56 protein-coding genes and 1 tRNA gene (2 of these 57 only partly in view) are annotated in these 54,544 nt (G+C 62.3%); 21 read left to right on the top strand and 36 right to left on the bottom strand.

Annotated elements, in window-relative coordinates:
- Both KUW17_RS02740 and KUW17_RS02735 read left to right on the top strand, forming a co-directional pair.
- A protein-coding gene (locus tag KUW17_RS02740; RefSeq protein WP_222475745.1) for a pseudouridine synthase crosses the window boundary here: on the top strand, nucleotides 1-522 show its 3' portion. It extends 132 nt beyond the left edge of the window; only the last 522 of its 654 coding nucleotides appear in the window; its start codon lies beyond the left edge, outside the window; the stop codon is at nucleotides 520-522.
- A gap of 12 nt (nucleotides 523-534) precedes the next feature.
- Nucleotides 535-957: a VOC family protein gene (locus KUW17_RS02735; RefSeq protein ID WP_222475743.1), complete on the top strand. Its 423-nt coding sequence runs from the start codon at nucleotides 535-537 to the stop codon at nucleotides 955-957.
- Between the two features lie 32 nt (nucleotides 958-989).
- Here the strand turns inward: KUW17_RS02735 and KUW17_RS02730 are convergent, their stop codons facing one another.
- Nucleotides 990-1,655: an alpha/beta hydrolase gene (locus KUW17_RS02730; RefSeq protein WP_222475740.1), complete on the bottom strand. Its 666-nt coding sequence runs from the start codon at nucleotides 1,653-1,655 to the stop codon at nucleotides 990-992.
- On the bottom strand, nucleotides 1,652-2,398 hold the full coding sequence (locus tag KUW17_RS02725; protein ID WP_261396949.1) for a DNA-3-methyladenine glycosylase family protein: 747 nt from the start codon (nucleotides 2,396-2,398) through the stop codon (nucleotides 1,652-1,654). Before KUW17_RS02725 ends, KUW17_RS02730 begins: the two co-directional genes overlap by 4 nt.
- Here KUW17_RS02725 and KUW17_RS02720 point away from each other — a divergent pair, their 5' ends adjacent.
- A complete protein-coding gene (locus KUW17_RS02720; protein ID WP_222475738.1) occupies nucleotides 2,399-3,616 on the top strand; it encodes an MFS transporter in 1,218 nt (405 codons plus the stop codon).
- Nucleotides 3,617-3,684: 68 nt separating this feature from the next.
- Here the strand turns inward: KUW17_RS02720 and KUW17_RS02715 are convergent, their stop codons facing one another.
- From KUW17_RS02715 to KUW17_RS23280, 5 genes are all read right to left on the bottom strand, one after another.
- The gene (locus KUW17_RS02715) at nucleotides 3,685-4,461 is read right to left on the bottom strand and encodes a squalene/phytoene synthase family protein (RefSeq protein WP_222476286.1); all 777 of its coding nucleotides are present in this window, start codon (nucleotides 4,459-4,461) and stop codon (nucleotides 3,685-3,687) included.
- Nucleotides 4,451-6,085 carry a citramalate synthase gene (gene cimA, locus KUW17_RS02710; protein WP_222475737.1) on the bottom strand — a complete coding sequence of 545 codons (1,635 nt, stop codon included), beginning with the start codon at nucleotides 6,083-6,085 and terminating at the stop codon, nucleotides 4,451-4,453. Before cimA ends, KUW17_RS02715 begins: the two co-directional genes overlap by 11 nt.
- Nucleotides 6,085-7,467: a cysteine--tRNA ligase gene (gene cysS / locus KUW17_RS02705; RefSeq protein ID WP_222475735.1), complete on the bottom strand. Its 1,383-nt coding sequence runs from the start codon at nucleotides 7,465-7,467 to the stop codon at nucleotides 6,085-6,087. The genes cimA and cysS overlap by 1 nt, the downstream gene beginning before the upstream one ends.
- 301 nt (nucleotides 7,468-7,768) lie before the next feature.
- A complete protein-coding gene (locus KUW17_RS02700; protein WP_222475733.1) occupies nucleotides 7,769-8,344 on the bottom strand; it encodes an outer membrane protein in 576 nt (191 codons plus the stop codon).
- A gap of 246 nt (nucleotides 8,345-8,590) precedes the next feature.
- Nucleotides 8,591-8,908 (bottom strand): hypothetical protein, encoded by a 318-nt coding sequence (locus KUW17_RS23280; RefSeq protein WP_226428432.1) that lies wholly within the window; start codon nucleotides 8,906-8,908, stop codon nucleotides 8,591-8,593.
- A 627-nt stretch (nucleotides 8,909-9,535) separates the two neighbouring features.
- Here KUW17_RS23280 and KUW17_RS02690 point away from each other — a divergent pair.
- Together KUW17_RS02690 and KUW17_RS02685 are read left to right on the top strand one after the other, a co-directional pair.
- Entirely contained in the window at nucleotides 9,536-11,086 is a 1,551-nt protein-coding gene (locus KUW17_RS02690; protein WP_222475729.1) for a trimethylamine methyltransferase family protein, read from the top strand.
- 237 nt (nucleotides 11,087-11,323) lie between these two features.
- Nucleotides 11,324-11,773 carry a hypothetical protein gene (locus KUW17_RS02685; RefSeq protein ID WP_222475727.1) on the top strand — a complete coding sequence of 150 codons (450 nt, stop codon included), beginning with the start codon at nucleotides 11,324-11,326 and terminating at the stop codon, nucleotides 11,771-11,773.
- Here KUW17_RS02685 and KUW17_RS02680 read toward each other — a convergent pair.
- Complete coding sequence (locus KUW17_RS02680; protein WP_222475725.1) at nucleotides 11,713-12,933, bottom strand: acyl-CoA dehydrogenase; 1,221 nt, start codon at nucleotides 12,931-12,933, stop codon at nucleotides 11,713-11,715. The genes KUW17_RS02685 and KUW17_RS02680 overlap by 61 nt on opposite strands.
- Before the next feature lie 99 nt (nucleotides 12,934-13,032).
- Between KUW17_RS02680 and KUW17_RS02675 the strand changes: the two genes are divergently transcribed.
- Nucleotides 13,033-13,944, top strand: a complete 912-nt coding sequence (locus KUW17_RS02675) for a LysR family transcriptional regulator (RefSeq protein WP_222475723.1) — start codon at nucleotides 13,033-13,035, stop codon at nucleotides 13,942-13,944.
- A gap of 62 nt (nucleotides 13,945-14,006) precedes the next feature.
- Here KUW17_RS02675 and phoB read toward each other — a convergent pair whose 3' ends face one another.
- The 10 genes from phoB to KUW17_RS02625 all read right to left on the bottom strand — a co-directional run bounded on the left by phoB (nucleotide 14,007) and on the right by KUW17_RS02625 (nucleotide 23,641).
- Nucleotides 14,007-14,696 (bottom strand): phosphate regulon transcriptional regulator PhoB, encoded by a 690-nt coding sequence (gene phoB / locus KUW17_RS02670; RefSeq protein WP_222475721.1) that lies wholly within the window; start codon nucleotides 14,694-14,696, stop codon nucleotides 14,007-14,009.
- Nucleotides 14,697-14,699: 3 nt separating this feature from the next.
- Nucleotides 14,700-15,410, bottom strand: coding sequence for a phosphate signaling complex protein PhoU (phoU, locus tag KUW17_RS02665; protein WP_222475719.1), 711 nt, complete (start codon nucleotides 15,408-15,410; stop codon nucleotides 14,700-14,702).
- Nucleotides 15,411-15,426: 16 nt separating this feature from the next.
- Nucleotides 15,427-16,224, bottom strand: coding sequence for a phosphate ABC transporter ATP-binding protein PstB (pstB, locus tag KUW17_RS02660; protein WP_222475717.1), 798 nt, complete (start codon nucleotides 16,222-16,224; stop codon nucleotides 15,427-15,429).
- A gap of 13 nt (nucleotides 16,225-16,237) precedes the next feature.
- Nucleotides 16,238-17,602 carry a phosphate ABC transporter permease PstA gene (gene pstA / locus KUW17_RS02655; protein WP_222475715.1) on the bottom strand — a complete coding sequence of 455 codons (1,365 nt, stop codon included), beginning with the start codon at nucleotides 17,600-17,602 and terminating at the stop codon, nucleotides 16,238-16,240.
- Nucleotides 17,602-19,074 (bottom strand): phosphate ABC transporter permease subunit PstC, encoded by a 1,473-nt coding sequence (gene pstC / locus KUW17_RS02650; protein WP_222475714.1) that lies wholly within the window; start codon nucleotides 19,072-19,074, stop codon nucleotides 17,602-17,604. Before pstC ends, pstA begins: the two co-directional genes overlap by 1 nt.
- Nucleotides 19,075-19,186: 112 nt before the next feature.
- Nucleotides 19,187-20,227, bottom strand: a complete 1,041-nt coding sequence (locus KUW17_RS02645; protein ID WP_222475712.1) for a substrate-binding domain-containing protein — start codon at nucleotides 20,225-20,227, stop codon at nucleotides 19,187-19,189.
- A 205-nt stretch (nucleotides 20,228-20,432) separates the two neighbouring features.
- Complete coding sequence (locus KUW17_RS02640) at nucleotides 20,433-21,473, bottom strand: sensor histidine kinase (RefSeq protein WP_222475710.1); 1,041 nt, start codon at nucleotides 21,471-21,473, stop codon at nucleotides 20,433-20,435.
- Nucleotides 21,474-21,568: 95 nt separating this feature from the next.
- Nucleotides 21,569-22,090, bottom strand: a complete 522-nt coding sequence (locus tag KUW17_RS02635) for a gamma carbonic anhydrase family protein (protein ID WP_222475708.1) — start codon at nucleotides 22,088-22,090, stop codon at nucleotides 21,569-21,571.
- Complete coding sequence (gene gmk, locus KUW17_RS02630; protein WP_222475706.1) at nucleotides 22,087-22,728, bottom strand: guanylate kinase; 642 nt, start codon at nucleotides 22,726-22,728, stop codon at nucleotides 22,087-22,089. The genes KUW17_RS02635 and gmk overlap by 4 nt, the downstream gene beginning before the upstream one ends.
- A 16-nt stretch (nucleotides 22,729-22,744) precedes the next feature.
- Nucleotides 22,745-23,641 carry a YicC/YloC family endoribonuclease gene (locus tag KUW17_RS02625; protein ID WP_222476284.1) on the bottom strand — a complete coding sequence of 299 codons (897 nt, stop codon included), beginning with the start codon at nucleotides 23,639-23,641 and terminating at the stop codon, nucleotides 22,745-22,747.
- Nucleotides 23,642-23,881: 240 nt separating this feature from the next.
- Here KUW17_RS02625 and KUW17_RS02620 point away from each other — a divergent pair, with 240 nt between their 5' ends.
- Nucleotides 23,882-24,706, top strand: a complete 825-nt coding sequence (locus tag KUW17_RS02620) for a PAS domain-containing protein (RefSeq protein ID WP_261396945.1) — start codon at nucleotides 23,882-23,884, stop codon at nucleotides 24,704-24,706.
- 166 nt (nucleotides 24,707-24,872) lie between these two features.
- Here KUW17_RS02620 and KUW17_RS02615 read toward each other — a convergent pair whose 3' ends face one another.
- Nucleotides 24,873-26,243, bottom strand: coding sequence for a class II 3-deoxy-7-phosphoheptulonate synthase (locus KUW17_RS02615; RefSeq protein ID WP_222475704.1), 1,371 nt, complete (start codon nucleotides 26,241-26,243; stop codon nucleotides 24,873-24,875).
- Between the two features lie 183 nt (nucleotides 26,244-26,426).
- Here KUW17_RS02615 and KUW17_RS02610 point away from each other — a divergent pair, with 183 nt between their 5' ends.
- On the top strand, nucleotides 26,427-27,431 hold the full coding sequence (locus tag KUW17_RS02610) for a GlxA family transcriptional regulator (RefSeq protein ID WP_222475703.1): 1,005 nt from the start codon (nucleotides 26,427-26,429) through the stop codon (nucleotides 27,429-27,431).
- Between the two features lie 21 nt (nucleotides 27,432-27,452).
- Here the strand turns inward: KUW17_RS02610 and KUW17_RS02605 are convergent, their stop codons facing one another.
- Nucleotides 27,453-28,556, bottom strand: a complete 1,104-nt coding sequence (locus KUW17_RS02605) for a PQQ-dependent sugar dehydrogenase (RefSeq protein WP_222475702.1) — start codon at nucleotides 28,554-28,556, stop codon at nucleotides 27,453-27,455.
- A 186-nt stretch (nucleotides 28,557-28,742) separates the two neighbouring features.
- Between KUW17_RS02605 and KUW17_RS02600 the strand changes: the two genes are divergently transcribed.
- The 6 genes from KUW17_RS02600 to KUW17_RS02575 all read left to right on the top strand — a co-directional run bounded on the left by KUW17_RS02600 (nucleotide 28,743) and on the right by KUW17_RS02575 (nucleotide 34,429).
- Entirely contained in the window at nucleotides 28,743-29,936 is a 1,194-nt protein-coding gene (locus tag KUW17_RS02600; RefSeq protein WP_174146976.1) for an ABC transporter substrate-binding protein, read from the top strand.
- Between the two features lie 98 nt (nucleotides 29,937-30,034).
- On the top strand, nucleotides 30,035-30,823 hold the full coding sequence (locus KUW17_RS02595; RefSeq protein ID WP_027237606.1) for an ABC transporter ATP-binding protein: 789 nt from the start codon (nucleotides 30,035-30,037) through the stop codon (nucleotides 30,821-30,823).
- The gene (locus tag KUW17_RS02590; RefSeq protein ID WP_222475701.1) at nucleotides 30,820-31,650 is read left to right on the top strand and encodes an ABC transporter ATP-binding protein; all 831 of its coding nucleotides are present in this window, start codon (nucleotides 30,820-30,822) and stop codon (nucleotides 31,648-31,650) included. The genes KUW17_RS02595 and KUW17_RS02590 overlap by 4 nt, the downstream gene beginning before the upstream one ends.
- A gap of 3 nt (nucleotides 31,651-31,653) precedes the next feature.
- Nucleotides 31,654-32,664: a branched-chain amino acid ABC transporter permease gene (locus KUW17_RS02585; RefSeq protein ID WP_222475699.1), complete on the top strand. Its 1,011-nt coding sequence runs from the start codon at nucleotides 31,654-31,656 to the stop codon at nucleotides 32,662-32,664.
- Nucleotides 32,661-33,983 (top strand): branched-chain amino acid ABC transporter permease, encoded by a 1,323-nt coding sequence (locus KUW17_RS02580; protein ID WP_222475697.1) that lies wholly within the window; start codon nucleotides 32,661-32,663, stop codon nucleotides 33,981-33,983. The genes KUW17_RS02585 and KUW17_RS02580 overlap by 4 nt, the downstream gene beginning before the upstream one ends.
- A gap of 197 nt (nucleotides 33,984-34,180) precedes the next feature.
- Nucleotides 34,181-34,429, top strand: a complete 249-nt coding sequence (locus tag KUW17_RS02575; RefSeq protein ID WP_222475695.1) for a hypothetical protein — start codon at nucleotides 34,181-34,183, stop codon at nucleotides 34,427-34,429.
- Between the two features lie 32 nt (nucleotides 34,430-34,461).
- Here KUW17_RS02575 and KUW17_RS02570 read toward each other — a convergent pair whose 3' ends face one another.
- Nucleotides 34,462-36,006 (bottom strand): helicase HerA-like domain-containing protein, encoded by a 1,545-nt coding sequence (locus KUW17_RS02570; RefSeq protein WP_222475692.1) that lies wholly within the window; start codon nucleotides 36,004-36,006, stop codon nucleotides 34,462-34,464.
- Nucleotides 36,007-36,500: 494 nt separating this feature from the next.
- On the opposite strand from KUW17_RS02570, the gene KUW17_RS02565 reads away from it, so the two are divergent.
- Nucleotides 36,501-37,151 (top strand): invasion associated locus B family protein, encoded by a 651-nt coding sequence (locus tag KUW17_RS02565; protein WP_222475690.1) that lies wholly within the window; start codon nucleotides 36,501-36,503, stop codon nucleotides 37,149-37,151.
- Between the two features lie 64 nt (nucleotides 37,152-37,215).
- Here KUW17_RS02565 and KUW17_RS02560 read toward each other — a convergent pair whose 3' ends face one another.
- From KUW17_RS02560 to KUW17_RS02545, 4 genes are read right to left on the bottom strand one after another with little or no spacing between them, the layout of a single operon-like run.
- Entirely contained in the window at nucleotides 37,216-38,424 is a 1,209-nt protein-coding gene (locus KUW17_RS02560) for a beta-ketoacyl-[acyl-carrier-protein] synthase family protein (RefSeq protein WP_222475689.1), read from the bottom strand.
- Nucleotides 38,425-38,430: 6 nt separating this feature from the next.
- Entirely contained in the window at nucleotides 38,431-38,688 is a 258-nt protein-coding gene (locus KUW17_RS02555) for an acyl carrier protein (RefSeq protein ID WP_222475687.1), read from the bottom strand.
- Between the two features lie 48 nt (nucleotides 38,689-38,736).
- Nucleotides 38,737-39,810 (bottom strand): UDP-3-O-(3-hydroxymyristoyl)glucosamine N-acyltransferase, encoded by a 1,074-nt coding sequence (gene lpxD, locus KUW17_RS02550; protein WP_222475685.1) that lies wholly within the window; start codon nucleotides 39,808-39,810, stop codon nucleotides 38,737-38,739.
- Between the two features lie 39 nt (nucleotides 39,811-39,849).
- Nucleotides 39,850-41,478 (bottom strand): murein L,D-transpeptidase, encoded by a 1,629-nt coding sequence (locus KUW17_RS02545; protein WP_222475683.1) that lies wholly within the window; start codon nucleotides 41,476-41,478, stop codon nucleotides 39,850-39,852.
- A 347-nt stretch (nucleotides 41,479-41,825) separates the two neighbouring features.
- Here KUW17_RS02545 and KUW17_RS02540 point away from each other — a divergent pair, with 347 nt between their 5' ends.
- From KUW17_RS02540 to KUW17_RS02530, 3 genes are all read left to right on the top strand, one after another.
- Nucleotides 41,826-42,395, top strand: coding sequence for a YcbK family protein (locus tag KUW17_RS02540; protein WP_222475681.1), 570 nt, complete (start codon nucleotides 41,826-41,828; stop codon nucleotides 42,393-42,395).
- A gap of 168 nt (nucleotides 42,396-42,563) precedes the next feature.
- A tRNA-Arg gene (locus KUW17_RS02535) sits at nucleotides 42,564-42,640 on the top strand.
- 100 nt (nucleotides 42,641-42,740) lie between these two features.
- Nucleotides 42,741-43,073, top strand: a complete 333-nt coding sequence (locus KUW17_RS02530) for a PilZ domain-containing protein (protein ID WP_222475680.1) — start codon at nucleotides 42,741-42,743, stop codon at nucleotides 43,071-43,073.
- 37 nt (nucleotides 43,074-43,110) lie between these two features.
- Here KUW17_RS02530 and KUW17_RS02525 read toward each other — a convergent pair whose 3' ends face one another.
- Nucleotides 43,111-43,980: a LysR family transcriptional regulator gene (locus tag KUW17_RS02525; RefSeq protein ID WP_222475678.1), complete on the bottom strand. Its 870-nt coding sequence runs from the start codon at nucleotides 43,978-43,980 to the stop codon at nucleotides 43,111-43,113.
- Between the two features lie 99 nt (nucleotides 43,981-44,079).
- Between KUW17_RS02525 and KUW17_RS02520 the strand changes: the two genes are divergently transcribed.
- The 3 genes from KUW17_RS02520 to KUW17_RS02510 are packed head-to-tail and all read left to right on the top strand — an operon-like array spanning nucleotide 44,080 to nucleotide 46,484.
- Nucleotides 44,080-45,213 (top strand): gamma-butyrobetaine dioxygenase, encoded by a 1,134-nt coding sequence (locus KUW17_RS02520; RefSeq protein WP_222475676.1) that lies wholly within the window; start codon nucleotides 44,080-44,082, stop codon nucleotides 45,211-45,213.
- Between the two features lie 3 nt (nucleotides 45,214-45,216).
- Nucleotides 45,217-45,822, top strand: a complete 606-nt coding sequence (locus tag KUW17_RS02515) for an HD domain-containing protein (RefSeq protein ID WP_222475674.1) — start codon at nucleotides 45,217-45,219, stop codon at nucleotides 45,820-45,822.
- A complete protein-coding gene (locus tag KUW17_RS02510) occupies nucleotides 45,819-46,484 on the top strand; it encodes an ureidoglycolate lyase (protein ID WP_222475673.1) in 666 nt (221 codons plus the stop codon). Before KUW17_RS02515 ends, KUW17_RS02510 begins: the two co-directional genes overlap by 4 nt.
- A 66-nt stretch (nucleotides 46,485-46,550) precedes the next feature.
- Here KUW17_RS02510 and KUW17_RS02505 read toward each other — a convergent pair whose 3' ends face one another.
- The 10 genes in view from KUW17_RS02505 to KUW17_RS02460 are tightly spaced (at most 41 nt apart) and all read right to left on the bottom strand, a layout consistent with a single transcriptional unit that may run on beyond the window.
- Nucleotides 46,551-47,771: a cysteine desulfurase gene (locus KUW17_RS02505; RefSeq protein WP_222475672.1), complete on the bottom strand. Its 1,221-nt coding sequence runs from the start codon at nucleotides 47,769-47,771 to the stop codon at nucleotides 46,551-46,553.
- Nucleotides 47,764-48,348: a YIP1 family protein gene (locus tag KUW17_RS02500; RefSeq protein WP_222475671.1), complete on the bottom strand. Its 585-nt coding sequence runs from the start codon at nucleotides 48,346-48,348 to the stop codon at nucleotides 47,764-47,766. Before KUW17_RS02500 ends, KUW17_RS02505 begins: the two co-directional genes overlap by 8 nt.
- Nucleotides 48,345-48,830: a YIP1 family protein gene (locus KUW17_RS02495; RefSeq protein WP_222475670.1), complete on the bottom strand. Its 486-nt coding sequence runs from the start codon at nucleotides 48,828-48,830 to the stop codon at nucleotides 48,345-48,347. Before KUW17_RS02495 ends, KUW17_RS02500 begins: the two co-directional genes overlap by 4 nt.
- Nucleotides 48,830-50,110, bottom strand: a complete 1,281-nt coding sequence (gene sufD / locus KUW17_RS02490) for a Fe-S cluster assembly protein SufD (RefSeq protein ID WP_222475669.1) — start codon at nucleotides 50,108-50,110, stop codon at nucleotides 48,830-48,832. Before sufD ends, KUW17_RS02495 begins: the two co-directional genes overlap by 1 nt.
- Nucleotides 50,111-50,866 (bottom strand): Fe-S cluster assembly ATPase SufC, encoded by a 756-nt coding sequence (gene sufC, locus KUW17_RS02485; RefSeq protein ID WP_222475667.1) that lies wholly within the window; start codon nucleotides 50,864-50,866, stop codon nucleotides 50,111-50,113.
- A gap of 41 nt (nucleotides 50,867-50,907) precedes the next feature.
- Nucleotides 50,908-51,510 (bottom strand): hypothetical protein, encoded by a 603-nt coding sequence (locus tag KUW17_RS02480; RefSeq protein ID WP_222475666.1) that lies wholly within the window; start codon nucleotides 51,508-51,510, stop codon nucleotides 50,908-50,910.
- A 17-nt stretch (nucleotides 51,511-51,527) separates the two neighbouring features.
- A complete protein-coding gene (locus KUW17_RS02475; RefSeq protein WP_222475663.1) occupies nucleotides 51,528-51,842 on the bottom strand; it encodes a YbjQ family protein in 315 nt (104 codons plus the stop codon).
- 38 nt (nucleotides 51,843-51,880) lie between these two features.
- The gene (gene sufB, locus KUW17_RS02470; RefSeq protein ID WP_222475661.1) at nucleotides 51,881-53,404 is read right to left on the bottom strand and encodes a Fe-S cluster assembly protein SufB; all 1,524 of its coding nucleotides are present in this window, start codon (nucleotides 53,402-53,404) and stop codon (nucleotides 51,881-51,883) included.
- Between the two features lie 14 nt (nucleotides 53,405-53,418).
- Nucleotides 53,419-54,462: a cysteine desulfurase family protein gene (locus tag KUW17_RS02465; protein ID WP_222475659.1), complete on the bottom strand. Its 1,044-nt coding sequence runs from the start codon at nucleotides 54,460-54,462 to the stop codon at nucleotides 53,419-53,421.
- Nucleotides 54,459-54,544: the final stretch of a hypothetical protein gene (locus KUW17_RS02460; protein ID WP_222475657.1), read on the bottom strand. The gene runs 379 nt beyond the window's last position; the window shows 86 of its 465 coding nt (coding positions 380-465); the start codon falls outside the window, past its right edge; its stop codon occupies nucleotides 54,459-54,461. The genes KUW17_RS02465 and KUW17_RS02460 overlap by 4 nt, the downstream gene beginning before the upstream one ends.

Here is a 54,544-nt window from a genome sequence, read left to right as displayed (position 1 = left end):
CTGGACCGCGACAGCGAGGGGCTGATGCTGCTGACGGACAATGGCCGCCTGCAGTCCTGGATCACCGACCCAAAGCACAAGATGGACAAGACCTACTGGGTGCAGGTCGAGGGCATTCCCAGCGCCGAAGCACTCAGGCTGCTGGCGGAGGGCGTTGATCTGAAGGACGGAAAAACCCGGCCCGCCAAGGTGCAGGTGATCCCGGAACCGCCTGGGCTCTGGGCGCGCACGCCGCCTGTCCGGGTGCGCAAGACGGTCCCCGACAGCTGGATTTCGCTCACCATCCGTGAAGGCCGCAACCGCCAGGTGCGGCGCATGACTGCGGCTGTCGGGCATCCGACCCTGCGGCTGATCCGCTACAGCATTGGCGCCTGGACGCTGGACGGGCTGGCGCAGGGCGCCTGGGAGGACCTGGAGCCGCCGCGCGTGCCCGGCCCGCCCAAACCCTCGCAAAAGCCGCCGCGCAGGCCCAAGGCCGCATTACCGCGCCCGGCAAAAGGTGACAGGCCCAGGCGCCGCTGATAGCCTGCCATCATGCTGCCTCAAGCCCCTGCCCCCGATGCCATTCTGGAAGCGTCGCTTTATGTCGACGATCTGGACGCGGCTGAAGAGTTTTACGGCAGCCTGCTGGGGCTCGAATGCATCCAGCGGGTCGGCAACCGGCATGTGTTTTTCCGCTGCGGCAGTGCCGTCGTGCTGCTGTTCAATGCTGCCGAAACCGTGAAGCCACCAGGAAATCCGCGATTGCCGGTGCCGCCGCATGGCGCACATGGGCCGGGGCATCTGTGTTTCTCCCAGCCGAGGGAAGCGCTGCTCCTGATGCGCGCCCGGCTGCTGGAGGCCGGCGTGGAAATCGAATCCGAATTTGACTGGCCCAGCGGCGCGCGGTCGGTCTATTTCCGCGATCCCGCCGGAAACTCGCTCGAAATTGCCGAGCCGCATCTGTGGGCCTATTGACCCACAGAACAATCCAACTTCAATTCAGCGGCTTACAGGCCAAGCTTGTCGCGCATGAAGGCCAGCGCCACGCTCAGACCGTCCGGCGCGATACCGTGGGCGGTGCCTTTCTGGATATGGGCAAACACATCTTGGAAACCGGCTTCCTGCAGTGCTTCGGCGGCCTCGGGCAGCGATTGCACCGGCACCACGTCGTCCTGATCGCCATGCACAAGCAGAACAGGCATCTTGGAAACCGCCTCATCCTTCAGAAGCTCCGGCGCCAGCAGACGGCCGGAAAATGCAACAATCCCGGATACAGCGTCCTCGCGCCGCGGCGCCACATGCAGGCTCATCATGGTGCCCTGGCTGAATCCAAACAGCACAACCTGCTCCGGCAGAACATCCTCGTCCACCATCAGCGCATCGAGGAAGGCGTTCAGATCCTCCACTGCAGCCTGCATCCCGCGCATGCTTTCCTCTTCCGACGAACCGTCGATCCAGGGAATCGGAAACCACTGGAAGCCGAACGGCGCACCGGCGCAGGCCTCGGGCGCATCGGGTGCGACAAACAGCGTGTCCGGCAGATGTTCGCCCAGAGGGTCGGCCAGCCCCAGCAGGTCCGCGCCATTGGCGCCATAGCCATGCAGGAACACCACAACGGAGCGGGTTTCGCCGGAGAGCGGCTCCTTGCGGCCGGCATTCAGTACACGAGTCATCGGATTCCTTCCCTGTCCTTCGCCACCCGGTAATAGGCCCACAGAATGCGCGCCGCAACCGACCGCCACGGCGACCAGGCTTCCGCGATTTGCCGCATCTCCCGCTCCTTGGGGCGGGCAGGCAGACTGAACAGGACCCGCGCGGCCTCCTGCAGGGCCAGGTCGCCATGGGCAAACACGTCTGCACGGCCCAGCGAAAACATCGCGTAAATCTCCGCGGTCCAGACGCCAATCCCCGGCACCTGCACCAGCGTAGCGATCACCTCCGCATCAGGAGCATTACGCAACGCCTTGAAATCAATGCGCGCCTCAGCCAGCGCCCGGGCATAGCGTATCTTCTGGCGGCTGAGGCCGGCTGCGCGCAAATCATCGTCCGTTGCCCACAGTATCTTGCGCGGCCCTGTCAGCCTGGCGTCCTTCATCCGTTTCCAGATCGCATTCGCAGAGGCCACGCTCACCTGCTGGCTGACAATTGCACTCAGCAGTTCGGCAAACCCTTCGGGCTTGCGCCGCAAGGGCAGCGGGCCGGTCAGTTCCAGCGCTTCGGCAAACCGGCGGTCCTGTGCCGCCAGCCATTCAGCGCCCTCGGAGACGCAGCCGTCGCATTGAATGATCCGGCCCGCACCCGGCAGAAACCTCGGTAGATCTGACGCCACGTCACCCCCTTTGGCCGCGGCAAAACGGCGGCCCTCCAGCGCGGCAAGCGCCTTGCCCCGCCCCCGGTTCACCGCTACGCATCCCATATGAGCATGACCATGACCACCCCCAGCGACGCGGTCGCCAAGAAAAACGTTGCCATCCTGGTGCTGGCCCAGGCGATCCTCGGCGCGCAGATGCCGATGATCTTCATCGTTGGCGGGCTCGCGGGCCAGTCGCTGGCGTCCAACCCCTGTTTCGCGACGCTGCCGATCTCGCTGATCGTGGGCGGTTCGATGCTGGCGGCCACACCGATCTCCGCCATCATGCAGCGCTGGGGACGCCGCGCCGGTTTCTTTACCGGTGCCGCCTTTGGCGCCGTTGGCGGCCTGGTCGGCGCCTACGGGCTCTATCTCGGCTCCTTCCCGATCTTTCTGCTCGGCAGCCTGCTGACAGGCGTCTACATGAGCGCGCATGGTTTCTACCGCTTTGCTGCAGCCGACACCGCGTCCGAGGCGTTCCGCCCCAAGGCGATTTCCTACGTGATGGCCGGCGGACTGGCGGCAGCGGTAATTGGCCCGCAAATTGTGAAGGCCACCAGCCAAGCCTTTGTTATTCCGTTCCTTGGAACCTACATGGCGGTGATTGCCGTCAACGTTCTGGGCGCAGCACTGTTCCTGTTTCTGGACATCCCCAGGCCGCCGGTTCCCAGCCAGGACAGCCCCAAGGGCCGCAGCCGCCTGGAGTTGCTGAAGACACCGGTTATCGCCGTTGCGGTGATCTGCGCCATGGTCTCGTATGCGCTGATGAACCTGGTGATGACCTCGACCCCGCTTGCCGTGGTTGGCTGCGGCTTTACGGAGGGCAACGCCGCTGATGTAGTCACCTCTCACGTTTTGGCAATGTATGTGCCGTCCTTCTTCACCGGCCACCTGATTGCCCGCTTCGGTGTGGAAAAGATTGTCGCCGCAGGCCTGGTGATCCTCGCCGGCGCCGGCGCGGTGGCGCTGCAGGGGGTCGATCTGGAAAACTTCTTTATCGCCTTGGTTCTGCTCGGCGTGGGCTGGAACTTTGGTTTCATCGGCGCAACCACCATGCTGGCCGGTGCCCACGCAAGTTACGAGCGCGGCCGGATGCAGGGTTTGAACGACCTTCTGGTGTTTGGCGGTGTGACCATGGCGTCGCTGGCCTCCGGCGGACTGATGAACTGCTCCGGCGGCAACCCGGCGGACGGCTGGAATGCGGTCAACATGGCCATGGCCCCCTTCCTGGTGCTGGCTGGCGGCGCGCTGATGTGGCTGGTGATGCGGCCCAAGGAGGCCTGACAGGGTCAGTTTGGCAGACCGGACAAAGGAAAAAGGCGCCCCAACGGGCGCCTATTTACCTGAAGCCCTTACCAGCGCCCAGAGATCGCCCGCCGCATCAAACCCGCTCGGCGCCGGAACTCGCTTTGGCCAAGTGCGCCCTGCGAAACCCGTTCCGGTTCTCGTATCGCCTGTTTCAAGACCGTTTCCGCCTGCCAGCCTGCGAGCAGAGCAGCCCCCGCAGACTTCGAAACTTCGCCTCGCTGACCGCGTGCTTTATTCAGCTTTGCCAGCCCCTTGCGCGCCAAAGCTTGCACGCCCTCCAAGGTGCCGTCCAGCAGCGGAATCCGTTTCTGCGCTTCCAGTTCAGGGATTGCGCGCAGCCAACTGGCAACACCTGCGCCATAGCCGAAGCCCCTGACCACGGCCTCATCCGCCGACCCCAAAGACGCTGCCGCCATCCACATCAGCGAACCGCTGGTGCGGTCGATGTAGCGGTCAAACTCCGCCTCATCCTCGAAGGGATCCTTGTAGATGTCCCAGCGCCGCGCCTCGGCCATACCGTCGATACAGGCCGCCAGTTCGGGCTTCAGCAGCTTGGAAAGCGGTGTCGCAACATAGTGGCGGCGGACCGGCTTCCCTTCTGCAATTTCGGCCCCCACGTCGCGCCACCATTGCACCCGCATTTCGGCGATCATGCTTTCCTGGCTGGCCCACGGCGCCCGCGCCAGCTCGATATTGAAGGCGTAAAGCGCAAACAGCAGCGGCCGTGCCTGAACCGGTGCCGCCATTGTTGCCAGAAACCGGTCCGGGTCGCTTTTCTGAACCAGCTCCGCGCAGGCGGTCAGGTCAGCGTCAAACTGCATCCGCCTGCCCGGCCCTGCTGTCATGGATCAGCTTCCAGCGGATTGCGTCCAGCAGCGCCTCGAACGAGGCATCGATTATGTTCGGGCTGACCCCGACGGTCGACCAGCGGCGTCCCTGGCTGTCTTCGCTGTCGATGATCACCCGGGTGACGGCCTCAGTGCCGCCCTGGGTGATCCGCACCTTGAAGTCCACCAGCCGCATGTCCTCCAACTGCGCGGAATAGCGCCCCAGATCCTTGCTCAGCGCCCGCGCCAGCGCGTTGACCGGGCCGCGGTCGCTGCCGGTTTCGTCCAGTGATTCACTGACCGACAGGCGTTTCTCGCCATCAACCTTCACCACAACCACCGCCTCGGATAGGCTGACCATGCGGTTGTACTTGTTCTTGCGCCGCTCGACGGTGACCTTGTAGCGCTTGACCTCGAAAAAGTCCGGCAGCTGCCCCAGTTCCTTGCGCGCCAGCAACTCGAACGACGCCTGCGCGGTGTCATAGGAATAACCCTCGGCTTCTCGATCCTTGATCCGCTCCAGGATCCGCGCCAGCGCCGGGTTGCCGTTTTCAACGCTCAGCCCCGCATCGGTCAGCCGCTTGCGCAGGTTCGACTGCCCGGCCTGGTTCGACATCGGGATCACCCGGGCATTGCCAACCTTGCCTGGCTCGATGTGTTCATATGTGGTGGGATCCTTGAGGATCGCGCTGGCGTGCAGACCCGCCTTGTGGGCAAAGGCCGAAGCGCCCACATAAGCCGCCTGCCGCACCGGAACCCGGTTCAGGATATCGTCCAGCATCCGGCTGGTCCGGGTCAGACCCGCCAGTGCCTCCAGGCTCACCCCGGTATCGAACTTGCTGGCATAGGGTTCCTTCAGCAGCAGCGTCGGGACCAGTGCTGTCAGGTTGGCGTTGCCGCAGCGCTCCCCCAAACCATTCAGCGTGCCCTGGATCTGCCGCGCCCCGGCGTCGACCGCCGCCAGTGAGCACGCTACGGCATTTTCCGTGTCGTTATGGGTATGTATGCCCAGTTTCTCACCCGGAATTCCGGCCGCTACAACTTCACTGACGATCCGATGAACCTCTGCCGGAAGCGCTCCGCCATTGGTGTCGCACAGCACAACCCAGCGCGCACCAGCCTCCAGCGCCGCGCGGCAGGCCGCCAACGCATAGTCCGGGTTATCCTTGTAGCCGTCAAAGAAATGCTCGGCGTCAAACAGCGCCTCGCGCCCCTGCGCCGCGATATGGGCGACCGAGGCCCGGATGTTTTCCAGGTTTTCTTCCAGCGTGATCCCCAGCGCATGGGTCACATGGTAATCGTGGCTCTTGCCGACCAGACAGACCGCCGGGGTGCCTGCGTTCATCACCGCCGCCAGAACATCATCGTTCTCCGCCGACCGCCCGGCCCGCTTGGTCATGCCGAAGGCGGTCATGGTTGACCGGGTTTCCGGCACCTCCCCGAAAAACGCGCTGTCAGTCGGGTTGGCTCCCGGCCAGCCGCCCTCGATATAGTCGACGCCCAGTTTGTCCAGCGCCTGCGCGATTTGCTTTTTCTCTTCGGTGGAGAACTGCACGCCCTGGGTCTGCTGCCCGTCGCGCAGGGTGGTGTCGTAAAGGTAGAGGCGTTCCTTGGCCATCAAAGCGCCTCCAGCCTGGCCGGGTCAAACCCGGCACCCGGCACCAGTTCGACACCAGCCTTGCTCATGCGCACCTCTAGGCCCGCCTCCACAAAGGCTGCTTTCAGCTGATCAACTTCCGAGAAGTCCTTGTTTTCCATAGCCTTCTGCCGCGCTTCGAACAGTTTCTCCTCGTAAGCGGACAGATCGACAGAGGGCGCAGAGGCCCAGGCGCCCATCTCATCCGTCAGCAGTCCCAGCATCCGGGCCGAGGCCAGAAGACCGGCGGCATCGCCAGCCGCGGCCAACTTGTGCAGTTCGGCAATCGCACCGGCAGAATTCAGGTCATCCGCCAGCGCCTCCAGAACCGCGGCAGCAGCGCTGGACGCGGGTTCGATGCCCGCGGTCAGCGCCCGCCACTTGCGCAGCGTAGCTTCGGCTTCCTTGGCCTTCTTGTCAGTCCAGTCCATCGGCTTGCGGTAATGGGTCTGCAAGAACACCAGCCGGATCACCTCACCCGGATAGCCCTGGTCGAGCAGGTCGCGGACGGTAAAGAAGTTGCCCAGGGACTTGGACATCTTCTTGCCCTCCACCTGCAGCATCTCATTGTGCAGCCAGAAACGCGCAAAGGTATCATCGCCATTGGCGCAGCAGCTTTGCGCAATTTCGTTTTCATGGTGCGGGAACATCAGGTCGTTGCCGCCGCCGTGAATGTCGAAGGTCTCGCCCAGCAGATCATAAGACATCGCCGAGCATTCGATATGCCAGCCCGGCCGGCCGCGGCCCCAGGGACTGTCCCAGCCCGGCAGATCATCCGAAGACGGCTTCCACAGCACGAAATCCATCGGGTTCTTCTTGTAGGGCGCCACCTCGACCCGGGCCCCGGCAATCATGTCGTCAACCGAACGGCCCGACAGTTTGCCATAAAGCTCTTTCCAGCTGTCGACGGCAAACAGCACATGGCCTTCGGCAGCATAGGCGTGGTCCTTGGCGATCAGATCTTTGATCATTGCCACCATCTGCGGGATGTACTGGGTCGCGCGCGGCATATGGTTCGGCTCCAGCGCGCCGAGCTCGCCCATGTCCTCCAGGAACCACTGCGTCGTCTCAGCGGTGATGTCGCCGATCGGCCGCCCGCTTTCCGCGGCGCGGGCGTTGATCTTGTCGTCCACGTCAGTGAAGTTCCGGGCGTAAGTGACTTTATCCGCGCCATAAACCTCGCGCAGCAAACGGAAGAGAACGTCGAACACCACTACCGGGCGGGCGTTGCCCAGATGCGCCCGGTCGTACACCGTCGGGCCGCAGACATACATCCGCACATTTTCGGCGTCGATCGGCTCAAAGACCTCTTTCCTGCGGGTCTTCGTGTTCTGCAGCTTGATCACTATGTCCTTGGTTCCCATGCCCGGTTCCTTTTCCATGCCCAGCCGGTGACAGCCGGCACTACCCATTGCGCGCAGCGCGGGCTTAGCAACTTGTCAGGGAAATGAAAACGACAGAAACCAGCCCGCTGATATGTCAGCAGGTAATGCAGCAGATAATGGTGGTGCAAATCTGGTTCATGCAGGCTGCTTAGCACGGGGTATCGCCGGCGCCAAGCATTTTGGCCCATAAACGGCAAAGGCCGCCCGGTCTGCCTTGGGTACAGACCGAGCGGCCAGCGGCGCAGCGGAACAGGGCTGCTGCGCCGGTGTTGTTGTCAGATCAGAACTTGAACGATGCGCGCAGCGACACCGAGGTCGCATCGCCGCCGACGCCGGAGTCGCCGAACTCATCAAAGTCATGCTCCAGCACTTCGCCGCCGATCTGCCACTGATCGGTCACCTGATAGGCCAGGCCGACACCGTAGAAGTCGCCGGTTTCGCTGCCCACCGAAGTGTCAGCTTCTGCCACACCGCCGGTCACATAGGCCAGCACTTTGCCGAAGTCGTAACCTGCCTTCACCTTGGCGCGGGCCACCGAGTCGATGGTTTCGCCGCTCAGGTCCAGGTCGGTTGCGTCATAATCCAGTTCGCCGCCCAGCACGAAACGGCCGAAATCATGGTTGTAGCCGGCATGCACACCGTAAGAGGTGTCATCACCGGAGGCACCGTTGCTGGCGTCCGCATCCAGCTGGCCGACCTGGCCACCCAGATAGAAACCGGTCCAGTCGCCGCCTTCGTTGATCACAACCGGTGCAGGTGCCGGGGCGGGTTCAACCACCGGCTCCACCAGGTTGCCGGCAAATGCCGCACTGCTCATTACGGTTGCGATGGCTGTCATAGCTACGAAACGAGTCATTCAGACTTCTCCTTTTGCAGTACCGGCGCTTCATGCGCGCCGTTGACGCCTACAAAAGGTCTTTGCCGGCCAACTTCCAGTACTGCTAGGGATGGAGTTGCCGCTCTTGGCGGGGACTGGCCGAAAGCCCTCACAGGCGCGCGCTTTTCTGCCAGTTTTGACCGGCAGGTTTCCGCCAGCCCATTGAAATACGGTGCTTTATTTCCTAGCGACCGCCCCGTGCTGCTGCACATCGCAAATACACCATTAAAAACGGAATGCGGCGCTGACTGACAGTGTTTCACCGGTGCGGCCGTTGCCGCCGTCCCGCGGCCCGGCCTCGTGATGCAACAGCTCACCGGTCACTTGCAGCATCCGGTTCAGGGAAACCCGCATGCCAAGCCCGAACAACGGGCCCAGACGCCTGCCGCTGGATGCTTCGGCCTGCAGTCCGCCGACGGTCACGAAACCGGTGGTCTGGCCGAACTCATACCCGGCTTGCAAACGCAGCTGATGGGTCTCGTCCGCCTGAACGGCCCGGGTCAGCGCGCCGGTCTGCCCGGTTGCAAGGCTTCCGCCGAACAACAGGCCGCCCGCGCCATGGCCCAAGGAAAACTGAAAGCTGCGCGCCTCGCCCGCAGACCCGGCTGAGGCAGCATCCGCCCCCGCCTGGAACGGCTTTCTCTCATCATCGTTAGCAGAAGCAGGCTGCCCCCATACGGCAGCAAGGGCACAAATTGTGGCCAAGGTTCGGAAAAACTCGGTCTTTTTAACCATCGGCATATAGTTCTGCCTTCTTGAAAGCGCCTTGCAGCGCACAGCCCCTGCGTCCCTCTATAGCAATTAATGATTAATATTTCGTTCCAAAAAGCGCGCGACCGTTAACCAAATACTTCAAAAGCAGCAAAAAACACATACAGCCGCCAAAGTTGACGGCGGGTTTTGCGGTCTCACTCTTCCAGTGATGCGCCTCAGCCAGTTTCTGTGAAAAATGTGTCGCTTTTTTCACCCTGGTCGCATTCGGACAAGAAACGCCGCAAACGCGTGGCAAAATTACGCGAAAGAAACGGGAGCCAGCATGCAGGAAGAACGCAGCCTAGTCAGCCTCATCTGCCGCACCATCGGTGCAGCGCGGGGCCGCGCAGCCCGGGGCCGGCCGCACTGAGTTGAAAGTTTCAGTATTTCAACGACATCTCCCAAAAGGCTCAAACCATGAACGACCAAGCCTCCCCCACCCGCGCCGCCCGCAGCGGCGGCCGGAATGCACGGCGCGCAGCGCGCGCCGCCGCCCTGCCAGAGCATCTGCGCCCGGTCCGCCCCGGCATGGAATCCACGGCGCTGAAAATGCTCAGCCAGGCGGATATGGAGAAAATCCACGAGGCCGCCCTTACCGCGCTCGAAGAAATCGGCCTCGCCGATGCGCCGCAAAGCGGCATCGACTACCTGACCGCCGCGGGCTGCATCCTGGGCGACGACGGCCGCATCCGATTCCCCCGCGCGCTGGTCGAGGACACCATCGCCAAGGCAAACCGCTCCGTCACGCTCTACAGCCGCGACGGCAAGAATGATCTGCAGCTGTCCGGCGGCCGGGTCCACTACGGCACAGCGGGTGCTGCTGTCAGCGTGGTGGATGTGGAAGGCAAGACCTACCGCGATTCCACCGTGCAGGACCTGCATGATGCCGCCCGCATCTGCGATCAGCTCGACAACATCCATTTCGTTCAGCGTCCGATGGTCTGCCGCGACATTCCCGACAACCTGGAAATGGACCTGAACTCCATCTATGCGACCACCGCCGGCACCACCAAGCATGTCGGCGTGTCCTTCACCGAGCCGGACTTTGTGAAACCTGGCCTGGAACTGCTGCACATGATTGCCGGCGGCGAAGATAAATGGCGTGAGCGCCCGTTTGTCTCCAACTCCAACTGCTTTGTCGTCCCGCCGATGAAATTCGCCACGGAATCCTGTGAAGTGATGGAGGAATGCATCAAGGGCGGCATGCCGGTGCTGCTGCTGTCAGCCGGGATGGCTGGCGCCACCGCACCGTCGACAATTGCCGGGGCGATCACCCAGGCGGTTGCGGAATGTCTTGCCGGCTTGGTTTATGTAAACGCCGTAAAGCCCGGTGCCCCAGCGATTTTCGGCACCTGGCCGTTTGGCCTCGACCTGCGCACCGGTGCGATGTCCGTCGGCTCCGGCGAGCAGGCCCTGCTGACCGCCGGCTGCGCCCAGATGCACAAGTTCTACGATTTGCCGGGCGGTGCCGCAGCGGGTGCCTCGGACTCCAAGCTGCCGGACATGCAGGCCGGCTGGGAACAGATGTGCTCCGCTGTCATGGCCGGCCTGTCGGGGCTCAACATGGTCTATGAAGCGGCCGGGATGCACGCCTCTCTGCTGGGGTTCTGCCTGGAATCGCTGATCCTCGACAACGACCTGCTGGGCCAGGCGCAGCGCTGCGTGCGCGGCATCGAGGTTAATGACGAAACGCTTGCGCTGGACCAGATGCGCGCCACCTGCCTTGGCGGGCCGGGCCATTACCTCGGCACCGATCAGACCCTCGGCCGGATGCAGGTAGATTACGTCTATCCGGATCTTGGCGACCGCACCTCCCCCAAGGAATGGGCGGAACGGGACAAGCCGGACCTGATCGAAAAGGCGGTCGCCAAAAAGGAAAAGATCCTGTCCGAACGCGCCGCCGCCCGGTTTGACGCGGAAACGGACATGGCAATCCGCCAGAATTTCAACATTCACCTGCCCGCCTGACACGGCGCGGACCGAACCTGCAGCGGGCCGGATCTTCCGGCCCGTTTTCTTTTGGCGAACGTCTTCCGTATCCGGCAGGCCCGCGCTGCCGTGTTTCTAAAAGTTTTCTTAACTTCCGCCTTGAAGCTTTCGACTTTGCAAGTTAACGTATTGTAAAGGCGTTAAAAAACGCAAACCCGCGAAAGCATTCAGGCAATCCAGGCTGCAAAAATTCACCTGCACACCTGCAAAATCGGAATGCAAATTCACAAGGCCTGTCGGCTTTGCGCAAATCATAAGGCACGTGCACTGCAAAATTGCAGGACGATAGATGCAACTCGCCATCCAAGTGGCGATTTGCGTTTTTATCGGTTGCGAAGCGTTAAAATCGCGCACAACCGCCGATCCTTGCAAAATGCGAGTTGTGCGTTAACTTTTCACTCGGCACCGAAGCACAACCGGCTTGAGAATTCGCTGCATCGGGCGATTGATGCGTTAACCAGGCTTTCGGCGTCCCAAGGTCATTCGAGCACGGGCGGCAGCGCTTTCTTCTTTGCAGAAATCCCAGCCTGGCCTTCCGGTGCAGAAATGCAATTCGATCCTGCAGAAACGCAGCGCGAAGCGGGTTCCGCGCTGCTGCTTGGCAATCAGAAAAACGCCTGCAAGCCGGTCTGGGCGCGGCCCAGGATCAGCGCATGCACGTCATGAGTGCCCTCGTAGGTGTTCACGGTCTCCAGGTTCACCATATGGCGGATCACGTTGAACTCCAGGCTGATGCCATTGCCGCCGTGCATGTCGCGGGCCATCCGCGCAATCTCCAGCGCCTTGCCGCAGTTGTTGCGCTTGATGATCGAAATCATCTCCGGCGCGGCATTGGCTTCATCCATCAGCCGGCCGACGCGCAGGGACGCCTGCAGGCCCAGGGTGATTTCGGTCTGCATGTTTGCCAGTTTCAGCTGGAACAGCTGGGTGTTGGCCAGCGGCCTACCGAATTGTGTGCGGTCCAGCCCGTACTGCCGCGCCGCGTGCCAGCAGGCTTCGGCCGCGCCCATCGCGCCCCAGCTGATGCCATAGCGTGCGCGGTTGAGACAGCCGAACGGCCCCTTCAGCCCTTCAACATGCGGCAGCAGCGCGTCCTCGCCGACTTCGACGCCATCCAGAACGATCTCGCCGGTGATCGACGCACGCAGCGAGGCCTTGTTCTCGATCTTTGGCGCGCTGAGGCCTTTCAATCCCTTGTCGAGCACAAAGCCGCGGATCTTGCCGCCATGCGCCTCGGACTTTGCCCAGACCACGAAAACATCGGCGATCGGCGCGTTGGAGATCCACATCTTGGACCCCTTAAGCCTATAGCCGCCTTCAATTTTTTCTGCGCGCGTCTTCATGCTGGCGGGGTCGGAACCAGCATCCGGCTCAGTCAGGCCAAAGCAGCCGATCCATTCGCCGGAGGCCAGTTTCGGCAGGTACTTTTGACGCTGCTCCTCGCTGCCGTATGCATAGATCGGATACATTACCAGCGAGCTTTGCACCGACATCATCGAGCGGTAGCCGCTGTCGACGCGCTCCACCTCGCGGGCCACCAGGCCATAGGACACATAGCCGCCGCCAAGCCCGCCGTATTCTTCGGGGATGGTGGTGCCAAGAAGGCCCATTTCGCCCATCTCGCGGAAAATCTCAGGATCAGTTTCCTCGTTTTCATAAGCACTTAGCACACGCGGCTGAAGTTTTTCCTGGGCATAGGCACGCGCGGAGGCGGAGATCATCCGCTCGTCTTCGGTCAACTGGTCCTCCAGCCGCAGCGGATCTTCCCAGTTGAAACGGCCCAGATCCGGGGCATCTTTGGCGCGCAGGGCGGGTTTGTCGGTCATCTTGTCACCTCAATGGTTCGCGATTTGGACAAACCCTAACGGGAGGTGAACGGAAAAAACAGCGAGACTTTCGCAAGAAACCATGACAAACACTCATACATGACAGTGCCACGCAAGTTCCTGCCCTCGATTTCCTCTCTGCGCGCCCTGGAGGCGCTTGATAGGCTTGGCAGCGCTTCAGCTGCCGCGGACGAATTGGCGCTGACGCAAGGCGCTGTCAGCCGCCAGCTGCAAACGCTGGAGCGGCAATTGGGGATGGAGCTGGTGCAGCGGGATCAGAAACGGCTGGCCCTGACCACGGAGGCACAGGATTATGCCGCCGAGATCCGCCAGGCGCTGAACCAGATCGTGCAGTCCACCCTGCGGCTTCAGGCGGCACCGCTGGCCGGAACGCTCAACCTGGCCATTCTTCCCGCCTTCGGCATGCGGTGGCTGATGCCGCGGCTGCCGGAGTTTGCCCGCCTGCATCCGGATGTGACGATCAATATGGCCACCCGGCTTGAACCGTTCAACTTCTCCACTGAACCGTTTGATGCGGCAATACATTTCGGGAATGCATCCTGGCCCGGAACGCAGTCGCTGCTGCTGAAGCACGAACAGCTTCTGCCGGTCTGTGCCCCGCAGTTGGTCGAAGGCCGCACAATTGAAGGACCTAAAGATATCCTGAAGCTGCCGCTGCTGCATATTCAGACCCGGAGCACCGCCTGGCGGGATTGGTTCGAACAGCACGGCATCGCGGCGGATAATGAGCTGAGCGGCACGATCTATGATCAATTCGCAACCATTACCCAGGCCGCGCTGCATGGTCTGGGGGTTGCGCTGATGCCGGATTACCTGGTGGAGCAGGATCTGGCGACCGGCCGGCTGGTGGCGCTGCACCCGGAGCAGGTGGAGACCGAAGGCGCCTACTACCTCGTCTGGCCGGAGCGAAAATCAAACGCGCCGGCGCTGACGAAATTCCGCACCTGGCTGGTTGGAAAGGCGCAGCCGGAGGATCCGCTGCCGCGGTGAAAGTCAGGGGGGTGGCATGCGTGCACCCCCTGTGCACCACTTGTGCACCCTCTGATGCCGGCTCAGCCGAGGGCGTAGCCTGCGCCGCGCACGGTGCGGACCGGATCATCGCCGCCGAACTGGGTCAGCGCCTTGCGCAGGCGGCCGATGTGAACATCGACGGTCCGGGTGTCGACATAGATGTCGCGGCCCCAGACACGGTCGAGGAGTTGTTCGCGGCTCCACACCCGGCCCGGCTTTTCCATGAAGGTGGAGAGCAGGCGGAATTCGGTCGGCCCCAGCTTCAGCGGGTTGTCGGCGCGGCTGACCTTGTGGGTTTCCGCATCCAGAACGATGTCATCGTATTCCAGCCGCACCCCGACGGTGGAGGGCCTCACACGCCGCAGCTGGCTGCGCACGCGGGCCATCAGTTCAACCACCGAATAGGGTTTCACCACATAATCATCGGCGCCGGTTTCAAGCCCCCGCACCTTGTCCACTTCCTCGGACCGGGCCGACAGCATGATCACAGGGATGTTGCGGGTCTCGGAACGGGTCTTGAGGCGGCGGCAAACCTCGATCCCGCTGAGGTTGGGCATCATCCAGTCGAGGATAATGATATCGGGCATATCCTCTTCCACCACAAGCAGCGCTTCCTCGCCATGTTCGGCACGGAGCACGCGGAACCCGTCGGCTTCGAGGTTGTAGGCCAGCACTTCCCGCTGCGCCATTTCGTCTTCTACAACCAGGACAGTGGGCTGATCGGCAGCCATTGGTCAGATCTCCTGCGGTGTGGTCGAGGTCGTGTCCGCTTTCTTGCGGTCTTCCTCCGGCTTTTCGCCGGTCACCAGATAGATCACCTGTTCGGCAATCGCGGTCACGTGGTCGCCCATGCGCTCGGTGTTTTTTGCAATGAAATGCAGGTGCATACAGGCCGAAATGTTGCGCGGGTCCTCCATCATGTGGGTGAGGAACTCGCGGAACAGGGCATTGTACATCTGGTCCACATCCCGGTCGCGGGCGATCACGTCGGCTGCCAGTTCGACATCCCGCTGAATATAGGAATCCAGCGCGTCCTTCAGCATCCGCTCCACCTCGCGCGCCATCCGGCGCAGCGCGGCGGCGCCTTCGCTGATGTTGGGGCCCTGGGCCAGAACACCGGTGCGCTTGGCCATGTTTTTCGCATAGTCGCCAATACGTTCCAGGTTGCCGGCAATCTTCATCACCGACAGCACCAGCCGCAGATCGGAGGCAGCGGGCGAGCGCAGCGCGATCAGGCGGGCGGTTTCCTCGTTGATCAGCTCTTCCAGCCCGTCGATGGCCTTGTCGCCCTGGCGCACGGTCAGCGCCAGTTCCTCGTCCCGGGTTTCCAGCGCGCGGGCGGCCTCGCGGATGGCGTCCTCGACCAGACCGCCCATCTTCATGATCTGCGCTTGAATGGCTTCCAGATCGCGGTCGAATGCAGATGCAATATGCTGTGCAGACATTTGATTTTCCTTAAAATCAGCCGATCCGGCCGGTGATGTAGCTTTCGGTGCGCGGATCTTCGGGGTTGGTGAAGATCGTGCCGGTGTGGCCGAACTCAACCAGGCTGCCGAGATGGAAGAACGCGGTTTTCTGGCTGACCCGGGCGGCCTGTTGCATCGAGTGGGTGACGATCACCACCGAGTACTGGCTGCGCAACTCGTCGATCAGCTCCTCCACCTGGGCGGTGGCGATGGGGTCGAGTGCCGAGCAGGGTTCGTCCATCAGCAGCACCTCGGGTTCGGTGGCCACCGCACGGGCAATGCACAGACGCTGCTGCTGGCCGCCGGACAGGCCGGTGCCGGGGGCGTCCAGGCGGTCCTTCACCTCATCCCAGATGGCACCGCGGCGCAGGGATTTCTCCACGATTTCATCCAGTTCCGCCTTGTTCTTCGCCAGGCCGTGGATGCGCGGGCCATAGGCCACATTGTCGTAGATCGACTTGGGGAACGGGTTCGGTTTCTGAAACACCATGCCGACCTTGGCGCGCAGCTGCACAGGGTCAACGCGCTTGTCATAGATGTCCTCGCCGTCCAGCAGGATGTCGCCCTTCACCTTGCAGGTGCTGATGGTGTCGTTCATCCGGTTCAGGCAGCGCAAGAAAGTCGACTTGCCGCAGCCGGAGGGGCCGATGAAGGCGGTGACGGTATTGTCCTCAATCTCGACATTCACGTCTTTGATCGCGTGGGTGTCGCCGTAGTAGACGTTCACATCCTTGGCGGCGATTTTGATTTTCTGAGTGTCCACGGTCTTATCCATCAAGGTCATGTCGTTCATTACTATGCCCCTTTTACCAGCGGCGTTCAAAGCGGCGGCGCAGAATCACCGCGAGGGTGTTCATGGTCACCAGGAACAGGAGTAGGATGATGATGCCGCCCCAGGCGCGCTCATAGAACGCGGGGTCGGCGCGTTTGGCCCATTCGTAGATCTGGGCAGGCATGGCGGAGTTCGGCGCCAGCAGGCCGTCGGCAATCGTTTCCGGTGCGTTGGAGGCGATGAAGCCGACCATGCCGATCAGCAGCAGCGGAGCAGTTTCCCCCAGCGCCTGTGCCAGCCCGATGATGGTGCCGGTCAGGATGCCCGGCGCGGCCAGCGGCAGCACATGGTGGAACACCGCCTGCATTTTCGATGCCCCGACCCCCAGCGCGGCGTCGCGGATCGACGGCGGCACCGCCTTCAGCGAGGCTCGGGTGGAGATGATAATGGTCGGCAGGGTCATCAGCGTCAGCACCAGGCCGCCCACCAGCGGCGCCGAGGTCGGCAGGTGCATGTAGTTGATGAACACCGCAAGGCCCAGGATGCCGAACACGATCGACGGAACCGCGGCGAGGTTGGAGATGTTCACCTCGATCATGTCGGTGAGCCAGTTCTGCGGCGCAAACTCCTCGAGGTAGATCGAGGCGGCCACGCCGATCGGCAGCGCTAGCGCCAGCACCACCAGCATCATGAACAGCGAGCCCAGCATGGAGACGCCGATACCAGCTGCTTCGGGACGGGCGTCGGATGCATCCGCACCGGTGATAAAATCAAGGTTGAAGGTTTTCTCCAAAACTCCGGCCGCGGCCAAAGCATCAACAAGATCAAGCTGTTCGGCTGAGATGTTCTTGTCGTTGACGATGCTGTCGCGGGTCACGCGGCCCTTCAGGTAGCCGTCCACGCGGCTGGAGGCGAGGAAGCGGAACTCCACCGTCTGGCCGATCTGGTCCGGGTTGGCGATCACGTAGTCGCGCAGCTGGGCGGCGACATCCTTGGACAGGATGCCGGCCAGTTCCTTGGCCTTGAGGCTGGTTTCGATGCCATACTCGGCGACCGCAGCCTCCATCGCGCCCTTGATGATCGGGGCATAGCCGAAGGTGGTGACTTTCTTGATATCCTCGATGTTGCGCTCGCCCTTCTTGTCGAGCTTGCTTTCCAGCAGTTCGACTTCGAGGGTGACGAAAGTCTGCTGAAAGGCACCGGTGCCCTTGCCGACGATCGTGGTCACCAGGATCAGCAGCATCACAAGGCCTGCAGCGATGGCAGCGATGCCGTAGGCGCGGAAGCGCTTCTCGGCAGCATTGCGGCGCTTGGTGCGCGGGGTCTGCTCCAGCAGCGAGCCGCCGTGTTTGCGGGGCTCCGGTGCGGCGCCTGCGGGGGATTGGCTGAGGTCAGTCATTATTCGTACTGCTCCCGGTATTTGCGCACGATGTAGAGCGCCAGGACGTTCAGGCCGAGGGTCAGGACAAACAGCGTCAGGCCCAGGGCAAAGGCAACCAGCGTTTCCGGGCTGGCAAAGTCGGTGTCGCCGGTCAGCTGGCTGACAATGCGGGTGGTGATGGTGGTCATCGACTCCAGCGGATTGGCGGAGAACTTGGCAATCGCCCCTGCCCCCATCACCACGATCATGGTCTCGCCGATGGCGCGCGAGGCGGCCAGCAGAACCGCGCCGACGATGCCCGGAAGTGCGGCCGGCATCACCACCTGGCGCACGGTTTCGGATTTGGTCGCGCCGAGCCCCAGAGAGCCGTCGCGCAACGCCTGCGGCACCGCGTTGATGATGTCATCGGACAGGGAGGAGACGAAGGGGATCAGCATGATGCCCATCACCAGCCCTGCGGTCAGCACCGAGGTAGCGCCTGCCATCCACTCGACCCCCAGGAACCCGCCTTTGGCAAAGAGGCTGGCCAGCGCCGGGCCAACGGTCAGCAGCGCAAACAGGCCGTAGACGATGGTGGGAATGCCCGCGAGGATTTCCAGTAGCGGCTTGGCAAAGGAGCGCACCGCGCCGCTGGCGTATTCCGACAGGTAAACGGCGGCAAACAGGCCGACGGGAACCGCAACCAGCAGAGCAATGAAGGAGATGTAGAGCGTGCCCCACAAGAGCGGCAGGATCGACAGTTCGCTGCCACCCCGGAAATTGGGCGCCCAGGTGGAGCCGAAGAAGAAATCGGTCCAGGAGTGCAGGCCGAAGAAGTTCTTGGTTTCAAACAGCATCGACAGAACGATGCCGATGGTGGTCAGGATCGCCAGCGACGCCGCCATGATCAACAGCGCCAGCACCGCGCGCTCCACCACGTTGCGGGCGCGGAAATCCTTGTGGATGCGGCTGTAGGCCCAGGCAAAGCCGCCAAGCGACAGCAGCGCCACCACGGCAGTCATCGCGGCCCGGCCGGTGTTCGACAGGTTGCGGTAGGCCTGGGAGGCATTCAGCACTTCCGGGCGCACATCGTCGCCCAGGGCCACGCCCACTTCGCCCATCAGGGCGCGGATGTCCTGCTCGCCACCAGCCACATTGCGAGCCTCGCGGGCCGTCAGAAGCCCCTGCTCCACCGCCAGGTCCAGCCCTTCGGCCACCCGGCGCACGTCGCTCATCACCAGGCCAATGGTGGAATTTTCCGGAACCGCCTCTGCCGGGATCATGCCGGAGACGCGGGACTCGATGAACATCGGCTGGACCAGCAGCCAGATCGCCAATGCCGCGATGGCCGGAACAAAGGCGGCCAGGGCAACGTGGTAGCCATAATAAGAAGGCAGTGAGTGAAGGTCTTTGACGTTGCCCGCAGCGGAGGCAATCGCGCGGCGGCGCCCGCCGAAATAGCCGGCGGCGGAAAGCGCAAGCAGGAGGGCAACAAGCCAGAAAGTGGGCATGAAAAGCTCCGGTTTTGGCGGTGGTGTTTCGGCTGCGGCAGCCCTGCCGCGGAAAGTAAGAGCCGGGGCGGATGGCTCCGCCCCGGCGAGGTTCAGATAACGCGCGGGGCGATCAGGAGTTGCCGCCCATCACAGCTTCGCTGGCAACCGCTTCCTGGGTGTCCGCCAGTTCCGGGTCAGCCACCAGGCCGTATTCGGCCAGCGGGCCGTCTTCACCGGCAACTTCATCCGCGACGAAGAATTCAGCGTATTCCTTGAGGCCCGGGATCACACCGATGTGGGCCTTCTTGATGTAGAAGAACAGCGGGCGGGACACCGGGTATTCCCCGGTTGCGATGCTTTCGGTGGAGGGCACAACGCCGGACATGGTGGCAACCTGCAGCTTGTCGGTGTTGTTCTCGTAGAAAGCCAGGCCAAAGACGCCGATGCCGTCCTTGTTGCTTTCGATGCGGGCCAGGGTCTCGGTGTAGTCGCCGTCGATGTCAACCGACTTGCCGTCGGTGCGCAGGGCGATGCAGGCTTTCTCGGCAGCTTTCTCGTCGCCGCCGTTGGCTTCCTTGAAGGCTTCAAAGGCGCCGGTTTCCTCGCAGCCAGCCAGGATCACCTTGTCTTCGAACACTTCACGGGTGCCGTGCTTGGTGCCCGGAATGAAGGCCTGGATGTCCACGGCCGGGAAATCGGCGTTCACGTCGGCCCAGGTGGTGTTCGGGTTGTCGGCCAGCGCGCCGTCAACCAGCACCTTGTCGGACAGCGCCAGGAACCAGTCGGCCGGGGTGAATTCGAAGGAGTTGGCATTGATGTCGGAGGCAAAGACGATGCCGTCATAACCGATGCGGACTTCGATGATGTCGGTCACGCCGTTTTCGGCGCAAGCGGCGATTTCCTTGTCCTTGATCTTGCGCGAGGCGTTGGCGATGTCGATGGTGTTTTCACCGACGCCTTCGCAGAAACGCTTGAGGCCGGCGGAAGAGCCGCCGGATTCCACAACCGGGGTCGGGAAGTCGAAGTTCTCGCCAAAGGCTTCTGCCACGATGGAGGCGTAGGGCAGAACGGTGGACGAACCGGCAACCTGCACCTGGTCACGCGCGGCGGCTGCGGTGGCGGAAACGGCGGAAATCGCCAGGGCGGAAGCGGTCAGTTTCACAAAGGACATTTGTGTCTCCAAGAGTTTCAAAGTTCGATCACCCCGTGATGATCTTGCCGCCTCTCCTAGAAGCTGCTGATGAGGCTTTTGTGACACGAGTGTAACAGCTGCATGACAAACCGGGTTTCTGCAGAAAAAATTCTGACACAAAACGGCAATGCCGCCGCCGGAAAAACCGGCGGCGGCATTGTCTCGCCCAGAAACCCGGGGTTGGTTATTCCGGCAATATCACTGTGAAAACAGATCCTTGCCCCAGCTCGCTTTCAACCCGGAGCCGTCCGCGGTGGCGGTTGACGATGTGTTTTACAATCGCCAGCCCCAGCCCGGTGCCGCCCATCTCGCGCGAGCGGTGGCTGTCGGCGCGGTAGAAGCGCTCTGTCAGCCGCGGCAGGTGGACAGGATCGATTCCCGGGCCGTTGTCGATCACCTGGACGCGGGCAGCGGGTGCGCGCACCGCCAGGTCGCGGCCGGTGAAGCTGAGCACCACACGAACCTGGTCGCCGCCGTATTTCACCGCGTTTTCCACCAGATTGGTGAAGACCTGCTGCAGCTGGTCGGGGTCGCCGGTGACAAACACGGGGTCGTCCGGCGCCTCCAGCGTCATCGTGGCGCCGCGGGCCTCAGCCACCGGCGCCAGTGTCTTGAGCGTGGAGGCCAGATGCCCGGACAGGTCCACCTTCTCCTTGGGGCGCACCCGCTCCTCGCTTTCCACGCGGTTGAGGGACAAGAGATCCCCGACCAGGCGGTTCATCCGGCTGGCTTCGCCCTCCATGATGGTCAGAAACCGGTCGCGCGCTTTTGCGTCGTCCCTGGCCGGTCCGCGCAGGGTTTCGATGAAACCGATGAGAGCGGTCAGCGGCGTGCGCAGCTCATGGCTGACATTGCCGACAAAGTCGCGGCGCATCTGGCTGGCCTGCTCGCGTTCCGTAATGTCATCAAAACAGGCCAGCACGGCGCCGCCGCCGACGGCACCGATACCCGGCACATAGCGCAGGGTGACGGTGAAGGTGGTGTCCTGGGCGCCGTCATTGGACAGATGCCGCGCGGTGCGGGCCTCGCGGTCGCGCAGGCAGCCCTCGATGGCAGTGGCAACGCTGGGCTGGCGCAGGATGGTCGCGAAATGGCGGCCCTTGACCCCCTGCCCCAAAAGCGCAGCGGCGGCGCTGTTCACGGCGATGAAACGCTCTGTCTGGTCCACCAGCACGGCGGGCAGCGGGATGGCTGCCAGGAATCCGTCAATCAGCTCCGTCGTCATCTGGTCCCCGCAGTTGAAGGTCCGGCCTGAGTACCGCCGCCGTGTAAATCTATTGTGGCAAGGCCAGCGCAGCCGTCCGCCGCCCAAGGCCCAGGCTACAGCGGCTTCAGCTCCGCCCGGAAGCCGCGCATGTTGTCCTGGTAGAGCAGCGCGCTTTGGGTGAGTTTTTCAGCCAGCGCCGCATCCACCTCGCGCACCACCTTGCCAGGGCTGCCCATCACCAGGGAGTTGTCGGGGATTTCCTTGTTCTCGGTGATCAAGGCCCCGGCCCCGATCAGGCAGTTCTTGCCGATCTTCGCACCGTTCAGGATGGTGGCGCCCATGCCGACCAGTGTGTTTTCGCCAATGGTGCAGCCGTGCAGCATTGCCTTGTGGCCGATGGTGCAGTTCCTGCCGATGGTCAGCGGATAGCCCGCATCAATATGCATCACCACGTTTTCCTGCACATTGGTGCCTTCGCAGATGCGGATTTCCTCGTGGTCGGCGCGGATGGTGACGCCGAACCAGACCGAGGAGCCTGCCTCCATCACCACCTTTCCGATCAGGTTGGCATCGGGGGCCACCCATGTGTCTTCGTGGATCTGCGGCTGGTGCGCGCCAAGAGCGTAAAGAGTCATGACTGTTCCTCGAACTGGGTTTGCAGGGCGCGCACATGCTCCTGCAGCTTGGGCTGCTGGATGCGGCGCATGCGCTCGGCCTCGACGATGATCTTCAGCTTGGCCTCGGTCTCGTCCAGATCATCGTTGACCAGCACGTAATCATAATAGCCCCAGTGGCTGATCTCATCCCAGCTTTTCATCATCCGCTTGGAGATCACCTCGGCGCTGTCCTGAGCCCGGGTTTCCAGGCGGCGGCGCAGTTCCGTGATCGAAGGAGGCAGGATGAAGATCGACAGCGCGTGCTTGCCCAGATCGGAGTTGCGGATCTGGATCTCGCCCTGCCAGTCCACATCGAACAGCACATCCTCGCCGGCCTCGATGGTGTCCTTCACCGGGCCGGCGGGTGAGCCGTAGAAATTGCCGAAGACGTGGGCGTGCTCCAGCATCTGCCCTTCGGCGACCTGCTGTTTGAAGGCTTCTTCGGACATGAAGTAGTATTCGCGTCCGTGCTCCTCTCCCGGGCGCGGCGCGCGCGTGGTGGCAGAAACCGAGAACTTCAGGCCCGGGTCCCAGGCCATCAGGCGGCGGGCCAGGGTGGATTTGCCTGCGCCCGAAGGCGATGAGAGGATGATCAAAAGGCCGCGGCGGTCCGCCATCTGGGCACTCCTTTTCTTATTCTATGTTCTGCACCTGCTCGCGCATCTGGTCGATCACGGTTTTCAGCTCAAGCCCTACCGCCGTCAAGCCGCTGTTCTGGGCTTTTGAGCAGAGCGTGTTGGCCTCGCGGTTGAATTCCTGCATCAGGAAGTCGAGCTTGCGGCCCACCGCGCCGCCCTTGACCAGCAGATCGCGCGCGGCGGCGACGTGGGCGCCAAGACGGTCAAGTTCTTCAGTCACATCCGCCTTGACCGCAATCAATGCCAGCTCCTGCGCCACACGGTCCGGATCGGCACCGTCGGCGTTGTCCATGACGCGGGCCAGGTTGGCCTTCAGCGTTTCGGCCATCTTCGCCTTGCGCTCGTCCGCGCGCTCTGCCGCCAGGGCGGTCAGGGCCGCGACCTGCTCCAGCTGGCCGTTAAGGATTACGGCAAGCGCAGCCCCCTCGGCCTCGCGCATCTGCACGAATTCCGCCACAAGGGTTTCCAGTTCCTTGCCGAGCGCGGCAACCAGCGGCGCCGGATCATCGTCGCCCGCGGACTGTTCCAGCACGCCCTTGAAGGACAGAAGCTCAGCCGCCGAGGCCGCGCGCACCTCCACCCGGTTCTGCTTGGCCATGGATTGCGCCTCTCCCAGCGCCTTGACCACCGATTGCAGAACAGCGGTGTTGACCTGCACCTGGCCGGCGCTGTCTTCGGTGCGGGTGATCCGCAGGGTCAGCGATACATTGCCCCGCGCCAGCGCCTTGGCCAGAGCAGCGCGTGTGTTGTTTTCAAGCCCTTCCAGCCAGTCCGGCACCCGGAGCCGCAGATCCAGCCCCTTGGCGTTGACCGAGCGGAGTTCCCAGCTCCAGCTGTGCTGATCGGAACTGCCCTGCGCCGAGGCAAAGGCGGTCATGCTGCGGATGGTCATGCGGATGGCCCTCATTTCGCTGGTGATTGGTCTGCTCTACTGTCTGGAAAGTACAGGGTGCAAGCGCATTTGCAAAAACACCCCCGCGCAAGGGCGTTAACCATTGCTTTAAGATTTAGTCCAAATTTGAATTAGATTGTGTCATCTTAACTTCAGGGTAACCAAACCGGCCCTAAGTCTTAAGGCAGCAAGGAGCTGCACAGGATCTTCGGGATGGCCGGCTTTGCAGGGGATAATGAGATGATTTTTGGCAGCCGCAGTGGCCGTGGCCTGCCCGGCGGGCAGGAAAACGTCGTATCGATAAGCCGCTTCCGCAAAGGCGGCGCGCTGTCGCCGCTCCGCCAGGCTGAGGCCTATTGGACTGCGCTGCGCCGCGGCGATGATGTTCCGAGCCGGTCGCAGATCGATCCGCGCGGGCTGGAAAACATCCTGAGCAACACCTTCATTCTGGAGCGCATCGCACCCGGGATCGCCCGGTTCCGCCTGGCCGGTTCGCTGGTCAACGAGATGGCCGGAATGGAAGTGCGCGGAATGCCGGTGACCGCCTTCTTCACTGCCGACGCCCGCAAGCAGCTGAGCAATGCGATGGAGCATATGTTCGAAACCCCGGCGGTTGTGGAACTGGGGCTTCAGATCGAAGCACCGCGCCAGAAGGCGCCGCGCGCAGCACGCATGCTGCTGCTGCCGCTGCGCAGCGACCTGGGAGATATCAGCCGGGTGCTCGGCATCCTGGTGGCGGACGAGGGAACAGCAGCCACTTCGCAGCGGTTCTCAATCACCTCGATCGAGATGCGCGCAGTGGGCAGTTCCGCAGGGTCTGCCGCCTTCAAGGCCAAGCCGCGGGAAGAGGCGGAGCCGGAGCAGACCGGCGTCAACCAGCCGAACCAGGGTTTTGCAGAGACACAGGCGCGGTTCAAGCCGGAGCGGTCGCTGCTGGAGGAAGCCAGGGCATTGCTGGACCGCAGCCGTGCGGAGCGCGCGGATGAGAAGCCGCAGGCAGACGAACCTTCCTCTGCCAAACGAAGCGGCGCACCGCATCTGCGGCTGGTGGTCAGCCGCGACTGACCGCTGCGGGCGGCAGCCCGGCTGCTGCATAAGATTTTGCATTCAAGTACAAGGTCATAGCACTTGAATTGACTGCGCCCCGAGGGAGAACCCCGGGGCGCTTCTTTGTTCAGCGATCCATTCTGCAAGGGGCCGCGCGCCCAGGCGGTGCGCGGCCTGCCCCGGATCAGCCGGCCTGACGGGCGGACTGGCTTGCACGCAGGGCGGACAGTTCCTCGGCCACCAGGAAGGCCAGTTCCAGCGACTGGCTGGCATTCAGGCGCGGGTCGCAGGCGGTGTGGTAGCGGTCGCTCAGGTCTTCTTCGGTCACCGCGCGCACGCCGCCGGTGCATTCGGTCACGTCCTGGCCGGTCATCTCGAAGTGCACGCCGCCCGGGATGGTGCCCTCGGCCTTGTGCACGCCGAAGAAGTCGCGCACTTCGCGCAGAACGCTTTCGAAGGGGCGGGTCTTGTAGCCGGTGGAGGACTTGATGGTGTTGCCGTGCATCGGGTCGCAGACCCAGGTGACATTGGCGCCCTCTTCCTTGACCGCCTTGATCAGGCGCGGCAGATGCTCGCCCGCCTTGCCGGCGCCGAAGCGGGCGATCAGGGTCAGTTTGCCCTCTTCGTTTTCCGGGTTCAGGCGCGCCATCAGCACCTTCAGGTCCTCGGCGGTGGTGGTCGGGCCGCATTTGAGGCCGATCGGGTTCAGCACGCCGCTGCAGAATTCCACATGGGCGCCGTCCGGCTGCCGGGTGCGGTCGCCGATCCAGATCATATGGCCGGAACCGGCCAGCCATTTGCCGGAAGTGGAGTCGAGGCGTGTCAGCGCCTCTTCATACTCCAGCAGCAGGCTTTCGTGGCTGGTGTAGAATTCCACGGTAGAGAATTCATGGGTGGTGTCGGCGTTGATCCCGGCGGCCGCCATGAAGTCGATGGTGTCCTGAATGCGGGTCGCGATCTCGCTGTATTTCTGGACTTCCTGCTCGTCGGTGAAGCCCAGGGTCCAGGAGTGCACCCGGCTCATGTCGGCAAAGCCGCCGGTGGAGAAGGCGCGCAGCAGGTTCAGGGTTGCGGCGGCCTGGGTATAGGCCTGCAGCATTTTCTGCGGGTTCGGGATGCGGGCATCGGGTGTGAATGCCAGTTCATTGATGATGTCGCCGCGGTAGCTGGGCAGTTCCACCCCATCAACGGTCTCGGTCGGCGCGCTGCGCGGCTTGGCGAACTGGCCGGCCATGCGGCCCACCTTCACGACCGGCACCTTGGCGCCATAGGTCAGCACCATCGCCATCTGCAGCATCACCTTGAAGGTGTCGCGGATCGCATCGGCGCTGAACTGGTCAAAGCTTTCGGCGCAGTCGCCGCCCTGCAGCAGGAACGCCTCGCCGCGCCCGGCCGCCCCCAGGTGCTGTTTCAGCCTGCGCGCTTCGCCGGCAAAGACCAGCGGAGGGTACTTGGAAAGCTGAGCCTCGACAGCGTTCAGCGCTGCCGCATCCGTGTAGTCCGGCATCTGAACCCGCGGCTTGTTGCGCCAGTCCGTTTTTTGCCATTCGCTCATGACTTTATCTCCGCATCAGAGGTCTTTAGAATATGTTGTGTGCTCTATACAAAATCCGCTGGGGGGAGGCCAGTTTAGAATTGCGGCCACTTGACCCCGGGTCCAAGCTGTGAGCACGGTTTTCCGACTTGCTGCGGAGCGTGCTTTCGCGGCCTGACGACTGTTTCTTGAAGGACGTGCCACATGCAGACGCCACGCAAGCCTGCTGTTTCTGGAATAGCCACCGGCCAGCCGAAGAGGTACGTTTTTGTACTCTTGGACAAATTCACCCTGCTTTGCTTTTCGGCCGCTATGGAATCGCTGCGGATCGCAAACCGGATGGCGGGGCGCGAGCTTTACACCTGGACCGTGGTCGGTGAAGGCGGCGAAACCGTAAGCTGCTCCGCCGGCACTGTGTTCCAGTTGGACTCCGATCTGGGCGAACTGCAGCGCGACGACTCGATCATGGTCTGCGGCGGCATTGATGTGCAGGACGCCTCCACCAAGAAAGTTCTGTCCTGGCTGCGCCGCGAGGCCCGCAAGGGGCTGATGGTCGGCGGTCTGTGCACCGCGTCCTACACTTTGGCCAAGGCCGGCCTGCTGGATGGCAAGCGTGCGACGATCCACTGGGAAAACGCCGACAGCTTCGGCGAGGAGTTCGACGAGGTTGAGCTGGCGAAATCGGTGTTTGTCATCGACGGCAACCGGCTGTCGACGGCCGGCGGCACCTCCTCGATCGACCTGATGCTCAAGCTGATTGCAAACGACCACGGCGAGGATCTGGCAAATTCAGTGGCGGACCAGCTGATCTATTCCTCGATCCGCACCGACCAGGACACCCAGCGGCTGTCGATCCCGACCCGCATCGGGGTGCGCCATCCCAAACTGTCGATGGTGATCCAGATGATGGAAGCCAATATCGAAGAGCCGATCAGCCCGTCGATCCTGGCGCAGGATGTGGGCATGTCCACCCGCCAGCTGGAGCGCCTGTTCCGCCGCTACCTGAACCGCTCGCCGAAGCGCTATTACATGGAGCTGCGGCTGCAGAAGGCGCGCAACCTGCTGATGCAAACGGACATGAGCGTGATCAACGTGGCGCTGGCCTGCGGCTTTGCCTCGCCGTCGCATTTCTCCAAATGCTACCGGGCGCATTACGACACCACCCCCTACCGCGAGCGCGGCAGCAAGGCGGCGGCGTATAAGACGTGACGGCCGCGGCCCGCGCCCTGGCTAGCGGGAAATCCTGAAAACCGCCCCTTCGCCCTCCGAGGCGAACCAGATGCTGCCATCGGGCGCCTCCTGCACATCGCGGATGCGCCCGGTTGCTCTGCCGCGCAGTTGCTCGGCCTCCTTCAGCGGCGCCCCGGAAAGCCGGGAGATATAGTCGAACTTGAGCGAGCCGACGAAGATATCGCCGCGCCACTCAGGCCACATCCGGCCGGAATAGATCATCATGCCGGACGGCGCCATGGAGGGGTCCCAGTACCATTCGGGCTGCTCCATCCCGGGCAGCGCGGTGCCCGCGCCGATTTTGGCACCGGAGTAATGGCGGCCGTAGGAGATCACCGGCCAGCCGTAATTGGCCCCCTTGCGGACCCGGTTCACCTCATCGCCGCCTTTGGCGCCATGTTCCGCTACCCACAGGTTGCCCTGCAGATCCAATGCCATGCCTTGCGGATTGCGGTGGCCATAGGACCAGATCTCCGGCTGTGTGTCCTTGTGGCCGGCAAAGGGATTGCCGGCCGGCACTGTACCGTCCCTGTTTATCCTTACCACGGACCCTTGGTGCAGCCGCAGGTCCTGGGCGCTGGGCCGGTCGCCGCGTTCCCCCAGCGAAACAAACAGGGTTCCGTCACGCGCCTCGACCACGCGGGAGCCGAAATGCCGCCCGCCCCTGGATCCGGGCGCGGCCTCGAACAGGATACGCAGATCCGTCAGGGAGGCATTGTCCCGGCTGAGGCGGCCGGCGGCCAAGGCGGTGCCTGCGCCGCGCCCTTGGCGCTTGGCGAAAGTCAGGAAGACCTCGCGACTGGTTTGAAAGTCCCGCGGCACCATGACATCCAGCAGCCCGCCCTGCCCCTCCGCCGCCACGGCGGGCGTGCCGCGGACCTGATTCTTTTTCCCGTCTCTTACGTAAAACAGCGCTCCGTCACGCTCTGTCACCAGGAAACCGCCGCCGGGCAGAAAGGCAAAGCCCCAGGGAACGTCAAACCCGCCGGCCATCTTGGTGACATGCAGCCGGCCAAGGCTGCTGTTCATGGTATCCGCCTGAACTGTCTTCGAAAACGGCAGCAGCAGAAGCACAGCCGTCAAAATGAGTAACCGATGCAACATTTCCGCTTCCCCTTTCGTTACTTTAAGCTTAAATTAATCTCAGCTCCGCAGCTCATAACCTGATAATAGCGGAGAAAAACGGGACGGACTCTTTGCTATCTCACGCCTCAACAGGACTTTTCTTTTCCAGACGGCTTGCCTAGGGTCCGATGTGAACATTTTTGTTCCAACAATGGGAGTTCTCAAATGAAGAAACTGCTGATGGCCACTGCGGCCGCTGCGCTGACTGCTGGCACCGCATATGCCGGCGGCCATGCCAAGGAAGTGAAACTGGGCGTGCTGTTCGGCTTCACCGGCCCGATTGAATCGCTAGCCCCTGCCATGGGCGACGGCGCCGAGCTGGCCATGGAAGAAGTCACCAAATCCGGCAAGCTGCTGGACAGCGCCACCGTGACCCCGGTCCGCGCCGACACCGGCTGCATCGATAACGGTCTGGCTGTTGCAAACGGCGAAAAGCTGGTGGCTGAAGGCGTGAACGGCATCATCGGCGGCGACTGCTCCGGCGTGACCGGCGCCATCCTGCAGAACGTGGCGATCCCGAACGGCATGGTGATGATCTCTCCGTCCGCAACCTCGCCCGGCCTGTCGACCATGGAAGACAACGGCCTGTTCTTCCGCACCTCGCCGTCGGACGCACGCGAAGGCCAGGTGATGGCCGAGATCCTGAAAGAGCGCGGCATCAATTCGATCGCCCTGACCTACACCAACAACGACTATGGCAAGGGCCTGGCGGACGCGATCCAGTCCTCTTTCGAGGAAGTCGGCGGCGAAGTCACCATCGTGACCGCGCATGAAGACGGCAAGGGCGACTACTCTGCAGAAGTCGGCGCGCTGGCATCGGCCGGCGGCGATGTGCTGGTTGTGGCGGGCTACCTGGACCAGGGCGGCCTGGGCATCATCCAGGGCGCGCTGGATTCCGGTGCGTTTGAAACCTTCGGCCTGCCCGGCGGCATGATCGGCGACAGCCTGCCTGCAAACGTTGGCGCAGACCTGGACGGCTCGTTCGGCCAGATCGCGGGCTCCGACAGCAAGGGCGCGGAAATCTTTGCCGAAATGGCAAAAGAACGCGGCTTTGACGGCACCTCGGCCTACGCGTCCGAATCCTATGACGCAGCGGCGCTGTTCCTGCTGGCCATGCAGGCCGCCAACTCCACCAACCCGGCGGACTATGTCGGCAAGATCCTGGAGGTGGCAAACGCCCCGGGCGAGCCGATCAACCCCGGTGAGCTGGGCAAGGCGCTGGAAATCCTCGCCGCTGGCGGTGACATCGACTATCAGGGCGCAACCGGCGTTGAGCTGATCGGCCCGGGTGAGAGCGCAGGCTCCTACCGCGAGATCGAAGTGAAGGACGGCAAGAACGAAACCCTTCGCTTCCGCTGATAAGCATCTGAAAAGCAACCAAGATAGGTCAGCCCGGGTTCCGCCCGGGCTGTTCTAAATTAAAAACGCCGCGAAAACGCGGCAGGGGATGAAATGACATGATCGTCGTCGAGGACTTGCACAAGCACTTCGGCGGGTTCCACGCGGTTGACGGCGCCTCGCTGGAAATCGCCAAGGGGTCCATAACCGGTTTGATCGGCCCGAACGGTGCCGGGAAAACCACTCTTTTCAACGTTATCGCAGGCGTGCTTGAACCGACCTCAGGCCGGGTCACCATGGACGGTGAGGACATCACCGGCCTGCCGCCGCATGAGCTGTTCCACAAGGGGCTGCTGCGCACCTTCCAGATCGCGCATGAGTTCTCCTCGATGACGTGCCGGGAAAACCTGATGATGGTGCCGGGCGCGCAATCGGGGGAAACGCTGTGGAACACTTGGTTCGGCCGCAAGCGGATCGCCGACGAGGAACGCGCGCTGCGTGCCAAGGCTGACGAGGTGCTGGAGTTTCTGACCATCAGCCACATCGCGGACCTGAAGGCAGGCCAGGTCTCCGGCGGCCAGAAGAAACTGCTGGAGCTGGGACGCACGATGATGGTGGACGCCAAGATCGTCTTCCTTGACGAGGTTGGCGCCGGTGTGAACCGCACCCTGCTTTATACCATCGCCGACGCCATCAAGCGCCTCAATGAGGAGCGCGGTTACACCTTCGTCGTGATCGAGCACGACATGGAATTCATCGGCCGCCTGTGCGACCCGGTGATCTGCATGGCCGAAGGCAAGAAGCTGGCCGAAGGCACCCTGGACGAGATCAAGGCAAACGAGCATGTGATCGAGGCCTACCTGGGCACCGGTCTGAAAAACAAAGACAAGCTGGAGGCGGACGCATGAGCGACAACCCCTACCAGGACGATCACGGCAACAAGGATGCCTCGATCACCAACGTGAAAGGCATCGGCACGATGCAGCCGGCCCATCTGAAAAGCGGCCCCACGCACAAGGTCGAGGGCGGCCCGTTCCTGATCGGCGACACCATGACCGGCGGTTACGGCAAGGGACCGGACATCCTGCATGACTGCACCATCGCCGTCGACAAGGGCGAGATCGCAGTGATCGTCGGCCCCAACGGCGCGGGCAAATCGACCGCGATGAAGGCGGTGTTCGGGATGCTGAACGTGCGCTCCGGCGCCGTGCGCCTGGACGGCGAGGACATCACCCAGCTCACCCCGCAGGACCGGGTGGTCAAAGGCATGGGCTTTGTGCCTCAGACCAGCAACATCTTCACTTCGATGACGGTGGAGGAAAACCTGGAGATGGGCGCGTTTATCCGCACTGATGATTTCCGGGACACGATGGAGCAGGTCTATGATCTGTTCCCGATCCTGCGCGACAAACGCAACCAGCCCGCGGGCGAGCTGTCCGGCGGCCAGCGCCAGCAGGTGGCGGTGGGCCGCGCGCTGATGACAAAGCCCAAGGTGCTGATGCTGGACGAGCCGACTGCGGGCGTCTCCCCCATCGTGATGGATGAGCTGTTCGACCGCATCATCGAGGTCGCCCGCACCGGGCTGCCGATCCTGATGGTGGAGCAGAACGCCAAGCAAGCGCTTGAGATCGCGGACAAAGGCTATGTTCTGGTGCAGGGGCGCAATGCCTATACCGGCACTGGCAAGGAGCTGCTGGCCGATCCCGAAGTGCGCAAATCTTTCCTAGGGGGCTGATAGATGGATCTTCTCAACGCCCTCGTGGCACTTACCAACTTTGTTATTGTCCCCGGGCTGGCTTATGGCAGCCAGCTGGCGCTTGGCGCGCTGGGGGTGACGCTGATTTACGGGATCCTGCGGTTCTCGAACTTTGCCCATGGCGACACCATGGCGTTCGGCGCAATGGTCACCATCCTGTTCACCTGGCTGTTCCAGTCGGTTGGCCTGAGCGCAGGGCCGCTGCCGACCGCGCTGCTGGCGCTGCCGTTCGGCATTCTGGGCACCATTGCACTGGCGCTGGTCACCGACCGGACCGTCTACCGGTTCTATCGCCAGCAAAAGGCGAAGCCGGTGATCTTCGTCATGGTCTCGCTCGGTGTGATGTTCATGATGAACGGCATCGTGCGTTTCATCATCGGGCCGGGCGATCAGCGCTTTACCGATGGCGAGCGCTTCGTGATCTCGGCGCGGACCTTCAAGAAGCTCACCGGTCTGCAGGAAGGCCTGGCGATCAAGACCACAGAAGCGCTGACCGTGATCACTGCGGTGATCGTGGTGGCGGTGCTGTTCTGGTTCCTGAACAAAACCCGCACCGGCAAATCCATGCGCGCCTACTCGGATAACGAGGATCTGGCGCTGCTGTCGGGCATCAACCCGGAGCGCGTGGTGATGTACACTTGGATGATCGTGGCGGCACTGGCGACCATTGCCGGGGTTCTCTATGGCCTCGACAAGTCGTTCAAACCCTTCACCTACTTCCAGCTGCTGCTGCCGATCTTTGCCTCCGCCATCGTGGGCGGTCTCGGCAACCCGATCGGTGCCATTGCCGGCGGTTTCATCATCGCCTTCTCCGAAGTGACGATCACTTATGCCTGGAAGAAGGTTCTGAACTACTCCCTGCCGGACAGCCTGGCGCCTGACGGGCTGGTTCAGCTCCTCAGCACCGACTACAAGTTCGCGGTCTCCTTCGCGATCCTGATTGTCGTCCTCCTGTTCAAGCCTACCGGCCTTTTCAAAGGGAAAGCGGTATGACCGAGACCATGAAACATACCCTTCTTTTCGTCTTTGTCGGCGTGATGATCCTGCTGGAAGGAATGACCGACTTCCTGTTCTTCTCCGGTTCCTGGAACTCGGCGCTGGTGATCCTGAACATGGGGCTGATCTCCGCCATCATGGCCATCGGGGTGAACATCCAGTGGGGCTTTGCCGGGCTGTTCAACGTCGGCATCATGGGCTTCACCGCGCTTGGCGGTCTGGCCGTGGTGCTGGTGTCCACGCCGGTGATCCCGGCGGCCTGGTCGTCGGGCGGCGTCAGCATCGTGATGGCGCTGGTGATGGGCGCGCTGACCGTTGTGGCCGCGGTGATGATCACCAAGTTCATGCCGGCAGGCAAACTGCGTGCGCTGGTTCTGGCCGTTGTGCTTATCGCGGGTTTCTTCGTCTACCGGGCGATCTTCGATCCGGCGGTGGGTTCGGTCGAGGCGATCAACCCCGCGCTGCAGGGCAATATCGGCGGCCTGGGCCTGCCGGTGCTGCTGGCCTGGCCCGCTGGCGGCCTGCTGGCGGCCGGTGCCGCCTGGCTGATCGGCAAGACTGCCCTGGGCCTGCGCTCGGACTACCTGGCGATTGCCACCCTCGGCATTGCCGAAATCATCATTGCAGTCCTGAAGAACGAGGATTGGCTGTCGCGCGGCGTGAAGAACGTCGTCGGTCTGCCGCGCCCGCTGCCCTATGAGGTGGACCTGCAAAGCGATCCGTCCTTTGTGGAGCGCGCGGCAAGCTGGGGCATTGACCCGGTCACCGCGTCGACTGTCTATGTGAAGGCGGGCTACGCGCTGATGTTCACCGTGGTGCTGCTGGCGCTTCTGTGGATGGCGCAGATGGCACTGAAAAGCCCCTGGGGCCGGATGATGCGCGCGATCCGCGACAACGAGACCGCGGCAGAGGCGATGGGCAAGGATGTGACCCGCCGCCACCTGCAGATCTTCGTGCTCGGCTCCGCCATCTGCGGCATTGCCGGTGCGATGATGACCACGCTGGACAGCCAGATGACGCCGGGCACCTACAACCCGCTGCGCTTCACCTTCCTGATCTGGGTGATGGTGATTGTCGGCGGTTCCGGCAACAACTTCGGCGCGGTGCTGGGCGGCATGCTGATCTGGTTCTTCTGGATCAAGGTGGAGCCGATGGGCATCCTGCTGATGGAACTGGTCACTTCCGGCATGGCCGAAGGCAGCGCGCTGAAGGCGCATCTCTTGGAAAGCGCCTCGCACATGCGGCTGTTTACCATGGGGCTGATCCTGCTTCTGGTGCTCAGGTTCAGTCCGCGCGGGCTGATCCCCGAAAAGTAAAACGGCAAGGGCCCTGACCAAACAGCCTCCGGTCAGGGCCTGGCCTCCCTTGCGGCGCCTCAGTGCAACAGGACCGCCGCAATTTCCCCGCAGCATTGAACGCCCAAGCTTTGCCCCAGAACCGTGCAAGCGGTGCCTTAATTATTTGTTTCTTGGTGGCTGCTACTACTCAGCTGAGTTCTATGAGGCCGAATGCCATGCACACTGTTTTCAAGTTCCTTGCCGCCTTCGGCGCAATTGCCGCTTTGACGGGCTGTGTTTCCCCGGAGCAGTTCGAAACCGCTCCGGTGCAACTTAGAACAAGCAAGGGCATCGTCACTTGTCAGCTCTACACCAAAGAGCGGGTCCTGTGGGACCGCTCGATCGATCGCCCGGCGTCGATGACCGTCCAGGAAGCCGATGACATCTGCAAGCGTGAGGGCTACAGGCAAAAGAAAGAGGGTTGAAAACAACCCTCAATGCATGTGCCTGTTTTCAGTCAGCGGCCTTTGAAAAGGCTGCCAAGAATGCCGCGGACGATCCGGCGGCCGGTGGTTCCCTTCAACTCCTTGATCACTGCCTCCGACATGGCAGAGGTAAAGGTGTCCTTTTGCTTGTAGGAACGTGAGGTGGACCGGCTGATCCGGGAGCCGGAGTACCGGCGCGCGGCATTGAACTCCCGCGCCATCGGCTCCGAAGACTCCTCAGCCGCTTCTTCTGCGGTTTCCGCCTCCTGCGCTGCGGACTGCGCCCGCTGGGCCAGGATCTCATAGGCCGACCGGCGGTCCATTGCGGTGTCGTATTTTCCCGCCATTTCAGAAGCCTTCAGAATCTTCTTGCGCTCATCCGCGGTGATCGGCCCCAGCTGCGTGCTGGGCGGGCGGATCAATGTCCGTTCCACCACACCAGGCACGCCTTTCTTCTGCAGCATCGACGTGACGGCTTCGCCGACCCCGACCTCGCGGATTGCATTTTCGGTCGAAAACCGCGGGTTTTCACGGTAAGTCTCCGCCGCCAGGCGCAAGTTCTTGCGGTCCTTGGCGGTGAAGGCTCGCAGCGCGTGCTGGATGCGGTTGCCGAGCTGGCCCAGAATGTCCTCCGGCACATCGGCGGGATTCTGGGTGATGAAATAGATGCCGACCCCCTTGGAGCGGATCAGCCGGGCGACCTGCTCCACCTTGTCGATCAGTGCCTTGGGCGCATCGTCGAACAGCAAATGCGCCTCATCAAAGAAGAACACCAGCCGCGGCTTGTCAGGGTCGCCCACTTCCGGCAGTTCCTCGAACAGCTCGCTAAGGAGCCACAGCAGGAAGGTTGAGTAAAGCCCGGGCGCCGCCATCAGCTTGTCCGCGGCCAGGATGTTCACCATCCCCCTGCCATTAGCGTCACAGCGCATCAGGTCGCTGAGCGCCAAAGCGGGTTCGCCGAACAGGCCCGCGCCGCCCTGGTTCTCCAACACAAGCAGACGGCGCTGGATGGCACCGATCGACGCGGTGGAGACATTGCCGTAGCGCAGCGACAACTGGCTGCGGTTTTCGCCGATCCAGACCAGCAGCGCCTGCAGATCCTTCAGATCCAGAAGCGGCAGCCCCTCTTCGTCGGAGAGCCGGAAGGCGATATTCAAGATCCCTTCCTGCGGCTCGCTCAGCTCCAGCAGGCGCGCCAGCAGCAGCGGCCCCATCTCCGCCACCGTCGTGCGCACTGGGTGGCCCTGTTCACCGTAGAGATCCCAGAAGGTGACGGGGCAGGCATGGTAGGTGTAATCCGCAAACCCGATCTTGTCCGCGCGGGAGCGGAAGGCATCGTGCAGCTTGTGGCTCTCCGATCCGGCGTTTGCCAGCCCCGACAGATCCCCCTTCACATCCGCCATGACCACCGGCACGCCGGCGTTGGAAAACCCCTCTGCCAGGATTTGCAGGGTTACGGTCTTGCCGGTGCCGGTGGCGCCTGCAATCAGGCCGTGGCGGTTGGCGTACTTCAGGTCCAGCCCCTGCGGTTCCCCATAGCCGTCACCGCCGCCGCCAAGAAAGATGCTGTCTGCCATGCCTGCCTCTGCGTGTTTTTCCCTTTGCACAACAATACAAAGTTAACTTTTCAATGCGATAGTCAATCTTGCCCGCCCCTGCATATGCGGTGCCGTGGCGGACATTTCCTCCCTGTCAGACTGGCCGTGCCTCGTGCACGGCCTTCTTTTGCGTTTCTACTGCCTGTTTTTCGGGCATTGGCGGCCTCTACCCCTTTTTCCCATCTTTGTTTCACAGGAATTCACGGCTGCCCTGCTTTTTTTTGAACTTGCATGTTGACCGATGGCCAGCCCTTTCGTAACGTCCTACGCAATAACTAAGTCGGCCAGTCCGACGGGGAGAGACCAACACGAAAAAGGGAACCGTCCGGTTCCCTTTTTTGTATTTTTACAATAGCTTCCATGGCTGAGCTGCCATGCGCGGAATTCCCCGCTGATCCTTTGTTATGGACCTGACACTGCCTGGACGGCGTGTTAAACGCGAAAGCAGCGTCTTTAAAAAAAATGAGGCATTCATGTTGAAGTCCCTGACCCCGATCACGCTTGCCGCGGTGCTTGCCGTGACCGCGCCGCTGGCGGCGCAGGAAACCACCGCGGAAGAAACCGGCGCGACCGAAGAAACCGGCGCGCAGGCAGAGCAGACGGAACAGGCCGAAACGACAGCGGATCAGCTGCTGGACCTCGGCGAACCGGTCAGCGACGGCCCCAAACTGGGTGAACGCTATTCCAAGGAAAAGCATGGCGACTGGGATCTGGCCTGCATCCGCACCGAGGCCGAAACCGACCCCTGCTCGCTGCTGCAGGTGCTGGAAGGCCCGCAGGGCAACCCCATGGCCGAAGTGTCGATGTTCCGCATCGAGCAGCAAGGCGGCCAGGCGGTAGCCGGCGCCACCGTGATCGTGCCGCTGGAAACCCTGCTGCCTGCGGCACTGACCATCTCCATCGACGGGGCGCCTGCCAAGCGCTACAACTATTCCTTCTGCAACCCGCTGGGCTGCGTGGCGCAGATCGGTCTGACCCAAGGCGACATCGACGCCTTCAAGAAGGGCAAGGAAGCCATACTGTCGCTGCGCCCTGCCCCGGCGCCGGATCAGGTGGTGCAGATGAAACTGTCGCTGAGCGGCTTCACTGCAGGCTATGACGTCGTCGACGTGGTCAAGCAGTAAGCCCTGCGCCTGGAACAGGAAACGCCGCGCCCCTCAGGCCGCGGCGTTTTTATTTGCGCTGCTGTCAGACCTTGCGCAGCGCCAGCACCGCGTTCAGCCCGCCAAAGGCAAAGGCGTTGGACAGCGCCACATCGACCCGGGCCTCGCGCGCCTCGTTCGGCACCACGTCCAATGCGCATTCCGGGTCAGCCTCCTGATACCCGATCGTCGGCGCGATCACCCCGTCGCGCAGCGCCATGATGCAGGCCAGAAGCTCCACCGCGCCGGTGCCGCCGATCAGGTGGCCGTGCATGGATTTGGTGGAAGATATCATCAGATTGTCGGCCTGCGGTCCGAATACATCCGCCACCGCGGCACATTCCGTCTTGTCATTTGCAGCCGTGCCGGTGCCGTGAGCGTTGATATATCCGACCTCCGAGGCGTCGATGCGGGCATCCTGCAGCGCCCCGGCAATGGCCCGAGCAGCGCCCTGTTTGCTGGGCATGACGATATCTGCCGCATCCGAAGACATGGCAAAGCCGATGACTTCGCACAGGATTTCGGCGCCGCGGGCTTTGGCGTGCTCGTATTCCTCGAACACGAAAATGCCGGCGCCTTCGCCCTGCACCATGCCGTTGCGGTTGGCGCTGAACGGGCGGCAGGCGTCCTTGGACATCACCCGCAAGCCTTCCCAGGCCTTGACCCCGCCAAAGCAGAGCATCGATTCCGAGCCGCCGGTGATCATCACCGGACTCATGCCGGAACGCACCATCTGGAACGCCTGCGCCATTGCGTGATTGGAAGAGGCGCAGGCAGTGGACACGGTGAAGCTGGGCCCCTTGAGGTTGAACTGCATCGACACATGGCCGGCTGCGGCGTTGTTCATCAGCTTGGGCACCACGAACGGATGCACCCGGTTCTTGCCGTCCTCGTAAACGCTGCGGTAGTTCTCATCCAGCGTCTGCATGCCGCCGCCGGAATTGCCGAGCACGACGCCGGACTTGGCGGACAGATCGCCGTGAAACTCAAGCCCGGATTGCTCGATGGCCTCCTTGGCGGCGGTCAGGGTGAACTGGGTGAACCGGTCATAGAGGCTCATCTGCTGACGGTTGAAACGGCCCTCGGCCTCAAACCCGCGGACCTGGCCGCCGATCTTGATCGCCAGCCGATCCACATCGCGGAATTCCAGCTCGCCGATGCCGCAACGGCCCTCGCGCATCGCCTCCAGTGTTTCGGGAACGGAATGGCCCAGGGCATTGATGGTTCCCGCCCCGGTGATAACGACTCGTTTCATTGAGCTTTACGCTTTTTCCATTACCAGCTTGTCGATCCCGGCGACGATTGCCGCGACATTGGAGATATCGAAATCGCTCTGCTCGGGCGCATTGGCGTTGAACGGGATCGAAATGTCGAACTCTTCCTCGATCGCAAAGATGCTTTCCACCAGCCCCAGACTGTCGATGCCGAGATCTTCCAATGTGCTGTCGAGGGTCACATCCGACGGCTCCAGAACCGCCTGTTCGGCAATGATTGCAATGACCTTGTCCTGCGTGCTCATGTAAGGATCCCCGATTTTCTGCCTGAGGCTGATGTAGGTATTAGACAGTTACTTGAAAACAGCCTTTTTTAACAATTCGATGTCACGCATCAAACGCGGCAGGCGGCGCTGTGCCTTATACATCTCGGTATGGGTTTCCATCTTGACGCCCGGATAGCCCATGATCACGCGGCCAGCGGGCACATTTGACAGGATCTTGGTGCCGCCGCCGGAAATCACCCCGTCACCGATGAAAATATTGTCGACCACGCCGGTCTGGCCGCCCAGAACAACGTTGTTGCCGATATCGACGGAACCGGACACACCGGTCTGGCCGCAGAGCAGGCAGTCGTTGCCGACGCGGGTGTTGTGGCCAACGTGCACGAGGTTGTCGAGCTTGGTGCCATTGCCGATCACCGTATCGCGGATGGTGCCGTTGTCGACGGTGCAGTTGGAGCCCAGTTCAACATCATCGCCGATTGTCACAGCGCCCAGCGAGTGAATCCGAACCCAGGACTGCGCCTTGGCCTCGCCCTGGTCGCCCATGGTCTTGCGCGCATTCTCGGCACCGGAAACTTCGGGAGTGACATAGGAAAAGCCATCGCCGCCGACCCGGGCGCCCGGCTGGGCACGGAAACGGTTGCCGATGGCGGCGCGGGCGCCGATTGAAACCATTTCACGCAGATGCGCGTCCTCACCGATCACCGCATACGCACCGACATAGCAATGCGGCCCGATAACCGAACGGGCGCCGATCTTGGCGCCGGCCCCGACAATGGAGAGCGGCCCGACCGAAACGCCTTCGCCCAGTTCGGCTGTTGGATCAATGACTGCGGACGGGTGGATGCCCTCGGCAAATCCCTGGCCGCGGTCCAGCATCGCGGTCACACCCGACATCGTCATCCGCGGGCGCGGCGCAAAAATGGCGGCCTTCAGGCCAAAGGATTCCCAGTCCGCGCCTTCCCACAGGATGGCAGCCTGCGCCTTGCCGGCTGCGAGGCCTTCTGCGTATTTCGGAGCCATCGCCATCGCGATCTGGTCCGCACCGGCATCCTGCGGCTCTGCCGCGCCTGCGATTTGCAGGTCCAGGTCGCCCTGGGCCTCTGCGCCCAGGGACTCAGCGATCTGGCGGATTGTGAACATGGCAGGCCCTTTCAGAATAATCCTGTTTGGGCCCGACATTTATCCCTGAATGCTGGGCAGCGCCACCCCTGCCCGCTCCAGAGCGGCCCAGACCTTGGCGTCGCGCCCATAGACATCGCGGCGGAACTCCGCGCGGCCTTTGCCGGTCACGATGGCGGTCCGGTAGATGATATGGACCGGCACTTTCTGTTCCAGCTCAACCTTGGTTTCCCGGCCGCTGTTCAGGATGCGGTGGAAGAAATCCTTGGGATTCTCGGTCTGGCGCGCCAGCAGCGCATAGGCGAATTCAAACGGCTGCGCCAAGCGGATGCAGCCATGCGAGAAGGCGCGCACCTCGCGGGCAAACAGGCTCTTCTGCGGCGTGTCGTGCAGATAGATGTTGTATTTGTTCGGAAACATGAACTTGACCAGACCCAGCGCGTTGCGGCTGCTGGGCGGCTGCTTCATGGCATAGGGGAAGTTGCGCGCAGTATACTGCGAGAAGTCCGCCGTGCTGCGGTTCACCACCCGGCCGCGGCTGTCGGTGATCTGGATATGGCCGACCGCGTTGGGGTTGCTTTGCAGCTTCGGCAGGTATTCCTTGGTGATGATCGAGCGCGGCACATACCAGCTCGGATTGATCACCATATGCTCCATCTCGTCCGAAAATTCCGGGCTGCGGCGGTCATGGGTGTTTTTGCCGATCACCGAGCGGGTTTCAAAGGTCACATCGCCATTGTCGACGATCTTGGCTGTGAAATCGGTCTGGTTGACAAGAATATGCCGCTCGCCGCGGTCGGGTGTCAGCCAGCGTTCGCGCTCCATCGCGATGATGACGGACTTGAGCCGTGCGCTCACCGGCTTGTTGATCTCGTCAATGGTGCCGGGGCCGGCCACGCCGTCGGTCTCCAGGCCATGATCGGCCTGAAACCCTTGCACCGCTTTTTCCAGCGCCGCGTCATAGCTGCGCGAGGCGCTGCGCTGAAGATAGCCCATGGCCATCAGCCGGTTGCGCAGGGCAATCACGGCCGGTCCCTGGTCGCCCTTCTCCAGCTTCTTGGCATTGACAGCCGAGCCCCAGCCGCCTGCAGCCAGCAGTTGCTCCAGCCGCAGCTTTTCCCGCATCAGGCTGCGGTACTGCTGTGACGCGGGCACCAGGCTGCGCATATATGCGTAAGGCTGGGCGTCCATGATACCGGCAAGAAAGCTGCTTCCGTCCACGGTATGTTTCTTGCGCACCATGCCGTCATCGATCTTCGACGGCACCAGAATGCCGGTTTGCAGATCGGTGGCATATTCCACCAGCGCTTTACTCAGCGCGGCCTCGACAGTGCCGATATCGCGGGTGGTGCTGACGTCGCGCATCTGCTGCACCAGGGCGCTGACTTCTGCAGACCGGTCCGGCAAGCCGTGCGCCTGGGTGTCGTTCAACGCCGCCAGCAACGCATTCCGGCGCTGGCGCGATGTCTCATCCTGACCGGTCCAAATCGCCTGATAGCCGTTTTCACGGTAAAATTTCGCCACAGCGTCATTGCCGTAAGCCGCCTCGGCAACGGCCTGGCGGAAAGCCGCCGGAACCTCAGCCTGTGCAGAACCGGAGACCGCCCCGGCGGCCAGCCCGCCCAGTGCCAGGGCAAACAGCCCGGCTTTGATCCCTGGCAAGAAGGTTCCTGCAAAAGCACGCGTCATAATTTCCGGTCCTTGCGCCGTTTTTTGTCAATTCTGGCAGTGCCTATCTGAAATTCTGGTAAATGCCAGCCGCTGTTGTCCATTCACAATCGCGAAATCTTAACTTTGATGCACCGATGCCGCGTCTATGAAACCCGGCTGCAACAGTCGCGGGGAAAAGTTCCCTGCCCCTCCCCATATGCGCAAGAAATCGCCGAAAACCGGGCTATGCGTTACAGCGCGGCAAAGAAATGTTGGATCAGGATTCTCACTGTGCCATACATGCCGCACGTTAACTAAGATCGTTGACGAGCTCGTAACATCGGGCGACTAGGCAGGACTAAAGCGTACGGGACGGCGCAGTTACAATGGCAAAAACCACGGGCACGGGGATTTCCCGGCGTTCTCTCTTGGGTGTGTTTGCTGCAACCGCAGTGGCAGCAGCCCCGACCTTCTCCAATGCAGCAGGCTTCTTGCGCGGCGGCGGCGACATCCGGCGCATCCGCATGTATTCCGGCCGCACTGGCGAGCGTCTTGACATGGTGTATTGGATCGACGGCGACTACATCAAGGACGCGGTCAAGGAAATCAATCACTTCATGCGGGACTGGCGCACCGATGAGGTCAAGGATATCGACCTGCGCACCATCGATATCATGGCTGCCTCGCACAACCTTCTGGATGTGAATGAGCCCTACATGCTGCTGTCCGGCTACCGCAGCCCCAAGACCAACGCGATGCTGCGCAGCCGCTCGCGCGGGGTGGCAAAGAACTCCCTGCACATGCGCGGCCAAGCCGCCGACCTGCGCCTAGCGTCGCGGTCGGTGTCGCAGATGGCCCAGGCCGCCGAAGCCTGCCATGCCGGCGGCGTCGGTAAATACCAGCGGTCAAATTTTGTGCATATGGATTGCGGCGCGGTCCGCAGCTGGCGCGGCTAACGCCCCCTTTCAGCGCAAAATGCAAGCCTGCCCATCTGGTGCAGGCTTTTTCATTTTGGCCAGCCCCCGGTATTGCAACCGGCTGCCCGCCGCACATCATGAAATTGGAAACAGGCAGTTTTTCCCGTTGCAGAGGTGGCAAAGCACGGCTATACCCCGCCTAACGACGCACCTGTAGCTCAGCTGGATAGAGCGCTGCCCTCCGAAGGCAGAGGCCAGAGGTTCGAATCCTCTCAGGTGCGCCATTTCCTTCAAAATTATCTTGGAACCATAGGGCTTTAACGGTTCTTCAACGGCGTACTGCTACAGATGTTTCCTGTACGTCAAGAAGGCTAGTGAGGCAGAATGGTACACACCAACGCACTTTTCCGGACAGCCGAGCCGACAGAACCCCGGCTTCGCCTGAACCTTTCCTGCGCAATCAATCTTACCGGTTCTGTGCTGCAAGCAACGCTATACAACATCAGCTACAGCGGGCTTGCCGTCCGTCTGCCGGAAGAGCAAAGTGAATTTGACCTCGCACAGTTAAAATCTGTCACCATTGCGGAGATCGGCGATCTTGAAGTCCGGGCCCGCTGGCGGAGAGACGGCAAAATCGGCTTCAAGTTTCTGAGCAAGCGCGGCGCCCGGCCTTTACTGGACGCCTATTTCTCCAGAATCGGTGAATACCCAACCTGACGAGGCACGCTTGAACTCTCCCGCAGCGCAGGTGGCTTCAGCCTCGCAGCGCTGCGGTCAAGGCAGCCAGGACCTCGCCCTGCCGCTTGGTCTTGCCAAGGCTCTGCGGCCAGGTGAGCCAGTAGCCGTCGATTGTGGCCAGTTCCGGTGCCGGGACGCACGCCAAATGCCCGGTCTGCAACAGGTTGGCAGCCATGACCCTGGAGCCCAGAACAACCCCCATCCCCAGCCGCGCCGCCCGCAATGCATGCCCCATGGAATCGACGGAGACCGGACCGGCCTCCGGTTCGATCTCGCCAGTCACCCGCGCCCATTCGGCCCAGCCCGGGCGTTCTCCGCGCAGCTCGATGCCCGGCAGGTTGCGCCAGTCAGAAACAAATTCCGGCGCCGCCATTGGCTGCAGAACCTCATTGGCAAGGAGCACGCCGTCCCGCCCTTCCCAGCCGCCGCGCCCGTAGCGGATGTGCAATGCCCGGTCTGCGGCCTCAAAATCCAGCCGCTTGGGCACGGTTTCCGTGACCAGCCGCAACTCGGGGTGGCTTTCGGAAAATTCTCTCAAGCGCGGCAGCAAAAGCATTTCCAGATGCGAAGGCTGGGCAGCAATCCGCAGCTCCCGGATGCTCTGTCCGAACAGGTTTTCAGTGCCCTGCTCCAGCGCCCGCAGGGAATCATGCACCAGCGGCAGGTAGCTTTCGCCATCCACCGTCAAAGACACGCCGCGGGCCGACCGGATGAACAGCTGCCGCCCCAGCCAGGCTTCCAGGTTTCGGATCCGCTGGCTGACCGCCGCCTGGGTGGCGCCGAATTCCTCCGCCGCCGCTGTAAAGCTGCCGTGACGGCCCGCGGCCTCAAACACCTTGAGCCAGTCCAGCGGCGGCAGCCCCTGCTTGGTGATCTTCTTGGGCATTAGAAAACCTAACTCTCAAACCCCGATTTCCGTCGTTCTCTTGATGGCTCAGCCGCGATAGCAAGGCAAGCAAGAACCAGGCCAACCGGAGAGAACCTCATGCCCCGTTCCGTAACCGCTGACGCTTCCGGCAGCTTTCTGACCCTGACATTCGAAGACGGCAGCGAGACCCGCTTCCATGCGATCTGGCTGCGCGACAATGCGCTGGACCCGGAAACCCGCGCCCCCGGCAATGGCCAGCGGCTGATCACCATCGGCGACATTCCCGCTGATACCCGGATCAGCACCGCGCTGGTGGAAGACGGTTCCCTGACCGTGACCTTTGCACCCGAGGGCAAGACCGCCACCTATCCGGGCGCATGGTTGAAGTCCAACGCCTATGATATTGATCAGTCAACTGAATTCGGCCGCATAGCACCGGGAATTGAAACCTGGAACAGCAGCCAGCCGGCGCCTGCTTTTGACTGGAATGAGGTACAATCCGACCCGAAGGTCAAGCGTGAGTGGCTGGACGCGATTGCCCGCCTCGGCTTTGCCAAGCTGGTGAACGGCCCGGTTGAGGAAGGCGCTTTGATCGAATGCGCCGGGATGTTCGGTTTCGTGCGCGAAACCAATTACGGCAAGTATTTCGAGGTTCGCACCGAGGTGAACCCGACCAACCTCGCCTATACCGGCCTGGGGCTTCAGGCGCATACCGACAACCCCTACCGCGACCCGGTGCCCAGCTTGCAGATCCTGTACTGCCTGGAAAACTCGGCCGAAGGCGGCGACAGCATCGTGGTGGACGGCTTCCGCGCGGCAGAGCGCCTGCGCGATGAAGATCCAGAAGGTTTTGCACTGCTCGCGGGGTATCCGGCCCGGTTCGAGTACAAGGGCTCCGACGGGGTGCATCTGCGTTCCCGCCGCCCGATGATCGAACTGTCGCCCGATGGAGAGATGATCGGCATCCGCTTCAACAACCGTTCCTCTGCGCCGTTTGTGGACATTCCGTTTGAGAAAATGGAGGCCTATTACGCTGCCTACCGCCGCCTGGGCGAATTCATTGACGATCCGGAGATGGGCGTGGCCTTCAAACTGGAACCCGGGGAAAGCTTTGTTGTCGACAACACCCGCGTGCTGCACGCCCGCAACGGCTATTCCGGTTCCGGCTCCCGCTGGCTGCAGGGCTGTTACGCCGACAAGGACGGGCTGCTGTCGACCCTGAACGTGCTGAACGCGCAAACGGAGGGCTGAGACATGAGCAAGCCGGATATCAGCAAGCTGAGCCGAGACAACATCGTCGAGTTCATCGGCGGCATCTTTGACCGCCGCGGCGACGAGGAATACCTGGGCGAGCCGGTCACCATGGCCGAGCATATGCTGCAAGGCGCCACCATTGCCGAGCAGAACGGTCAGCCGGAAGAGATCATCGTCGGGGCGCTGCTCCACGACATCGGCCATTTCACCAGCGAGTTCGGAACGTTTTCCATGGACGACACAGAGGACCGGTTCCACGAAGAAGCCGGGGCTGAAGTTCTGGAGCAGTTCTTTCCCTCGGTTATCACCGACTGCGTGCGCTATCATGTGGCGGCCAAGCGTTATCTCTGCGCCACCAAGCCGGAGTATTTCAACCGTTTGTCAGAGGCTTCCATCCATTCGCTGAACCTGCAGGGCGGTCCGATGGCCGCTGAGGAAGTGGCCGAATTCGAGAAGAACCCGAACCTCAGGCAGATCATCGCGGTGCGTTATCTGGACGAGGCTGGCAAACGCGACGACATGGAAACACCAGACTACTGGCACTTTGCGCCGATGGTGCAGCGGATGGTCGACAAGCACATGGGCGATGGAGGTGCCGCAAGATGAGCGCGCCCGAGTACATCTTTGCAGCCAGCTCCAAGCCCTCTCTGCCCTGGCACGAGGTGCCGCTGATCCGGGCGACCGAAGAAAGCGTCAAGGGCTATGGCTGCCTTGTTGACGATCCCGAAAATTTCGAAATCGAAATCGTGCAATGGCCCACCCAGGGCTGGCGCCCGATTGACGAAGGCACAGGTGATGAGGCTGGTTGGGTCGAGGGCACCTTCCGCGGCGACTGGCGCGGCGATGTGCTTTACGGCGAGAACGAAGCGGTCAACGGCAACTATGTGCTGGGCTGGTCGACAGACCCGCAGCAGGCGCAGGTGGCACAGCAGACTGCCCCGCGGGATCAGGTGCTGCTGTGGCACATGAACTATCACCCCGACGGCGGCCAACTGTTCTATCCGCTGGACAACAAGCCCTTCATCATTCCGGCAGCGCTGCCGGGGGATGACCTGAAGCCGGAAAAGGTGGTGGCTTTCTGGTGCGACGGCACCAAGGGTCTCTATATCCACCCGAACATCTGGCATGAAGGGATCTTCCCGGTGGAGAACAGCCAGCGGTTTCTCGACCGCCAGGGCAAGGTGCATGCCCGGGTCAGCTGCGATGTGGGCAAGGAGTTCGGCGTCTACCTGTCCTGTCCGCTGCGGGCAGACAAGATCCAGGGCTGAACCTCAGCCCAATACAAAAAAACGGCGCCTCTCAGGCGCCGTTTTTTTGTTTATCCCGTTCTGCGGTCAGGCGAACAGTTCATGCGCCAGTTCCAGCGCGTCGATAAGCGTGTCCACCTCGGACTTGGTGTTGTAAAGGCCAAAGGACGCGCGGCAGGTGGCCGAAACACCCAAGTGGTCCATCAGCGGCCCGGCGCAGTGATGGCCCGCGCGCACTGCGACACCCTTCTTGTCGAGGATGGTAGAGATATCGTGGGCGTGCGCCGCACCTTCCATGGTGAAGCTGAAAATCGCGGCCTTGCCAGGTGCTTGCCCCTGCACGTTGATCCAGTTCAGCCCGGTCAGCCGCTGCATCGCATAGTCGCGCAGGCCGCCCTCGTGCTTGGCAATGTTGTCCATGCCAAGATCCATCATGTACTCCAGCGCCCCCCCCAGGCCAATGGTCTGGACGATGCCCGGCGTGCCGGCCTCGAATTTCATCGGCGGATCGTTGTAGATGACCTGCTCCTTGGAGACTTCCTTGATCATGTCGCCGCCGCCGATGAAGGGGCGCATCTCCGCCATGCGTTCGGGCTTGATGTAGATCGCGCCGGAGCCGGAGGGGCCATAGAGTTTGTGGCCGGTGATCGCATAGAAATCGCAGCCGATGTCCTGCACGTCGACCGGCATGTGCACCGCGCCTTGCGAGCCATCGACCAGCACCGGCACCCCCTTGGCGTGGGCACCCTGGGTGATCGCCTTCACGTCGACAACCGTGCCCAGCACGTTCGAGCATTGGGTGACGGCCACCAGCTTGGTCTTGGGGGTGATGGCGTCGATCACCTTCTGCGGGTCCAGGCTGCCGTCGTCTGCCACGTCGACCCACTTCAGCACCACGCCCTGACGTTCGCGCAGGAAGTGCCAGGGCACGATATTGGCGTGATGCTCCATCACCGACAGGACAATTTCGTCGCCTGCCTCGAACCGCGGCATGGCCCAGCCGTAGGCGACCAGGTTGATGCCCTCGGTGGTGCCGGAATTCAGAACGATGGCGTTTTCATCGCCTGCATTCAGGAACCGCGCAATGATGCCGCGAACGGCCTCGTATTTTTCCGTCGCAAGGTTGGAAAGGAAGTGCAGACCCCTGTGAACGTTGGAATACTCCTCGGCATACGCCTTGGTCACAGAGTCGATCACCGCCTGCGGTTTCTGGGCGGACGCGCCGTTGTCGAGATAGGTCAGCGGCTTGCCGTTCACCTCGCGCGAGAGGATCGGAAAGTCGGCACGGATTTTTTCCACGTCATACATTTTCGGGAAGTCCCAGATTGGCAGGGCCGATCAGACCCAGAATGAAGAGAAGGACAAAAACCAGGATCACACTGGCCATCAGCACCACCCCCAGCGACCGCCAGACGGAGCCGAACCCGTGCGCCGCGTTGACGAAATGCAGGAGGATGAAAAACACAACAATATTGGCCGCAATGTTGAGAAGCGCGGCCATGCCCGGCAGCAGCAGGAACACAGCAACGATGGCACCGTTCAACCCGGCCTGCAGCAGCTGAAGCCAGGTGACCAGGGCCAGGAGCGAAGTAAAATCACCCCGTCCTCCCAGCCAGCGGCCGGTGGTGCCCAGCATCGAAATGAAGCTGATCTGCAGGATAAGAACCACTGCGAAATAAGCGCCTGGCGAAAACCGCGGCAGCAGGACCTCCGGCGGCAGCGGCAGCAGAATCTGTTGCAGGGTGTAGACGCAGGTGTTCAGCACCACAGACAGCAGGAATGCGGTCCACAGGGCCTCGCGCGGCCACTCCCGCGCAAGTATTTGCTGCGCCGCGTCTCGCGGCGATTTGAGCGTCAGCAGGGCGAAGGCGGCCAGTGCGTTCATCGTTCCGCCCAATAACCCTGGATCATGCCGGACACCCAGAACCAAAGAAAGACAGCGCACCACAGGACGCCCACCAGGTTCAGGGCCGGGCCCGCGCCAATGAAACCGGCCACTAGGCCGTTCAGCAGCATCAGCGGGCTGGCCGCCAGGAATGCCCAGAACAGCGCCAAGCGCGCGCGGTAGGCATCACCCTGCCCGCCTGCGGCCCGGGCGATCCAATGGGCAACCAGCGCCAGGGTGTAAAGCAGCAAGGGCGCGATGAAGACCAGCGCCAGCAGCGAACTGCCCAGCAGCATATTCAGCTCCTGCCCGGTCAGATGCGCCTCGCGCGCCAGCTTCGGCATTTGCGCGACAAAGGTCAGGATACAGCCGCTGATCAGGAAGATCAGCAGCCTGTCCTCGCGGGCGCCCATGCTCAGAAGCCGCGCAAAGACCTTGCGCGGCCCCTTGTAGGTTGCCGGGATATCCGTGGTGACGGACATCAGCGGCGCCGGGCCAGCCAGCCTTCGAGGCGGGAGACGATGTCCGCGGCGATCTCCGCGTCCTCGATCTCATCCACCGCTTCGGCCAGGAAGGCCAGCGTCATCAGGTCTGTCGCCTCCGCATGCGGCACACCGCGGGAGCGCAGGTAGAACAGGCCCTCTTCGTCGATTGCGCCGGAGGTGGAGCCATGCGAGCAAGCCACGTCGTCGGCATAGATTTCAAGCTCCGGCTTGGCCAGGAACTGGCTGTCGTCGTCCAGCAGCAGCGACTGGGAAATCTGATACCCGTCAGTCTTTTGCGCACCTTCCTTCACCAGGATCTTGCCCTGGAACACGCCGGTGGCACCGTTGCGCAGAACCTTCTTGAACACCTGGCGGCTTTCGCAGTTCACCGCGTCATGGGTGATGAACACGGTGTCGTCGTGGTGGAAGTCGCCGTCGCCGACGCAAGCGCCTGCAATATGCGCTACGGCGTCGTCGCCGGTCAGCTCAATCACCGCCTCGTTGCGGGTCAGCACGCCGTTCACGGTCAGGGTGAAGGACTTGAACACCGACTCGGTGCCCAGGCGGGCAAACAGATGGGTCGCGGCGCGGCGCTCGTGGTCGCGGCCCTGGGCCCGCACCAGATGCAGCTTGCCGCCGTCGGCAATGTCGATCTCCATGCATTTGTTGAAACGCGACGCCGCGGGGCCGTTTTCGAGGATAGTCACCTCGGCGCCGCTTTCGACACGGATCACATGGTGCAGGATCGCATCGGAGTTTTCGTCCGAATGCACATAGGTGAAGTTGACCGGCTTGGAGACCTTGCCGGTCACCCGGATCGCCACGCCATCGCTGGCAAAGGCGGTGTTCAGCGCAGCCAACGGGCGTTCCACCGGGGTTTGGCCGCGGGCTTCAAGAACGCCGTACAGGTCCTTGGCCCAGTGGATATCCTTGCAGCAGATGTCCTCGATCCGGTCGATGGTCACGCCTTCCAGCGACAGGTCGTCAGAGGCTTCGGCGTCAAAAACACCATCCACGAAGACAATGTTCAGGCGGTCGAACGCATTGAACATCGGCGTTTCGTCGGCATGGAACACAGCCGCCTTGGGTGCTTCTGCCTGCACCAGCGTGTCCGGTTTGGTGTATTTCCAGTACTCATCGCGGCGCGACGGCAGCCCCATGGTCTGCACCCGCGACAGCGCTGCCTGGCGGGCCGCCTTGAGGCAGCCGCTTTCCGGCAGGGTCAACGCCGACAGCCGCGCCTCGGTTGCGCTTTGCTTGACTTCGGGCAGGGCCATTTACGCCTCCTCTGCCAGGATGCCGGCGTAACCGTTGTTCTCGACTTCCAGCGCCAGCTCGGGGCCGCCGGTCTTGACGATGCGGCCGCCCGCCAGAATGTGCACCACGTCCGGTTTGATGTGGTCCAGCAGGCGCTGGTAGTGGGTGATCACCAGGAAGCCGCGGCCTTCGTCGCGCAGGGCGTTCACGCCTTCGGCCACCAGCTTCATCGCATCCACGTCGAGGCCAGAGTCGGTCTCGTCCAGGATGCACAGCTTCGGCTCCAGCATCGCCATCTGCAGGATCTCGTTGCGCTTCTTCTCACCGCCGGAGAAGCCGACGTTGACCGGGCGTTTCAGCATGTCGGCGTCGATTTTCAGGGTCTTTGCCTTGGCGCGCACTTCCTTCAGGAAGTCGGAGGCCGACAGCTCGTCCTCGCCGCGGGCCTTGCGCTGCGCGTTCACCGCAGTGCGCAGGAAGGTCATGTTGCCGACGCCGGGGATTTCTACCGGGTACTGGAACGCCAGGAACATGCCTGCTGCGGCGCGCTCTTCCGGCTCCAGCTCCAGGATGTCCTCGCCTTCCAGTTCCGCAGAGCCTTCGGTCACTTCATAGCCGTCACGGCCCGAGAGGACATAGGACAGGGTGGACTTGCCCGAACCGTTCGGCCCCATGATGGCGTGCACCTTGCCGGCCTCGACCTTGAGGTCGACGCCTTTCAGGATCTGCTTATCCTCATCTTCAAGCTTGACGTGCAAGTTTTTGATTTCGAGCATTTTTGCCTCTCGCATAGTACTGTTCCGGCAGCCGTCGGCGCCTAGAAGGTTTTGGTGTAGAGCGTCAGGATCTGGGTCAGATCCCGGCGCGGAAGTTCATCTGGAAGCAGTTCGAAGCGGGCCATGCGGCCGCGGGTCTGAACCGGCTTCACCCATTTTTCGACCTGCTTGTACAGCGCCCGCCCGGCGTAGTCGTCAAACAGCACGGTGACGGGCCGCTCCGTGCGCAGCATAACGGTAAGAAAGCAGGCAGCCCGGAAGCGGCCGTCAATCAGGACCAGGTCCGGTGCCTCGAAGGCTTCGAGGTCCCAGACGGAGTTCGGATACTGGTGGAACCGCCGCCACATATCATTGTTCAGCGGCCGGCCCCACTTGCCGGTCTTGCCGACATTTGCGTGGTGCACGTGCACCTCCGACGTGGCGCCTGCCTGGCGAAAATACCGCTTCATCATGCGGTACCACATCTTGTCGGACTCAACGGAAAAGACCTTTTTCCCGCTCAGCTCAGACGCCAGCACGGTCGAGCCGCCGCTACCGTATTCCAGGATGACGCTTGCATCCTGGTAATGGCTGCGCACCCACTCCGCCTCTTCCGGCGGCAGGGTGAGCGCCGGGCGCTCGATCAGCTGCTCGTCTTTGGCCATGCCCGTCTCCCGGCCCCTTAGCCCAGCACCACGGCGGTGCCGCTGGCCGAAACCATCAGCATGGACTGGCCGACCACCTCATAGTCCAGATCGACGCCGACCACGGCATTGGCGCCCTTGGACCGGGCGCGTTCTTCCAGTTCGCTCAGCGCGGTTTCGCGTGCGTCCTGCAGCTTGCTTTCATAGGCGCCGGAGCGGCCGCCGACGATGTCGGTGATCGAGGCAAAGACATCGCGCACCACATTGGCGCCCATGATCGCCTCGCCCACCACGATGCCCTTGTATTCGGCAATCTGGTAGCCTTCGACGGAATTGGTGGTTGTGACGATCATGCTCTTGCCTCCTTGCCGTGATGCCCAAGGGCCTGCCATCAGCCGACAGACCCTTCCAGCGAAATTGCAACCAGCTGCTGGGCTTCCATGGCGAACTCCATCGGCAGCGCCTGCAGCACGTCCTTGCAGAAGCCGTTCACCACCAGGGCCACAGCCTCTTCCTCGTCCATGCCGCGCTGGCGGCAGTAGAACAGCTGGTCGTCATCCACCTTCGATGTGGTCGCCTCATGCTCCACGCGGGAGGAGTTGTTCTTGACCTCGATGTAGGGAACCGTGTGCGCCCCGCATTTGTCACCGATCAGCAAGCTGTCGCACTGGGTGTAGTTGCGCGAGTTCTTGGCCTTGGGGTGCATCGACACCAGGCCGCGGTAGGTGTTCTGCGCCTTGCCGGCAGAGATGCCCTTGGACACGATCCGGGACTTGGTGTTCTTGCCCAGGTGCACCATCTTGGTGCCGGTGTCGGCCTGCTGCATGTTGTTGGTGATGGCAATCGAGTAGAACTCGCCCTGGCTTTCATTGCCGCGCAGGATGCAGGAGGGGTATTTCCAGGTCACGGCAGAGCCGGTCTCCACCTGGGTCCACATCACCTTGGCGCGGTCGCCGCGGCAGTCGGCGCGCTTGGTCACGAAGTTGTAGATGCCGCCCTTGCCGTTCTCGTCGCCCGGATACCAGTTCTGGACGGTGGAGTATTTCACCTCGGCGTCTTCCTCCACGATGATCTCCACCACAGCGGCGTGCAGCTGTGCAGTGTCGCGCTGCGGCGCGGTGCAGCCTTCGAGGTAGGACACGTAGGAGCCCTTGTCAGCGATGATCAGGGTGCGTTCGAACTGGCCTGTGTTTTCCGCGTTGATGCGGAAATAGGTCGACAGCTCCATCGGGCAGCGCACGCCCGGCGGCACGTAGACAAAAGAACCGTCGGAGAACACGGCGGAGTTCAGCGTCGCATAGAAGTTGTCCGACACCGGAACCACCGAGCCGAGGTATTTTTTCACCAGCTCCGGGTGCTCCTTGATCGCCTCGGAGATCGAGCAGAAAATGACGCCCGCTTCCTTCAGTTCCTTCTGGAAGGTGGTGCCGACAGAGACGGAGTCGAACACCGCGTCCACAGCAACCTTGCGGCCTTCTTCCGGGGTCTCGCCTGCGCCTTCGACACCGGCCAGGATCATCTGCTCTTTCAGCGGGATACCCAGCTTTTCGTAAGTCGCCAGCAGCTTGGGATCGACTTCATCCAGCGACTTGGGCTTGGTCTCCATCGACTTGGGCCGGGCATAGTAATACTGATCCTGGAAGTCGATTTCCGGGTAGTCGACCATCGCCCAGTCAGGCTCTTCTTTCTGCAGCCAGCGTTTGTAGGCCGCCAGCCGCCACTCGGTCATCCATTCCGGCTCTTCGTTCTTTTCCGAGATCAGCTTAACGATATCCGGGGTCAGCCCCTTGGGGGCGTATTCCATCTCGATATCGGTTTCCCAGCCGTATTTGTAAGCACCGCCGACCTCGCGCACCGCATCCACGGTTTCCTGGTCAACACCTTCCTTGACTTGGGTCTGGTCCAAAGCGGCCATTGTCATCTCCTCACTCACGCCGCGCGGGCGCGATGTTTCTTTTCTTTCTGCAGCCACGCCTCGGCAAAGCGCAGCACGTCTTCTTCCGTTGTCTCCGGCCCCAGCGACACGCGCACCGCGCCTTGGGCTGTGGCCTCGTCATATCCCATTGCGGTCAGCACCGCGCTGGCGCGCACCTTGCCGCTGGAACAGGCGCTGCCGGCGCTGATCGCAAAGCCCGCAAGGTCCATCTGCATGACCTGGGTTTCGCCCTTCCAGCCCGGCGTTGCGAAACACAGGGTGTTCGGCAGCCGCTTCTGATCCTTCCCGACAAAAATAGTATGGCTTACGCCAGACACAAGCGCCTTTTCTAGAATATTTCTAAGTTCTGCAACCCTGTCCCAGACACCATTTGCCAGATCTTTTGCGGCTGCTTCAGCTGCGGCGCCGAAGCCTGCAATTCCAATGACATTTTCCGTGCCGGACCGGCGCCCCATTTCCTGGCCGCCGCCCTTGATCTGCGCCGGCAGATCGGTGCCGCGTTTCATCACCACAGCGCCGATACCCTTAGGCCCGCCCAGCTTGTGCGCCGAAATCAGCGCCATTTGCACGCCCAGCCAGTTGAACGCAACCGGCAGTTTGCCAAAGGCCTGGGTGGCATCGGTGACCGCCAGACCCTCCGGCAGCGCCTGCACGATGCCGGTTTCGGAATTGGCAAGCTGCAAAGTGGACTGGGCGGGATCGCTGATCCGAACCGCGCCGTCATCCGTTACCGGCAGGTCCTCGACGGTCCAGGCCCGCACGGCATCATGCTCCACCGGTGCGCCATGCAGGCCGCGCCCGGCCAGCGCCAATGATGCGCCTTCGGTAGATCCGGAGGTAAACACAATATCCGCCCCGTCCGCGCCAAAGGCCGCAGCCACCTGCGCGCGCGCCTTCTCCACCAGCGCCTTGGCGGCCCGGCCCTCGGCATGCACCGACGACGGGTTGCCGCAAACCTCCATCGCCGCAATCATCGCTGCCTTCGCCTCAGGGCGCAGCAGTGCGGTGGCGTTATGGTCGAGGTAAACACGTTTCATAGAGTCATCTTTTCGCGGGCAGCTGCCGCGTCATAATGGGTTTTGTACAAATCTGCAAAGGCCTCGGCGTAATCCAGACGAA

This window comes from Leisingera aquaemixtae (assembly GCF_019801145.1).
Taxonomy (GTDB): Bacteria; Pseudomonadota; Alphaproteobacteria; order Rhodobacterales; family Rhodobacteraceae; genus Leisingera; species Leisingera aquaemixtae_A.
This window is presented reverse-complemented; position numbering and strand designations above follow the sequence as displayed.

Coding starts and splice junctions, on each gene's coding strand:
- KUW17_RS02555 (WP_222475687.1), bottom strand. CDS start 38,688: ATGAGCACGCAGGACAAGGTCATTGCAATCATTGCCGAACAGGCGGTT.
- KUW17_RS02685 (WP_222475727.1), top strand. CDS start 11,324: ATGCAAATTCACAAGGCCTGTCGGCTTTGCGCAAATCATAAGGCACGT.
- phoU (WP_222475719.1), bottom strand. CDS start 15,410: ATGTCTGCACAGCATATTGCATCTGCATTCGACCGCGATCTGGAAGCC.
- KUW17_RS02700 (WP_222475733.1), bottom strand. CDS start 8,344: ATGACTCGTTTCGTAGCTATGACAGCCATCGCAACCGTAATGAGCAGT.
- KUW17_RS02645 (WP_222475712.1), bottom strand. CDS start 20,227: ATGTCCTTTGTGAAACTGACCGCTTCCGCCCTGGCGATTTCCGCCGTT.
- KUW17_RS02465 (WP_222475659.1), bottom strand. CDS start 54,462: ATGAAACGTGTTTACCTCGACCATAACGCCACCGCACTGCTGCGCCCT.
- KUW17_RS02675 (WP_222475723.1), top strand. CDS start 13,033: ATGACAGTGCCACGCAAGTTCCTGCCCTCGATTTCCTCTCTGCGCGCC.
- KUW17_RS02720 (WP_222475738.1), top strand. CDS start 2,399: ATGAGCATGACCATGACCACCCCCAGCGACGCGGTCGCCAAGAAAAAC.
- KUW17_RS02635 (WP_222475708.1), bottom strand. CDS start 22,090: ATGACTCTTTACGCTCTTGGCGCGCACCAGCCGCAGATCCACGAAGAC.
- KUW17_RS02610 (WP_222475703.1), top strand. CDS start 26,427: ATGCAGACGCCACGCAAGCCTGCTGTTTCTGGAATAGCCACCGGCCAG.
- KUW17_RS02615 (WP_222475704.1), bottom strand. CDS start 26,243: ATGAGCGAATGGCAAAAAACGGACTGGCGCAACAAGCCGCGGGTTCAG.
- KUW17_RS02525 (WP_222475678.1), bottom strand. CDS start 43,980: ATGCCCAAGAAGATCACCAAGCAGGGGCTGCCGCCGCTGGACTGGCTC.
- KUW17_RS02680 (WP_222475725.1), bottom strand. CDS start 12,933: ATGACCGACAAACCCGCCCTGCGCGCCAAAGATGCCCCGGATCTGGGC.
- KUW17_RS02570 (WP_222475692.1), bottom strand. CDS start 36,006: ATGGCAGACAGCATCTTTCTTGGCGGCGGCGGTGACGGCTATGGGGAA.
- phoB (WP_222475721.1), bottom strand. CDS start 14,696: ATGGCTGCCGATCAGCCCACTGTCCTGGTTGTAGAAGACGAAATGGCG.
- sufB (WP_222475661.1), bottom strand. CDS start 53,404: ATGGCCGCTTTGGACCAGACCCAAGTCAAGGAAGGTGTTGACCAGGAA.
- KUW17_RS02600 (WP_174146976.1), top strand. CDS start 28,743: ATGAAGAAACTGCTGATGGCCACTGCGGCCGCTGCGCTGACTGCTGGC.
- pstB (WP_222475717.1), bottom strand. CDS start 16,224: ATGAACGACATGACCTTGATGGATAAGACCGTGGACACTCAGAAAATC.
- KUW17_RS02590 (WP_222475701.1), top strand. CDS start 30,820: ATGAGCGACAACCCCTACCAGGACGATCACGGCAACAAGGATGCCTCG.
- KUW17_RS02575 (WP_222475695.1), top strand. CDS start 34,181: ATGCACACTGTTTTCAAGTTCCTTGCCGCCTTCGGCGCAATTGCCGCT.
- KUW17_RS02540 (WP_222475681.1), top strand. CDS start 41,826: ATGGCAAAAACCACGGGCACGGGGATTTCCCGGCGTTCTCTCTTGGGT.
- KUW17_RS02585 (WP_222475699.1), top strand. CDS start 31,654: ATGGATCTTCTCAACGCCCTCGTGGCACTTACCAACTTTGTTATTGTC.
- KUW17_RS02510 (WP_222475673.1), top strand. CDS start 45,819: ATGAGCGCGCCCGAGTACATCTTTGCAGCCAGCTCCAAGCCCTCTCTG.
- KUW17_RS02515 (WP_222475674.1), top strand. CDS start 45,217: ATGAGCAAGCCGGATATCAGCAAGCTGAGCCGAGACAACATCGTCGAG.
- cysS (WP_222475735.1), bottom strand. CDS start 7,467: ATGGGAACCAAGGACATAGTGATCAAGCTGCAGAACACGAAGACCCGC.
- KUW17_RS02605 (WP_222475702.1), bottom strand. CDS start 28,556: ATGTTGCATCGGTTACTCATTTTGACGGCTGTGCTTCTGCTGCTGCCG.
- sufD (WP_222475669.1), bottom strand. CDS start 50,110: ATGGCCCTGCCCGAAGTCAAGCAAAGCGCAACCGAGGCGCGGCTGTCG.
- pstA (WP_222475715.1), bottom strand. CDS start 17,602: ATGACTGACCTCAGCCAATCCCCCGCAGGCGCCGCACCGGAGCCCCGC.
- KUW17_RS02595 (WP_027237606.1), top strand. CDS start 30,035: ATGATCGTCGTCGAGGACTTGCACAAGCACTTCGGCGGGTTCCACGCG.
- gmk (WP_222475706.1), bottom strand. CDS start 22,728: ATGGCGGACCGCCGCGGCCTTTTGATCATCCTCTCATCGCCTTCGGGC.
- pstC (WP_222475714.1), bottom strand. CDS start 19,074: ATGCCCACTTTCTGGCTTGTTGCCCTCCTGCTTGCGCTTTCCGCCGCC.
- KUW17_RS02545 (WP_222475683.1), bottom strand. CDS start 41,478: ATGACGCGTGCTTTTGCAGGAACCTTCTTGCCAGGGATCAAAGCCGGG.
- KUW17_RS02725 (WP_261396949.1), bottom strand. CDS start 2,398: ATGGGATGCGTAGCGGTGAACCGGGGGCGGGGCAAGGCGCTTGCCGCG.
- KUW17_RS02505 (WP_222475672.1), bottom strand. CDS start 47,771: ATGTATGACGTGGAAAAAATCCGTGCCGACTTTCCGATCCTCTCGCGC.
- KUW17_RS02475 (WP_222475663.1), bottom strand. CDS start 51,842: ATGATCGTCACAACCACCAATTCCGTCGAAGGCTACCAGATTGCCGAA.
- KUW17_RS02530 (WP_222475680.1), top strand. CDS start 42,741: ATGGTACACACCAACGCACTTTTCCGGACAGCCGAGCCGACAGAACCC.
- cimA (WP_222475737.1), bottom strand. CDS start 6,085: ATGGCCAAGGAACGCCTCTACCTTTACGACACCACCCTGCGCGACGGG.
- KUW17_RS02560 (WP_222475689.1), bottom strand. CDS start 38,424: ATGAAACGAGTCGTTATCACCGGGGCGGGAACCATCAATGCCCTGGGC.
- sufC (WP_222475667.1), bottom strand. CDS start 50,866: ATGCTCGAAATCAAAAACTTGCACGTCAAGCTTGAAGATGAGGATAAG.
- KUW17_RS02565 (WP_222475690.1), top strand. CDS start 36,501: ATGTTGAAGTCCCTGACCCCGATCACGCTTGCCGCGGTGCTTGCCGTG.
- KUW17_RS02500 (WP_222475671.1), bottom strand. CDS start 48,348: ATGAACGCACTGGCCGCCTTCGCCCTGCTGACGCTCAAATCGCCGCGA.
- KUW17_RS02690 (WP_222475729.1), top strand. CDS start 9,536: ATGAACGACCAAGCCTCCCCCACCCGCGCCGCCCGCAGCGGCGGCCGG.
- lpxD (WP_222475685.1), bottom strand. CDS start 39,810: ATGTTCACAATCCGCCAGATCGCTGAGTCCCTGGGCGCAGAGGCCCAG.
- KUW17_RS02715 (WP_222476286.1), bottom strand. CDS start 4,461: ATGCAGTTTGACGCTGACCTGACCGCCTGCGCGGAGCTGGTTCAGAAA.
- KUW17_RS02735 (WP_222475743.1), top strand. CDS start 535: ATGCTGCCTCAAGCCCCTGCCCCCGATGCCATTCTGGAAGCGTCGCTT.
- KUW17_RS02620 (WP_261396945.1), top strand. CDS start 23,882: ATGATTTTTGGCAGCCGCAGTGGCCGTGGCCTGCCCGGCGGGCAGGAA.
- KUW17_RS02520 (WP_222475676.1), top strand. CDS start 44,080: ATGCCCCGTTCCGTAACCGCTGACGCTTCCGGCAGCTTTCTGACCCTG.
- KUW17_RS02495 (WP_222475670.1), bottom strand. CDS start 48,830: ATGTCCGTCACCACGGATATCCCGGCAACCTACAAGGGGCCGCGCAAG.
- KUW17_RS02480 (WP_222475666.1), bottom strand. CDS start 51,510: ATGGCCAAAGACGAGCAGCTGATCGAGCGCCCGGCGCTCACCCTGCCG.
- KUW17_RS02580 (WP_222475697.1), top strand. CDS start 32,661: ATGACCGAGACCATGAAACATACCCTTCTTTTCGTCTTTGTCGGCGTG.
- KUW17_RS02625 (WP_222476284.1), bottom strand. CDS start 23,641: ATGACCATCCGCAGCATGACCGCCTTTGCCTCGGCGCAGGGCAGTTCC.
- KUW17_RS02730 (WP_222475740.1), bottom strand. CDS start 1,655: ATGACTCGTGTACTGAATGCCGGCCGCAAGGAGCCGCTCTCCGGCGAA.
- KUW17_RS02640 (WP_222475710.1), bottom strand. CDS start 21,473: ATGACGACGGAGCTGATTGACGGATTCCTGGCAGCCATCCCGCTGCCC.